At 71.4% G+C, this 57,671-nt stretch carries 46 protein-coding genes, 1 tRNA gene and 1 riboswitch (2 of these 48 running past the window's edge); of the genes, 12 read left to right on the forward strand and 35 right to left on the reverse strand.

All coding sequences use genetic code 11. The annotated features are described in order from the left end of the window. The 8 genes from OG927_RS13255 to OG927_RS13290 form a co-directional block, all read right to left on the reverse strand. Positions 1-249: the 5' portion of a Bax inhibitor-1/YccA family protein gene (locus OG927_RS13255; RefSeq protein WP_056798989.1), read on the reverse strand. It extends 639 nt beyond the left edge of the window; 249 of the gene's 888 nt are visible here — the first part of the coding sequence; its start codon is at positions 247-249; its stop codon lies beyond the left edge, outside the window. A 145-nt stretch (positions 250-394) separates the two neighbouring features. Then, positions 395-481 (reverse strand) — tRNA-Leu (locus OG927_RS13260). Positions 482-728: 247 nt separating this feature from the next. Then, entirely contained in the window at positions 729-3,134 is a 2,406-nt protein-coding gene (locus tag OG927_RS13265; RefSeq protein WP_330320203.1) for a glycoside hydrolase family 2 protein, read from the reverse strand. After that, on the reverse strand, positions 3,131-4,042 hold the full coding sequence (locus OG927_RS13270) for an ATP-binding cassette domain-containing protein (RefSeq protein WP_330320204.1): 912 nt from the start codon (positions 4,040-4,042) through the stop codon (positions 3,131-3,133). The genes OG927_RS13265 and OG927_RS13270 overlap by 4 nt, the downstream gene beginning before the upstream one ends. After that, positions 4,024-4,968 (reverse strand): ABC transporter ATP-binding protein, encoded by a 945-nt coding sequence (locus tag OG927_RS13275; RefSeq protein WP_056798995.1) that lies wholly within the window; start codon positions 4,966-4,968, stop codon positions 4,024-4,026. Before OG927_RS13275 ends, OG927_RS13270 begins: the two co-directional genes overlap by 19 nt. 4 nt (positions 4,969-4,972) lie before the next feature. Further along, on the reverse strand, positions 4,973-5,890 hold the full coding sequence (locus OG927_RS13280) for an ABC transporter permease (protein ID WP_056798998.1): 918 nt from the start codon (positions 5,888-5,890) through the stop codon (positions 4,973-4,975). After that, a complete protein-coding gene (locus OG927_RS13285) occupies positions 5,887-6,882 on the reverse strand; it encodes an ABC transporter permease (protein WP_056799001.1) in 996 nt (331 codons plus the stop codon). The genes OG927_RS13280 and OG927_RS13285 overlap by 4 nt, the downstream gene beginning before the upstream one ends. A 91-nt stretch (positions 6,883-6,973) precedes the next feature. Further along, on the reverse strand, positions 6,974-8,707 hold the full coding sequence (locus OG927_RS13290) for an ABC transporter substrate-binding protein (RefSeq protein WP_330320205.1): 1,734 nt from the start codon (positions 8,705-8,707) through the stop codon (positions 6,974-6,976). Between the two features lie 225 nt (positions 8,708-8,932). Here OG927_RS13290 and OG927_RS13295 point away from each other — a divergent pair, with 225 nt between their 5' ends. The 3 genes from OG927_RS13295 to OG927_RS13305 all read left to right on the forward strand — a co-directional run bounded on the left by OG927_RS13295 (position 8,933) and on the right by OG927_RS13305 (position 13,492). Next, entirely contained in the window at positions 8,933-9,952 is a 1,020-nt protein-coding gene (locus OG927_RS13295; protein WP_124282119.1) for a LacI family DNA-binding transcriptional regulator, read from the forward strand. A gap of 187 nt (positions 9,953-10,139) precedes the next feature. Further along, complete coding sequence (locus tag OG927_RS13300; RefSeq protein WP_056799009.1) at positions 10,140-10,907, forward strand: ABC transporter ATP-binding protein; 768 nt, start codon at positions 10,140-10,142, stop codon at positions 10,905-10,907. A 56-nt stretch (positions 10,908-10,963) separates the two neighbouring features. Beyond that, on the forward strand, positions 10,964-13,492 hold the full coding sequence (locus tag OG927_RS13305) for an ABC transporter permease (protein ID WP_330320206.1): 2,529 nt from the start codon (positions 10,964-10,966) through the stop codon (positions 13,490-13,492). Positions 13,493-13,551: 59 nt separating this feature from the next. Here the strand turns inward: OG927_RS13305 and OG927_RS13310 are convergent, their stop codons facing one another. The 14 genes from OG927_RS13310 to OG927_RS13375 all read right to left on the reverse strand — a co-directional run bounded on the left by OG927_RS13310 (position 13,552) and on the right by OG927_RS13375 (position 30,817). Continuing rightward, positions 13,552-14,850 carry an SAM-dependent methyltransferase gene (locus OG927_RS13310; protein WP_124282117.1) on the reverse strand — a complete coding sequence of 433 codons (1,299 nt, stop codon included), beginning with the start codon at positions 14,848-14,850 and terminating at the stop codon, positions 13,552-13,554. Between the two features lie 255 nt (positions 14,851-15,105). Further along, on the reverse strand, positions 15,106-16,491 hold the full coding sequence (locus tag OG927_RS13315; RefSeq protein ID WP_079099326.1) for an NAD(P)/FAD-dependent oxidoreductase: 1,386 nt from the start codon (positions 16,489-16,491) through the stop codon (positions 15,106-15,108). A gap of 448 nt (positions 16,492-16,939) precedes the next feature. Then, positions 16,940-17,881 carry a Ppx/GppA phosphatase family protein gene (locus tag OG927_RS13320; protein ID WP_124282116.1) on the reverse strand — a complete coding sequence of 314 codons (942 nt, stop codon included), beginning with the start codon at positions 17,879-17,881 and terminating at the stop codon, positions 16,940-16,942. A gap of 171 nt (positions 17,882-18,052) precedes the next feature. Then, complete coding sequence (locus OG927_RS13325; protein WP_056799604.1) at positions 18,053-18,589, reverse strand: DUF501 domain-containing protein; 537 nt, start codon at positions 18,587-18,589, stop codon at positions 18,053-18,055. Positions 18,590-18,653: 64 nt separating this feature from the next. Continuing rightward, complete coding sequence (locus tag OG927_RS13330; RefSeq protein ID WP_056799024.1) at positions 18,654-19,124, reverse strand: FtsB family cell division protein; 471 nt, start codon at positions 19,122-19,124, stop codon at positions 18,654-18,656. A gap of 112 nt (positions 19,125-19,236) precedes the next feature. After that, positions 19,237-20,523, reverse strand: a complete 1,287-nt coding sequence (gene eno, locus OG927_RS13335) for a phosphopyruvate hydratase (RefSeq protein WP_056799027.1) — start codon at positions 20,521-20,523, stop codon at positions 19,237-19,239. Positions 20,524-20,806: 283 nt separating this feature from the next. Continuing rightward, a complete protein-coding gene (locus OG927_RS13340; RefSeq protein ID WP_124282115.1) occupies positions 20,807-21,505 on the reverse strand; it encodes a LysM peptidoglycan-binding domain-containing protein in 699 nt (232 codons plus the stop codon). Next, positions 21,506-21,676: riboswitch (cyclic di-AMP (ydaO/yuaA leader) on the reverse strand. A 290-nt stretch (positions 21,677-21,966) separates the two neighbouring features. After that, entirely contained in the window at positions 21,967-22,947 is a 981-nt protein-coding gene (locus tag OG927_RS13345) for a transglycosylase family protein (RefSeq protein WP_330320207.1), read from the reverse strand. 105 nt (positions 22,948-23,052) lie between these two features. Further along, entirely contained in the window at positions 23,053-24,453 is a 1,401-nt protein-coding gene (locus tag OG927_RS13350) for a cytochrome P450 family protein (RefSeq protein WP_056799034.1), read from the reverse strand. Next, positions 24,450-25,436: a nucleoside triphosphate pyrophosphohydrolase gene (locus OG927_RS13355; RefSeq protein WP_330320208.1), complete on the reverse strand. Its 987-nt coding sequence runs from the start codon at positions 25,434-25,436 to the stop codon at positions 24,450-24,452. Before OG927_RS13355 ends, OG927_RS13350 begins: the two co-directional genes overlap by 4 nt. A gap of 70 nt (positions 25,437-25,506) precedes the next feature. Then, complete coding sequence (locus tag OG927_RS13360; RefSeq protein ID WP_209470351.1) at positions 25,507-26,163, reverse strand: SurA N-terminal domain-containing protein; 657 nt, start codon at positions 26,161-26,163, stop codon at positions 25,507-25,509. A 141-nt stretch (positions 26,164-26,304) separates the two neighbouring features. Further along, a complete protein-coding gene (locus tag OG927_RS13365) occupies positions 26,305-27,879 on the reverse strand; it encodes a serine/threonine-protein kinase (protein WP_330320209.1) in 1,575 nt (524 codons plus the stop codon). Then, a complete protein-coding gene (locus tag OG927_RS13370) occupies positions 27,876-28,496 on the reverse strand; it encodes a hypothetical protein (RefSeq protein ID WP_330320210.1) in 621 nt (206 codons plus the stop codon). The genes OG927_RS13365 and OG927_RS13370 overlap by 4 nt, the downstream gene beginning before the upstream one ends. A gap of 98 nt (positions 28,497-28,594) precedes the next feature. Beyond that, positions 28,595-30,817 carry an N-6 DNA methylase gene (locus tag OG927_RS13375; protein WP_330320211.1) on the reverse strand — a complete coding sequence of 741 codons (2,223 nt, stop codon included), beginning with the start codon at positions 30,815-30,817 and terminating at the stop codon, positions 28,595-28,597. Positions 30,818-31,019: 202 nt separating this feature from the next. Here OG927_RS13375 and OG927_RS13380 point away from each other — a divergent pair, with 202 nt between their 5' ends. Next, a complete protein-coding gene (locus tag OG927_RS13380; RefSeq protein ID WP_056799050.1) occupies positions 31,020-31,862 on the forward strand; it encodes a DUF4190 domain-containing protein in 843 nt (280 codons plus the stop codon). Between the two features lie 95 nt (positions 31,863-31,957). On the opposite strand, the gene OG927_RS13385 is transcribed toward OG927_RS13380, so the two are convergent. From OG927_RS13385 to OG927_RS13395, 3 genes are read right to left on the reverse strand one after another with little or no spacing between them, the layout of a single operon-like run. Continuing rightward, positions 31,958-32,638: a hypothetical protein gene (locus OG927_RS13385; protein ID WP_056799053.1), complete on the reverse strand. Its 681-nt coding sequence runs from the start codon at positions 32,636-32,638 to the stop codon at positions 31,958-31,960. Positions 32,639-32,654: 16 nt separating this feature from the next. Next, positions 32,655-32,975, reverse strand: a complete 321-nt coding sequence (locus tag OG927_RS13390; RefSeq protein WP_056799057.1) for a hypothetical protein — start codon at positions 32,973-32,975, stop codon at positions 32,655-32,657. Positions 32,976-33,004: 29 nt separating this feature from the next. Then, positions 33,005-35,200 (reverse strand): glycoside hydrolase domain-containing protein, encoded by a 2,196-nt coding sequence (locus OG927_RS13395; protein WP_330320212.1) that lies wholly within the window; start codon positions 35,198-35,200, stop codon positions 33,005-33,007. 371 nt (positions 35,201-35,571) lie between these two features. Between OG927_RS13395 and OG927_RS13400 the strand changes: the two genes are divergently transcribed. Next, positions 35,572-36,300 (forward strand): HNH endonuclease family protein, encoded by a 729-nt coding sequence (locus tag OG927_RS13400; protein WP_056799065.1) that lies wholly within the window; start codon positions 35,572-35,574, stop codon positions 36,298-36,300. 203 nt (positions 36,301-36,503) lie between these two features. Here the strand turns inward: OG927_RS13400 and OG927_RS13405 are convergent, their stop codons facing one another. Beyond that, positions 36,504-37,370 (reverse strand): SCO6745 family protein, encoded by an 867-nt coding sequence (locus tag OG927_RS13405; RefSeq protein WP_056799068.1) that lies wholly within the window; start codon positions 37,368-37,370, stop codon positions 36,504-36,506. A 105-nt stretch (positions 37,371-37,475) separates the two neighbouring features. Between OG927_RS13405 and OG927_RS13410 the strand changes: the two genes are divergently transcribed. Continuing rightward, a complete protein-coding gene (locus OG927_RS13410; RefSeq protein WP_124282109.1) occupies positions 37,476-38,072 on the forward strand; it encodes a TetR/AcrR family transcriptional regulator in 597 nt (198 codons plus the stop codon). Here OG927_RS13410 and mfd read toward each other — a convergent pair. From mfd to OG927_RS13425, 3 genes are all read right to left on the reverse strand, one after another. Continuing rightward, positions 38,050-41,580 (reverse strand): transcription-repair coupling factor, encoded by a 3,531-nt coding sequence (mfd, locus tag OG927_RS13415; protein WP_330320213.1) that lies wholly within the window; start codon positions 41,578-41,580, stop codon positions 38,050-38,052. The genes OG927_RS13410 and mfd overlap by 23 nt on opposite strands. Before the next feature lie 206 nt (positions 41,581-41,786). After that, on the reverse strand, positions 41,787-44,369 hold the full coding sequence (locus tag OG927_RS13420) for an ABC transporter permease (protein ID WP_330320214.1): 2,583 nt from the start codon (positions 44,367-44,369) through the stop codon (positions 41,787-41,789). Next, on the reverse strand, positions 44,366-45,154 hold the full coding sequence (locus OG927_RS13425; protein ID WP_056799078.1) for an ABC transporter ATP-binding protein: 789 nt from the start codon (positions 45,152-45,154) through the stop codon (positions 44,366-44,368). Before OG927_RS13425 ends, OG927_RS13420 begins: the two co-directional genes overlap by 4 nt. Before the next feature lie 374 nt (positions 45,155-45,528). Here OG927_RS13425 and OG927_RS13430 point away from each other — a divergent pair, with 374 nt between their 5' ends. Further along, a complete protein-coding gene (locus OG927_RS13430) occupies positions 45,529-47,382 on the forward strand; it encodes an MFS transporter (RefSeq protein ID WP_330320215.1) in 1,854 nt (617 codons plus the stop codon). 142 nt (positions 47,383-47,524) lie between these two features. On the opposite strand, the gene OG927_RS13435 is transcribed toward OG927_RS13430, so the two are convergent. Beyond that, positions 47,525-48,982, reverse strand: coding sequence for an MFS transporter (locus OG927_RS13435; protein ID WP_330320216.1), 1,458 nt, complete (start codon positions 48,980-48,982; stop codon positions 47,525-47,527). Between the two features lie 186 nt (positions 48,983-49,168). Between OG927_RS13435 and OG927_RS13440 the strand changes: the two genes are divergently transcribed. Beyond that, positions 49,169-49,621, forward strand: a complete 453-nt coding sequence (locus OG927_RS13440; RefSeq protein WP_124282103.1) for a MarR family winged helix-turn-helix transcriptional regulator — start codon at positions 49,169-49,171, stop codon at positions 49,619-49,621. Between the two features lie 235 nt (positions 49,622-49,856). On the opposite strand, the gene OG927_RS13445 is transcribed toward OG927_RS13440, so the two are convergent. Further along, entirely contained in the window at positions 49,857-50,387 is a 531-nt protein-coding gene (locus tag OG927_RS13445) for an ATP-binding protein (protein ID WP_330320217.1), read from the reverse strand. A gap of 174 nt (positions 50,388-50,561) precedes the next feature. On the opposite strand from OG927_RS13445, the gene OG927_RS13450 reads away from it, so the two are divergent. Beyond that, entirely contained in the window at positions 50,562-51,476 is a 915-nt protein-coding gene (locus OG927_RS13450; RefSeq protein ID WP_330321317.1) for a helix-turn-helix domain-containing protein, read from the forward strand. After that, positions 51,376-51,582, forward strand: a complete 207-nt coding sequence (locus OG927_RS13455) for a DUF397 domain-containing protein (protein ID WP_241191950.1) — start codon at positions 51,376-51,378, stop codon at positions 51,580-51,582. Before OG927_RS13450 ends, OG927_RS13455 begins: the two co-directional genes overlap by 101 nt. A gap of 152 nt (positions 51,583-51,734) precedes the next feature. Here OG927_RS13455 and OG927_RS13460 read toward each other — a convergent pair whose 3' ends face one another. The 3 genes from OG927_RS13460 to OG927_RS13470 form a co-directional block, all read right to left on the reverse strand. Continuing rightward, positions 51,735-52,628, reverse strand: coding sequence for a coiled-coil domain-containing protein (locus OG927_RS13460; RefSeq protein ID WP_330320218.1), 894 nt, complete (start codon positions 52,626-52,628; stop codon positions 51,735-51,737). Between the two features lie 191 nt (positions 52,629-52,819). Continuing rightward, on the reverse strand, positions 52,820-55,228 hold the full coding sequence (locus OG927_RS13465; RefSeq protein WP_124282100.1) for an SUKH-4 family immunity protein: 2,409 nt from the start codon (positions 55,226-55,228) through the stop codon (positions 52,820-52,822). Continuing rightward, the gene (locus OG927_RS13470; RefSeq protein WP_209470336.1) at positions 55,225-56,202 is read right to left on the reverse strand and encodes an SMI1/KNR4 family protein; all 978 of its coding nucleotides are present in this window, start codon (positions 56,200-56,202) and stop codon (positions 55,225-55,227) included. The genes OG927_RS13465 and OG927_RS13470 overlap by 4 nt, the downstream gene beginning before the upstream one ends. 237 nt (positions 56,203-56,439) lie before the next feature. Between OG927_RS13470 and OG927_RS13475 the strand changes: the two genes are divergently transcribed. After that, positions 56,440-56,964: a YwqJ-related putative deaminase gene (locus OG927_RS13475; protein ID WP_056799110.1), complete on the forward strand. Its 525-nt coding sequence runs from the start codon at positions 56,440-56,442 to the stop codon at positions 56,962-56,964. Between the two features lie 10 nt (positions 56,965-56,974). Next, positions 56,975-57,493, forward strand: coding sequence for an SUKH-3 domain-containing protein (locus OG927_RS13480; protein ID WP_056799113.1), 519 nt, complete (start codon positions 56,975-56,977; stop codon positions 57,491-57,493). Between the two features lie 93 nt (positions 57,494-57,586). On the opposite strand, the gene OG927_RS13485 is transcribed toward OG927_RS13480, so the two are convergent. Further along, on the reverse strand, positions 57,587-57,671 hold the end of the coding sequence (locus OG927_RS13485) for a sensor histidine kinase (protein WP_319100982.1). It continues 1,226 nt past the right edge of the window; 85 of the gene's 1,311 nt are visible here — the last part of the coding sequence; the start codon falls outside the window, past its right edge — the gene reads right to left on this strand; the stop codon is at positions 57,587-57,589.

Here is a 57,671-nt window from a genome sequence, read left to right on the forward strand (position 1 = left end):
CGTCATCGCCGTGCGCGTGACGACGTCGTCGATCGTCATCGCGCCGGAGCGCGCCGGCGCCTGCGGGGCGCCGTACTGAGTGTCCTGCTGGGCGTAGGGGTTCGTGGCGTACGGGTTGGCGGCGGTGCCCTGTGCGTACGGGTTGGCACCCGCTGCGGGGGCCCCGGCCTGCGGCGCCGCGTTGAAGCCCGCGTAGCCGTTGTCGCGGCTGAACCCCCGTCGCGAGAAGACCGGGTTGCTGCTCCTCATTTCACTCCTCCATGGCCACCCAGCGTGGCCTTCCCACAAGAGTAATGGGTAGGCAAAACAAACACGCTAGTGCCAGAGGAGGATCTTTAAGAGAAGTTGACTGCTGAAGTACTGTGCAGCCGCCCGGATCCCACCGACGCTGTGGTGGTGCCCGGAGCCGGACTCGAACCGGCACGCCCCCGAGGAGGCAGCGAGGTTTAAGCTCGCCGTGTCTGCATTCCACCACCCGGGCGTGGGCGCGCGGCTCCGCGTTGGCACAAGACCTTATCGGGGGGCATCGCCCGATCAGCGGAACACCTTCTCGATGTTGTCTTATTTTATTGACCGTTTGAGGGTCCGTCAGACACCACGCACCGCATCAGCACATGCCCGGACATCCCTATGGGCACGAACCCGGCAAACGGGAATGACGGAAACTCGCCGCATATGCACGGCCCTTTCGCCATGCCCACGCCAGCCTTCGCCAGGGTCGCGCCACCTCAGGGTCCGGCGGTGTCGTTGACGCACCTCAGGACGGGCCGGCTCCCCAGCGCCTGCGGGTCCCTCAGCACCGCTCCCGTGACATGGAACACGGCGCTCTCGCCGGGCAGCAGCGTGACGAGCATGTCGTCGACCTCCGCCGCCGGATCCAGCCGGTCGGGGAACAGTGCGAGGTCCCTCAGCAGGGTCCGCGCGGTCACCGTGACCCGGTAGCCGACTCCGGCCGCGTCACCCTGCGTGACCACGGCGTCGTACCGCGCGGGGGGCAGCGCGAGGCGGGTGTCCTCCTCGTAGAACTCGACCGCCCGCAGCTCCCCCAGCTCCGCCACCAGCACCTCGCGGGCGCCGTCCCCCGGCCGGGCGACGGACGGCGGCAGGGGTACGCGGCCGACGCCCCGTGCGGCCGTGGACACCACGGTCTCCTCCTCGGCCAGCAGCGCCCCGTCCAGGCCGCGCCGGGTCAGCCGCAGGGTCCCCTCCCAGGGGTCGGCGGAGTCGTTGACCAGGTGCAGTGCGCCGTCCCGTACGGCCATCAGCCGGTCCGCGTACACCTTCCGCAGCGCGTACCAGAGGGGTTTGCGGCGGCCGTCGCCGTCCACGGCCGCCCAGGACACGACGGGCCAGCAGTCGTTGAGCTGCCACACGATCGCGCCCATGCAGTACGGCGTGTGCGAGCGGAAGTGGCGGATGCCGAAGGCGACGGCGCGGGCCTGGTTCAGCTGGGTGAGCCAGTGCCAGTCGTCGAAGGACGCCGGCTGCGGGAGGTGGTCACCCAGTCCGCGCAGCAGCTTGGCTTCGCCGTCCTCCGCCTTCTGGTGGTGGGCGATGAGCGGGGCGCCCAGACCGAGCGGGCCGCTGACGGCCCGTCGCAGCGTGGCGTACGCGGGCGGGCCCTGGAAGCCGAACTCGGCGACGAAGCGGTGGGCGGTGTCGGCGTAGTGCGTGTAGTCGGCCCGGTTCCACACCTCCCAGAGGTGGACCGTGCCGCGCGCGGGGTCGTTCGGCGGCAGCTCCGGGGAGCCGGAGTAGGGCGAGCCCGGCCAGTAGGGGCGGGTGGGGTCCGTCTCGGCGCACAGGGCGGGCAGCAGCCCGTGGTAGTAACCGTGGCCCCAGCTGCGGCCCCGGAGCTCGTCCTGCCAGCCCCAGTCGGCGTGGCCCTCCAGGTTCTCGTTGTTGCCGCACCACAGGACCAGGGAGGGGTGCGGGGCGAGCCGGACGAGGTTCTCGCGGACCTCGGCGGCGACCTCGTCGTACAGCGGCTGCTCCTCCGGGTAGGCGGCACAGGCGAACGGGAAGTCCTGCCAGACCAGCAGGCCCTTCTCGTCGGCCAGCTCGTAGAAGTCGTCGCTCTCGTAGAGGCCGCCGCCCCAGACGCGGATCAGGTTGACGCCCGCCGCGACCGCCTGGTCGAAGCGGTCGGAGATCCGCTGCCGGGTGACACGGGCCGGGAAGCAGTCGTCCGGTATCCAGTTCACCCCGCGTACGAAGAGGGGCTCGTCGTTGACGGAGAGGCGGAACGCCTCGCGCTCCAGGGCGACGCCCCGGAAACCGGTCCTGCCGGTCCATGCCTGGTCGCCGAGGCGGACGGTGACGTCGTACAGCGGCTGCTCGCCGTGGCTGTGCGGCCACCAGCGTCCGGCCCCGGGGACGGACAGGGTGACGGACGCACGGTGCTCTGAGGGGGCGACGGCGAGCACGGCCTGCTCGCCGGCCACCTCCACCGTCGCCTCCAGGGGCCCGTCCCCGGCCCGGTCGACGTCGAGGGTGAGCGCGAGGCGCGGCACCCCGTCGCCGTCCAGGTCGGCCAGCACCTTCACCTCGGCGATGCGCGGGCCCGTCCAGGACTCCAGGGCGACCGGGCGCCAGATACCGGAGGTGACCAGGGTCGGCCCCCAGTCCCAGCCGAAGTTGCAGGCCATCTTGCGGATGAAGGCGTACGGCTCGGTGTACGCGCCGGGCCGGTCGCCCAGCTTGTCGCGCAGGGCCTCGGCGTACGTGTACGGGGCGGTGAAGCGGACGTCGAGGGTGTTCGCGCCCTCGCGCAGCAGCGTACGGACGGGGAAGCGGTAACCGCGGTGCTGGTTGGCGGTGCCGCCCACCTCGGTGCCGTTGAGCAGGACGGTGGCGACGGTGTCGAGGCCGTCGAAGCACAGGTCGGTGGACGTGTGCGCGTCCGCGGTCCAGTCGAAGACGGTGCGGTACGTCCAGTCGGTGCGGCCGATCCAGCCGAGCCGGGTCTCGTTGTCGTCGAGATAGGGGTCGTCGATCAGGCCGGCGGCCAGCAGGTCGGTGTGCACGCACCCGGGGACCGTCGCGGGGACGCCCCCGGTGGGGAGCCCCACGGGCACGGGGCCCCCGGCGGTGAGGGTCCAGCCGTCGTGCAGGGGCAGGCGGTGGAGGGTCACGCGAGGGTCCTTCCGCAGTCGGGGAGCCCGGCGCAGGCCACGAAGTGGCCCGGCTCGGTCTCGTACAGGCCGGTGTCCCGCGCGCCCCCCTCGTGGTAGGCGCAGGCCTCCACGGGTTCGGCGGACGTCCACGGCTCGTTGAGGCGGGGAACGGCTGCCAGCAGCGTGCGGGTGTAGGGGTGCAGGGGGTTGCCGAAGACCTTCGCCGTGTCACCGCGTTCGACGACACGGCCGCTGCGCAGCACCACGGTCTTCTCGGCGAGGTAGGTGCCGAGCGAGAGGTCGTGGGTGATGTAGAGGACGCCCAGGCCGCGCTCCTTGAGGCCGGCGAGGAGGTTGAGCACGTCGATGCGGGTGGAGGCGTCGAGCATGCTGGTGATCTCGTCGGCGACCAGGAAGCGCAGGTCGAGCAGGAGCGCGCGGGCGATGAGCAGCCGCTGGAGCTGCCCGCCGCTGAGCTGGTGCGGGTAGCGGCCCAGCACCTGCCCGGGGTCCAGGCGCACGTCCCGTACGGCCCTCTCGACGCGGTCGGCCCACTCCTTGTCGCCGACGCCGGGGTGGTAGGCGCGGCGGACGAGGGCGAAGACGCGGTCGGCCCTGAAGACCGGGTTGTAGCAGCTGAAGGGGTCCTGGAAGACGCCCTGGACGCGGCGGTAGAAGTCCTTGCCCGGCCTGACCCGCTCGCCGTCCAGGGTGAGGCTGCCGCCGCTGACCTCGGTGAGACCGAGGACCATGCGGCCGATGGTGGACTTGCCGCTGCCGCTCTCGCCGATGAGCGAGACGAGCTCGCCGGGTGCCGCTTCGAAGGACACCCGGTCGACGGCGGTGACGGACCCGCCGCCGAAGGCGCCGGCCCGGAAGGTCTTGGTGACACGGTCGAGGGTCAGCATCAGGCCGCCTTCCAGCATGCGACGGAGTGGCGGGGGGCTATCTCGACGACGGGCGGTTCCTCGGCGCACCGGGCGTCGGCGAGGGGGCAGCGGTCGCGGAAGCGGCAGCCGGGCGGGGGGTCCAGCAGGGAGGGCGGGGAGCCCTCGATACCGCTGAGCGGCTTGTCCTTGTACCGGGCGCCGACCTGGGGCAGCGAGCCGATCAGCATCCTGGTGTACGGGTGGCGGGGCTCGGTCGTCAGCACCTTCGTGGGGGCCTTCTCTGCGAGCTTGCCCGCGTACATCACCATGATCGAGTCGGCGATGTGCGAGGTCAGCCCGAGGTCGTGGGTCACGAAGATCATGCTGGTGACCAGGCCCTTGTCGCGGAGTCCCGTGAGGGCGCCGACGACCGCCTGCTGGTTGGAGACGTCCAGGGCCGAGGTGACCTCGTCGGCGATGAGGACGGAGGGGTCCAGGAGCGTGGAGATCACCATGACGGCGCGCTGCTTCATGCCTCCGGACAGCTCGATCGGGTAGCGGTCCAGGACGCCGGGCTCCAGGCCGACGAGGGCCAGCCGGCGGTGCAGTTCGTCCGTGTCCACGGTGACGCCGCGCGAGGCGAGGAGCTCGCGGATCATGCGGCCGATGCGGCGGGTCGGGTTGAGGGCGCTCATCGAGTACTGGGGGACGAGCGAGATCTTGTGGAAGCGGTAGGCGTTCATCGCCCGGTCGTCGGACAGCGGCAGTTCGTCGCCGTCCAGGGTGACGGTGCCGCCCGCGTGCCGCATCCGGCCGTCCAGCCGGATCAGCGCCTTGCCCAGGGTGGTCTTGCCGCAGCCGGACTCGCCCGCCAGGCCCAGGATCTCGCCGTCCGCCAGGTCGAAGCCGACGCCGTCCAGGGCACGGACCTCGCCCCGCAGCGTGCGGTAGTGGACCCGCAGGTCGTCGACGGTCAGGGTCATGTGCTCACGACTCCCTCAGCTTCGGGTTGAAGACCTCGTCGAGGCCGACGTTGGCGACGTACAGCGCGCCGACGATCGCGGTGATCCCGGCACCCGGCGGGATGAACCACCACCACATGCCGAGTTGGAGCGCGCTCCACTGCTGGGCGCTCTGCAGCATCAGGCCGAGCGAGACGCCCTCCGTCGGGCCGAGCCCGATGAAGTCCAGTGAGGAGGCGATGAGGATGGACCCGCCGAACAGCAGGATGAACATCATGAAGAGGTACGAGCTCATGTTGGGCGCGATCTCGCGGAAGACGATCCGCCAGGTGCCGCTCCCGCTGAGCCGGGCGAGGTCCACGAACTCCCGGGTGCGCAGCGAGAAGGTCTGCGCCCGGATCGCCCGGGCCGCCCAGGGCCACGAGGTGAGCCCGATGAAGAGCCCCTGCACGGCGACGCTGCGCACCCCCATGTAGGCGTTGATGATCAGCAGGACGGCGAGGGCGGGGATGACCAGCACGACGTTGGTCAGCATGTTCAGGATCTCGTCGGTGATCCCGCCCCGGTAGCCGGCGAGGAAGCCGACGAGCATGGCGATGACGGCGGCGATCGCACCGCCGACGACACCGACCAGGAAGGTGGCGCGCAGCCCGTGCACGAACTGCGCGTACACGTCCTGGCCGAAGGTCGTGGTGCCCATCCAGTACGTGCCGTCGGGGGCGGACGCCTGCGGGCCGACGTATTCGTTGGGGTTGCCGTTGTCGAGCAGCAGCGGACCGGCGAGGCCGGTCGCGAACAGGACGACGACGAGGGAGAAGCCGATCAGCAGCTTGGGGTTGCGCACCGCGTAGTGCAGCCACTCGCTGCCGGGCTTCGCCGCCGGGGCGGAGGGGGCGGCCGGTGCGGCGGCGGTCTCGGGTGCCGGGTCGGGCAGTGTGCTCATGACGTGCCTCCTGCCATGCCCGTACGGGTGCGGGGGTCGACGACGACGTACACGATGTCGATGAGGAAGTTGGCGATCAGCACGCCGATGACGATGAACAGGAAAGCGCCCTGGAGCAGGAAGAAGTCCTGGTTCTGGATCGCCGCGAGGATCAGTGAGCCGAGCCCCGGGTAGGCGAAGACGATCTCGGTGACGAGCGCTCCGGCGACCAGCACGCCCAGTTGGAGGGCGAGACCGGTGACCTGGGGCAGGACCGCGTTGCGGAAGGCGTAGCGGCGGATGAGCCGCTGCGGTGCGCCGAGGGCCGAGAGGTACGAGGAGTAGTCGGACTCCAGCTCGTAGATGATCATGTTGCGCATGCCGATGGCCCACCCGCCGAGTGCGACGAGGAAGAGCGAGAGGAAGGGCAGCACCCAGTGGTGCAGTGCGTCCAGGACGAAGCCGGCGTTCCATCCCGGCTGGATGTCCAGGCTGTAGCCGCCCGACAGGGGGAACCAGCCGGCCTGGGCGCCGAACGCCCAGGCGAGGATGACGGCGATCCACATGTACGGCATCGCGGTCAGCAGGTAGCCGACCGGCAGCACCGTGTTGTCGAGGACCTTGCGGCGTGCGGAGAGCGCACCGATCCAGTTGCCGGCGAACCAGCTGAGCAGCACCGACGGGACCATCAGGCCGAGGGTGTACGGGAGCGCGTCCAGCAGGACGTCGCCGACCGGCGTCGGGAAGACCCAGATGGAGATGCCGAAGTCCCCCTGGAGCAGGGCTCCCCAGAAATGCAGGTACTGCTGCAACAGGGGCTCGTCGAAGCCGAACAGGTTGTTGTAGTACGTGCGCATCGCCTCGGCGGCCTCGGGCTGCGAGACCCGGGCCCGGGCCACCATGGCCGCCACCGGGTCGCCGGGCATGAAGCGCGGGATCATCCAGTTGACGGTGACGGCGACGACGAAGGTCAGTGCGTAGACAAGGAGTTTTCGGGCGAAGTAACGGCGCAAGGGTGCTCCCCTGGTGGAGAGCCCCGCCGTGCGCGCCCCGGTCAGGTGGACACGCGCACGGCAGGGCGGTCAGCGGGTCAGAACTGCCGTGTCACTTGGCGGGCTTCAGCTGGGTGAGCGTCTCGAAGCCGCCCATCTCCAGCCAGTTGCGCCACAGGGCCGGTGCGCTCTTGGGGGCACCGGGGGCGTCCGACGGCCAGTTCTTCCAGGTACCGGAGGTGGACTGCGACCAGAGGCCGTTGTACCAGAGCGGGATGATGGGCATCTCGGTGAGCTGGATGTCCTGGATCTTGGAGACGGCGGCCTTCATGCCCGCGGTGTCGTCGGTCCTGACCCCGGCGAGCTCCTGGACCAGCTTCCAGGCCTCCTCGTTCTCGTACCGCCCGAAGTTCACGGTGTTCTGCTGCTTCTGGACCGGCATCTGGAACATGTACTCGTAGTACGTCCAGGGGGTGTTGGACAGCTGGCGCTCGTTGTTGATCACGAGGTCGAAGTCGCCCTTGCCGCGCTGTTCGGTGAGGGCGTTCTGGTCGGGGAACTCGGTGCTGACCTTGATGCCCGCGTCCTTGGCGCCGGCGGCGATGACCTTGGCCGCCTCCATCCAGTCGGTCCAGCCGGAGGGCACGGCCAGCTTCAGGCTGAGCGGTGACCCGTCCTTGTTCTCGACGAAGCCGTCGCCGTTCCTGTCCTCGTAGCCGGCGTCCGCGAGCTCCTTCTTCGCCGCGGCGGCGTCATGCGTGAAGCCCTTCTCGGCGATCAGCGCCTTGTCGTCGAACTGTTCCCACTGCGGCAGCAGACCGGTCGGGGAGGCGGGCTTGACCAGCTCGCCGTACACGCCCTTCACGATCTTCCCAGTGTCGACGGACGAGGCGAGCGCCCTGCGGAAGGCGGCGTCGTCCATCGGCTTCTTGGTGGTGTTGGGCACCAGCCAGGCGGTGTTGGCCGAGAGCATGTACGGGGCCTTGTCGTAGTACGACACGACCTTCTTGCTCTTGATCAGCGAGGAGGCGCCGGGCAGGAAGTTGTTGCTGAGGTCCAGCTGGCCCTGGCCCAGCTGCCCGATGACCACCTCGTTGCTCGGGTTGGAGACGTCGACGATGTAGCGGGGGGCGGGCGTCATGCTCAGCGCCTTCGTGCCCCACCAGTCGTCGCGCCGCTCCCAGACGACCCGGTCCTGGGTCTTGCTCCTGAGCTTGTACGCCCCGGTGCCGACCGGCTTGTCGTTGACGCCGTTGAGGACGTCCTCGTCGGTGCGCGACCCCCAGACGTGTTCGGGGACGATCGGCTGGCCGTAGAGGGTGGAGTCCCACTCCTGGTAGCGGGCCTCCTCGAAGGTGAAGCGGACCGTGGTGTCGTCCACCGCCTTCGCGTCGGACAGCCAGCTCCACAGCGAGTGGAAGGCCGACGCCTCGATCTTGCCGAGGCCGTAGGAGTACGCGACGTCCTTCGCGGTCAGCGGCTTGCCGTCGGCCCAGGTGATGCCCGGGCGCAGCTTCACCTCGTACGTCTTGTCGTCGGTCCAGCTGCCGGACTCCGCGAGCCAGGGCTTCAGCTCGCCCTCGGCGGGGTCGAAGTGGAACAGCGTCTCGTAGACCAGGCCCTTGGTGCCGGTCGCGTGGTCCCAGTTGCGCAGCGGGTTGTAGTTGGCCGGCGGCCCCCACTGGGTGCCGGTCGTGTAGAGCGTCTCGTTCCGCGGCAGCGAGCCGCCCTTGCCGGCCGGGCCGCCGGTGCCGCCCGCCCCCGAGCCGCCTCCCGTGCATCCGGTCGCGGCGAGTGTGAACACGGCGAGTGCGGTGGTGACCCGCAGCCGGGTACGCGTACCCATAGCCCCTCCTTCTTCCCCGCGCCGTCCCTGCCGAGCGGAGTTACTGAACCGGGTAAGTGCCCGTGAAGGTATGGGGGGCCCGAAGCGGTGTCAAGGGTGCGGGAGCGCTCCCATCCCAGTTTCTGCGGGGACTCGCGAAGAGGTCTGGACCGCTCGGGGGAAGACAGAGGTCAGGGGCCTGCGGCTAGGATGCGTTCAGAACACGAACCGGTTAAGCGAGGTCGCATGTCCAAGCACCGCCCCACGATCGCCGACATCGCGCGCCGGGCCGGAGTGTCCAAGGTCGCGGTGTCGTACGCACTGAACGACCGCCCCGGGGTCTCGCCCGCGACCCGTGCCTCCATCAAGGCCATCGCCGAGGAGATCGGCTGGCGGCCCAACAGCGCGGCCCGCGCCCTGACCCGCGCCCGGGCGGACACCGTGGGCCTCGCGCTGTCCCGGCCGGCCAGAATGCTCGGGGTGGAGCCGTTCTTCATGGAGCTGATCAGCGGCATCGAGAGCGAGCTGTCCGCGCGGGGCTGCGCCCTGCTCCTCCAGGTCGTCACCGACCCGGCCCAGGAGCTGGAGATGTACCGCCGGTGGTGGGGCGAGGGCCGGGTGGACGGGGTGTTCCTCGCCGACGTCCGCTCCCCGGACCCGCGCATCGAGGGCGTCGCCGAGCTGGGGATGCCGGCCGTGGTGATCGGCCACCCCTCGGCGGCGGGCTCCCTCACCCCCGTGTGGTCGGACGACTCGGCCGCCCTGCGGGACACCCTGACGTATCTGGCCGCGCTCGGGCACCGCCGCGTGGCCCGGGTCGCCGGTCTGCCCGAGCTGGCCCACACGCGACTGCGGGACCGCGCCCAGCGCGAGATCAGCGCGGAGCTGGGCCTGGACGAACCCGTGGTGGTGCACACGGACTACTCCGGCGAGGAGGGCGCGCACGCGACGCGACGGCTGATCAGCTCGGCGGCGCGGCCGACCGCCGTCATCTACGACAACGACATCATGGCCGTCGCCGGGCTCTCCGTCGCACAGGAGATGGGTCTCGACGTGCCCGCCGACCTGTCGCTCGTCGCCTGGGACGACTCCCAGCTGTCCCGGGTCGTCCGGCCGCCGCTGACCGCGCTGAGCCGTGACATCCCGGCGTACGGCACCCATGCCGCCCGCACCCTGCTGGCGATGGTGGCCGACGGCTCGGCCCCGGGATTCGAGGACGCCGCGGCACGTCTGGTCCCCCGCGGATCCACCGCGCCGCCCCGCTGAGGAACGACGTTCTCAGGGTCGGTGTCATCCCCGAGGAGTAGGCCGCGGCCCGGGCGGTGCGACTCAAGAGGGCCCCGGGAACGGGCACGGGGGCTGACGCCTGCGAGGAAAACGGCCGAGACGATGGAGAGGTTCCCGAACGGGGCCCGAACCGCCCGCACCGCCCTTCCGAACCAGGAGTCTCCCTGTGACCACCACCACCGTTCACCGCACCACCGCGGTCGCCGCCCGCGCCACGGAGCTGTCGAAGGTCTACGGCCAGGGTGAGACCCAGGTCGTCGCCCTGGACCGGGTGACCGTGGACTTCCCCCAGGGCGAGTTCACCGCGATCATGGGGCCCTCGGGCTCCGGGAAGTCCACGCTGATGCACTGCGTGGCCGGCCTCGACAGCTTCAGCAGCGGTTCCGTGCGCATCGGCGACACCGAGCTGGGGACGCTCAAGGACAAGCAGCTCACCCAGCTGCGCCGGGACAAGATCGGCTTCATCTTCCAGGCCTTCAACCTGCTGCCGACCCTGACGGCACTGGAGAACATCACGCTGCCGATGGACATCGCGGGCCGGAAGCCGGACGCCGCGTGGCTGCAGAAGGTCATCGACATGGTGGGCCTCTCCGACCGGCTGAAGCACCGGCCCACCGAGCTCTCCGGCGGCCAGCAGCAGCGCGTCGCGGTGGCCCGCGCCCTGGCCTCGCAGCCGGAGATCATCTTCGGTGACGAGCCGACCGGCAACCTGGACTCCCGCTCCGGCGCCGAGGTGCTGGGCTTCCTTCGCAACTCGGTGCGCGAGCTCGGCCAGACCGTGGTGATGGTGACCCACGACCCGGTGGCCGCCTCCTACGCGGACCGCGTGATCTTCCTGGCCGACGGTGCGGTCGTCGACCAGATGATCAGCCCCACCGCCGACGGTGTCCTGGACCGGATGAAGGCGTTCGACGCGAAGGGCCGCACCAGCTGACACGACGGCTGCCCGCCCTTCCCCCTCCGCATCCCGAACCCCCCAGGAATCGAGACATGTTCCGTACCGCCGTGCGCAACGTCCTTGCGCACAAGGCCAGACTGCTGATGACCGTGCTCGCCGTGATGCTCGGCGTCGCCTTCGTCTCCGGCACCCTGGTCTTCACCGACACCCTCGGCAACGCCTTCCGCAACCAGTCCGCCAAGAACTACGACGAGGTGGCCGTCGCCGTCACCACGTGGGCCGAGCGCGGCGACGAGGAGACCCCCGCCGTCGACGAGGCCACGCGCAAGAAGATCGAGGACCTCGACGGCGTGGCGGAGGCCACCGGCCGGGTCTCCGGATTCGCGGGCGTCGCCGACCCGGACGGCAAGCTCATCGGCAACGGCTGGTCCAACACCGGATCCAACTACTCCCCGGGCACCGACGGCAAGGACGCGCAGTACACGTTCACCGAGGGCACGGGACCGGTGAAGGACGGCCAGATCGCCCTCGACAGGGAGACCGCGAGCAAGGGCGAGTACCGCGTCGGCGCCCCGGTACGGGTCGCCACCAACGGGCCGGTGAAGGAGTACACCCTCTCCGGGGTCTTCACCACCGAGGACGGCGCCGTGAACGCGGGCGGCAGCCTGGTCCTCTTCGACACCGAGGTCGCCCAGCAGCTCTACCTGCGGCCCGGCCAGTTCAGCGACGTCACCGTGACCGCCGCGGCCGGGGCGTCCGACCAGCAGCTCCTGGAAGCCGTGAAGCCCCTCCTCCCCGAGAGCGCGGAGGCCAAGACGGGCGCCGCCCTCGCGGACGAGGAGGCCGAGATGACCGAGTCCGGCCTCAAGAGCCTCAACTCGATGCTGCTGGCCTTCGCGGCCATCGCGCTCTTCGTCGGCGTGTTCCTGATCGCCAACACGTTCACCATGCTCATCGCTCAGCGCACCAAGGAACTCGCCCTGATGCGCGCCGTCGGCGCTTCCCGCCGGCAGGTCAAGAGGGCCATCCTGCTCGAGGCCGGTGTGGTCGGTCTGATCGCCTCGGTGACCGGCTTCCTGCTCGGCGTCGGCCTCGCCACGGGGCTGCGCTCCGCGATGGGCGTGTTCGGCGGGAAGATCCCTGCCGGCCCGCTGGTCGTCTCCCCCACCGCGGTCGCCTCCGCGTTCGGCGTCGGCGTGCTGATCACCGTGTTCGCCGCCTGGCTGCCCGCCCGTCGCGCCGCCAAGATCCCGCCGGTGGCGGCGATGAGCAGCGTGCACGCGGTGGCCACCACCAAGTCGCTGGTCGTGCGCAACTCGATCGGCGCGGTGATCACACTCATCGGGTCCGCCCTGATCGTCACCGGTGCGGCTCAGGGCGACGAGAACGGCCGATGGCTGCTCGGTGGCGGAGCGTTCCTCGCCCTGATCGGTGTCATCGTGCTCATCCCGCTGCTCTCGCGGCCGGTGATCGCCCTGGCACGACCGCTGCTGCGGAGGCTCTTCGGGGTGTCCGGCAAGCTGGCCGCCCAGAACGCGGTGCGCAATCCGCGCCGGACCGGAGCCACCGCCTCCGCCCTGGCGATCGGGCTCACCCTGGTCACCGGCATCTCCGTGCTCGGCGTTACTCTCGGCCAGGCCATCGACAAGATGACGACGGACAACATCCGGGCCGACTACATGGTCTCGATGGCCAGCGGAGACTCGCTCGACGAGTCGGCTCTCGACGCCCTGCGCAAGGCCGACGGCGTCGCCGCGGCCACCCCCCAGCGGTCCGTCTGGCTCACCGCCGGCAAGGGGGGTGTCTCCGCCTCCGGGGTCACTCCGGGCGACGTCGAGAAGGTCTTCAACCTGAAGGTGGTCTCCGGATCGCTCTCCTCGCTGAAGGACGGCGAGATCGCCGTCGACCGCAAGACCGCGAAGTCGCACGGCTGGAAGACAGGCGACAGTGTGCCCGTGACGTTCGACGACGAGAAGAAGGAGACCCTGAAGGTCGGCGCCCTCTACGAGGGCAACGAGTTCCTCTCCCCGGTCCTGATCCCCGAGGACGTCGTCGCCCCGCACGAGAGCGTCGCCGACATCCGTGAGGTCTGGCTGACCATGGACGGCGGACAGAGCGCCGCCAACGAGAAGGCCGTGATCGACGCGCTCGGCGACAACCCGGCGATGAGCGTCATGGACCGCCAGGGCATCAGGGACATGTTCGGCGGGTTCATCAACACGGCGCTGAACATCATGTACGCGCTGCTGGCGATGGCCCTGGTCATCGCGGTCCTCGGGGTCGTCAACACGCTGGCCATGTCCGTCTTCGAACGTCAGCAGGAGATCGGCATGCTGCGGGCGATCGGCCTTGACCGGCGCAGGGTCAAGCGCATGATCCGGCTGGAGGCCGTCGTCATCTCGCTCTTCGGAGCGGTGGTCGGCGTGGGCCTCGGCACGTTCCTCGGCTGGGCCATCGGGAAGAGCCTTTCGGCCTCCATCCCGGGCTACGCCCTGGTCATCCCCTGGGACCGGCTCGCGCTCTTCCTGGTCCTCGCGGGCCTCGTGGGTGTCCTGGCCTCCCTCTGGCCGGCCCGCAGTGCCGCGAAGCTGAACATGCTGACGGCCATCAAGACCGAGTAGCGACGGCATACCCGAGGGGCCGGTGTCCGCGACGCGGACACCGGCCCCTCGGCGTGGGATCAGCCCGACGCCGTCCAGACGCGGGAGCGCAGCGGCATGTCCGCGGGACCGCCCTCCCGCGGACGCACCGCGAGGATCTGGTTGACGCCGATCCTGTTGTGCTCGAAGGAGAGCGCGGACGCGGCCATGTAGAGCCGCCAGACCCGGGCCCGGCCGGGCGAGGTGGCCCGGACCGCCCGCGCCCAGTGCTTCTCCAGATTGGCCACCCACTGACGCAGGGTCAGGGCGTAGTGCTCGCGGATCGCTTCGACGTCGCGGGCCTCGAAGCCCGCCTCCTCCAGCATGGCGACGGTACGGCCCACCGGGGCGAGCTCCCCGTCGGGGAAGACGTACGCGTCGATGAACTCGTCGATGCGGTAGGCCGACTCGTCCTTCTCGGGGCGGCGGGCGATCTGGTGGTTGAGCAGCCTGCCGCCGGGCCTCAGGAGGGCGTAGAGGTCGTCGGCGTACTCACGGAAGCGGACCGAACCGACGTGCTCCGCCATGCCGATCGAGGAGATGGCGTCGTACGGACCGTCGCGGACGTCCCGGTAGTCCTGGACCCGGATCTCGATCCGGTCGGTGAGGCCCTCCTCGGCGATGCGCTTGCGGGCGAACGCGGCCTGTTCGGTGGAGAGGGTCACTCCGGTCACGCGGGCGCCGTACTCGCGGGCGGCGTGGACGGCCAGGGAGCCCCAGCCGCATCCGACGTCGAGGAGCCGGTCGCCCTCCTTGAGGGCGAGCTTGCGGCAGACGAGGTCGAGCTTGTCGCGCTGGGCGTCCTCGAGGGTCCCGCCGTCCTGCCAGTAGGCGCAGGAGTAGACCATGGACGGGCCGAGGACCAGTTCGTAGAAGTCGTTTCCCACGTCGTAGTGGTGGCTGATGGCCTGCTTGTCGCTGCGTCTGGTGTGCAGCGCACCGGCGCGGCGGCGGACCTCCTCGGCCGGCGGGGGCGGCGGGGGCCAGGGGCCGGCCAGCTGGACCAGGCCGCGGGCGAAGGCTCGCACCTTCGGGTCGCGGACCGGGTGGACGGTGTCCTTCGCGTCGGCGCCGCGCTCCCACAGCAGTCCGGCCACGTGGTTCAGGGCGGCGTAGAGGTCGCCCTCGATGTCGATCTCACCGGCCACCCAGGCGCGGGCCAGGCCCAGTTCGCCCGGCTTCCACAGCAGGCGGCGCAGGGCGCGGCGGTGACGCAGGACGAGGACGGGTGCGCCCGGCGGACCGGACTCGCTGCCGTCCCAGGCCCGGATCCGGACCGGCAGGGGTTCTCCGAGCAACTCCTCGGCGAGAGCGGTCAGCCGCGATGCGGCGTCTGCCATGGCGTACACCTCCGTGGTGGTGTTTCCCAACATGCCCAAATTCGCATATACATGCATGAACCCGGCTGCGACACCTCGGTGTCCCGGCGAGGTACATGTGGGTCAACACCGCCCGGCCCCCGCGCCATCCCGTCACATCGCAACGGAACGGCAAAACAGTTGCACCACCCATGCACTTGTGGGCCGTGCCGGAGCACGCCGAAGGGGCCGTCCGCACCACGGATGGCGGACGGCCCCTTCGGTGACGTGCGGGCGCTAGGAGGCCTTGGCCTTCTCACCCTCCGGCTTGGCGGCGACCGGCGCGGGGCTCGGCTTGGCAGCCTCGTAGAACTCCTCGCGCGGCGTCTCCATGGCGCCGAGCGAGACGACCTCGCGCTTGAGGAACATCGCGAGCGTCCAGTCGGCGAAGATCCGGATCTTGCGGTTCCAGGTCGGCATCGCCATGCCGTGGTAGCCACGGTGCATGTACCAGGCGAGACGGCCCTTGACCTTGATCTTGAACTTGCCGACGACGATCATCGCGACGCCCTTGTGCAGCCCCAGACCGGCGACCGCACCCTTGTTGGCGTGGCTGTACTCCTTCTGCGGGAAGCCCCGCATGCCGGAGATGACGTTGTCACCGAGGACCTTGGCCTGACGCAGCGCGTGCTGGGCGTTCGGCGGGCACCAGGCGTTCGGGTTGCCGGCGCGGCGGCCGACCATGTCCGGGACCTGGGCGTTGTCGCCCGCGGCCCAGATGTAGTCGGTGCCCTGAACCTGGAGCTTCTCGGAGGTGTCGACGTGACCACGCGGGCCGAGCGGCAGACCGAAGCGGGCCAGGGCCGGGTTCGGCTTCACGCCGGCCGTCCACACGATCGTGCTGGAGTCGACCTCCAGGCCGTTCTTCAGCACCACGTGACCGTCGACGCAGGAGTCCATGGAGGTGGAGAGGTAGATCTCCACACCGCGGCTCTCCAGGTGCTCCTTGCCGTACGCGCCCAGCTTCGGGCCGACCTCGGGAAGGATCTTGTCGGCGGCGTCGACCAGGATGAAGCGCATGTCCTCGCGCTTCACGCTGGTGTAGTACGTGGCCGCGTCGCGCGCCATGTCCTCGACCTCGCCGATGGTCTCCGCACCGGCGAAGCCGCCGCCCACGAAGACGAACGTCAGCGCCTTGCGGCGGACGTCCTCGTCGGTCGTCGAGTCGGCCTTGTCCAGCTGTTCGAGGACGTGGTTGCGCAGACCGATGGACTCCTCGATGCCCTTCATACCGATGCCCTGCTCGGCGAGGCCGGGGATCGGGAAGGTGCGGGAGACCGCGCCCATCGCGACGACCAGGTAGTCGAAGGGCAGCTCGTAGGCCTCGCCGACGAGCGGCGCGACCGTGGCGACCTTGCGGTCCTGATCGATGGTCGTGACACGGCCGGTGAGAACCTCTGCCTTGGGCAGCACGCGTCGCAGCGGGACGACGACATGCCGAGGCGAGATGCTGCCGGCAGCAGCTTCGGGGAGGAAGGGCTGGTACGTCATGTACGAGCGAGGGTCGACGACCGTGACGGTCGCCTCCCCGTACCGCATCTTCTTCAGAATGCGACGAGCTGCGTACAGGCCTACGTACCCACCGCCTACAACGAGGATCCTGGGACGCTCCGTGGTGCTCATGCCATCGAGTATCCACCCCCCTCGGGGGGCACGCTCGTGAGCCCCTTCACAAGGTATCCGCCACCCTCTGCTACACTTCGCCGCCCGCGTGACCGAGGTCATGATGCCGGAGGGGAACCAGAGCCCACCGGCGAACGTTGTTCACCGCTTGTGAGCTGGCCCTTGTGCCGCCCGGCCCGGTGAACCACCCGCCCCGGACACCCCCGCGCCACACACCCGAAACGTCCCCGCACCCGCCTCGCGGACCCCTCCGGGCGAGCCCCGGGGCCCCCTGGAGGCAGAACTTCACCCAGCAGGGCCGAATTCCTTGTGAAGAAGTTCACGAAGTTCGTCGCGGCAGCTCGCGAAAGCCCCCTCCACAGGGCGTCCCGGGCGTCATGAACAGCTCAAAAGTGCAGGCCGGAGTGCGTATGAGCGTGCCCTCACGCCACCTGCGGCCGCACGGTGATCAGGCGGCCGACCAGGCGATCCCGTCGAGGATGTCGTGCTCGCTGACGACGACCTCCGCGGCCCCGGCCCTTTCCATCACCGCGAGCAGGACGAGGGCACCGGCGGTGATCACGTCGACCCGGCCCGGGTGCATCGCGGGGATCGCCGCGCGCTGCTCGTGCGTCGAGGCGAGCAGCCGTCCGGTGATCTCCCGGACCTGCTCCAGGGAGACCCTGGAGTGGTGGATCGCCTCGGAGTCGTACTCCTCGAGGCCCAGCGCGATCGCGGCGACGGTGGTCACCGTGCCGGCCAGGCCGACGAGCGTGGCGGCGTCGGCGATCGGCACCGTCTTCTCCGCCAGATCGATCGCGGCGTCGATGTCGGCGCGGATCGCGGCGACCCGGTCGGCCGCGGGCGGATCCACGACGACGCCGTCCCGGACGAGGTGCCGCTCCGTCATGCGTACGCAGCCGATGTCCACGGACCGGGCCGCGCGGACCTCGTCGTCGCCGACGACGAACTCGGTGGAACCGCCGCCGATGTCGACGACCAGGTAGGGCTTGTCCAGGTGGTCGCTGCCGACCAGCTCCTTGGTCGCCCCGTCGAAGGAGAGCTGCGCCTCCTGGTCGCCGCTGACGACCTCGGGCTCGACACCCAGGATGTCCAGGACGCCCCGGACGAACGTGTCGCTGTTCTCGGCGTCGCGGGACGCGGAGGTGGCGACGAACCGGATCCGCTCCGCGCCGAGCTCCTCGATCGCGGCCGCGTACTCCCGGCAGGCGTCGAAGGTGCGCTCCAGCGCGTCGGGGGCCAGCCGTCCGGTGCGGTCGACGCCCTGGCCGAGCCGGACGATCCGCATCCGCCGGTCGAGCTCGGCGAAGTGCCCGGTGGCGGGGTCCACGTCGGCGACGAGGAGGCGGATGGAGTTGGTACCGCAGTCGATGGCGGCAACGCGCGTCATGGGGACTCCTGTTGTGTCGCCGGTTCGCCGGTCCCGGTCCTCGTTCGCTGGAAGATGCCCTCACCCGCCGGGCGTGCCCGCCCCGGCGCGGAGCGTGGCCCGCGCCCCCGGCGGCGGCCCGGAGGGGCGCGGGCAGGAGCCCGGAGGGGCGGTGCCCCGGTCAGGGGCGGGTCAGGAAGGCTGCTGCTGCTCGCCGCACGGCGAGACGCAGGGGCCCTTCGCCCACCACTCGGGCAGCATCGCGATCGCCTCGTCCCCCAGGGGGTTCACCCCGGGCCCCGCGGCCAGCGAGTGGCCGACGAGGACGTGCAGGCACTTCACCCGGTCCGGCATGCCGCCCGCGCTCGGGAAGCCCTCCAGGACCTCGATGGCGTCGCGGCGCGCGAGGTAGTCCTCGTGGGCCGCACGGTAGGCGGCGGCCAGCTCCGGGTCCGTGGTGAGGCGCTCGGTCATCTCCTTCATGACCCCGTTGGCCTCCAGCGTGCCGATCGCGGACGCGGCACGCGGGCAGGTCAGGTAGTACGTCGTCGGGAACGGCGTGCCGTCCTCCAGGCGGGGCTGCGTCTCGACCACGTCCGGATTGCCGCAGGGGCAGCGGTGCGCGATGGCGCGCAGCCCGCGCGGGGGCCGGCCGAGCTGCTGCTCGAACGCGGCGATGTCCGCGGTGGTGGGCGTGGTGGATTCGGTCTGCGGAGGGGGCGTGTCCATGCCTGCCTTGAATGTCATCGTTCGGTCCGTATGTATCGGTGCGCGTACGGGGGCGGTGCGGGAGTCATTCGCGGTCCGCGCTGTCGACGCCGTCCCAGAGGTTCGAGTGCCAGGGCCTGCCGGTCGCACCGGGTTCCCCGCGGCGGACCTCCGCCGCGTCCGGGTCGATCACCGTGTAAGCGGTCTCCCCGGGCAGGACGTAGTGCAGGTGCTGGCGGGCCAGACGACGGATGTACGCGTCGTCCTGGAGCCGCGCCTTCTCGTCGCGCAGCTCCTCGGTGCGCTCGTGCGCCTCCCGCGAGAGCCTCTCCTGATCCGCGATCTGGTCGCGCTGGGAGATGTACTGCCGCATCGGGTACGCGAGGGCGACCACCAGGGAGCAGACGATCAGCGCCAGGAACGCGGCCCGGCCGGTGAGCCGGGAACGCCGGGCCTGGCGGCGGTTCTGGGACCGGTAGACGCGGGCCGCCGTCTGCTCACCGAGCAGCCGCAGCCTGGTCGCTGTGGAGAACCGGTCGCGATCCTTCCCGGCCATCTCTCACGCCTCCCCGTTACGCACGTCCGTCCCCGCACACGGTACGGGACCGAGTGCGGGGACGGACGGAGGCTGGTGCCCCCAAAGGGGCCCAGCTCCTGCTGCCGGGCTGTCAGCCCTCGAAGCGGAAGCGCGGGAACGCCGAACGGCCCGCGTACACCGCGGCGTCGTCGAGGATCTCCTCGATGCGCAGCAGCTGGTTGTACTTGGCGACACGGTCCGAGCGGGCCGGGGCGCCGGTCTTGATCTGACCGCAGTTCACGGCGACGGCGAGGTCGGCGATGGTGACGTCCTCGGTCTCACCGGAGCGGTGGGACATCATGCACTTGAAGCCGTTGCGCTGGGCGAGCTCGACGGCGTCCAGGGTCTCGGTCAGCGAACCGATCTGGTTGACCTTGACGAGCAGGGCGTTGGCCGAGCCCTCCTCGATGCCCCGGGCGAGGCGCTCGGGGTTGGTGACGAAGAGGTCGTCGCCGACGATCTGCACCTTGGCGCCGAGCTTGTCGGTGATGACCTTCCAGCCGGCCCAGTCGTCCTCGTACAGCGGGTCCTCGATGGAGACCAGCGGGTACGCGGAGACGAGCTCCTCGTAGTACTCGGTCATCTCGGCGGCCGAGCGGGACTTGCCCTCGAACTCGTAGGCGCCGTCCTTGTAGAACTCGGACGCGGCGACGTCGAGCGCGAGCGCGATGTCGCGGCCCGGGACGTAGCCGGCCTCCTTGATGGCCTCGATGATGAGGTCCAGGGCGGCGCGGTTGGACTCGAGGTTCGGGGCGAAGCCGCCCTCGTCGCCGAGACCGGTGGACAGGCCCTTGGTCTTCAGGACCTTCTTGAGCGTGTGGTAGATCTCCGCACCCCAGCGCAGGGCCTCGGAGAACGACTCGGCGCCGATCGGCGCGATCATGAACTCCTGGATGTCCACGTTGGAGTCGGCGTGCGAGCCGCCGTTCAGGATGTTCATCATCGGAACGGGCAGCAGGTGCGCGTTCGGGCCGCCGAGGTAGCGGAACAGCGGGAGGTCGGAGGCCTCGGACGCGGCGTGGGCCACGGCCAGCGAGACACCGAGGATGGCGTTGGCGCCGAGCGAGCCCTTGTTCTCGGTCGCGTCGAGGTCGAACATCGCCTGGTCGATGAGGCGCTGCTCGGTGGCGTCGTAGCCGACGAGCTCCGGGCCGATCTGCTCGATCACAGCGAGGACGGCCTTCTCGACGCCCTTGCCGTGGTAACGGTTGGGGTCGCCGTCGCGAAGCTCAATGGCCTCGAACGCGCCGGTGGAGGCGCCGGACGGAACAGCAGCACGTCCCGTGCTGCCGTCGTCGAGGCCAACCTCGACCTCGACCGTGGGGTTGCCCCGGGAGTCGAGGATTTCCCTGGCTACGACGACGTCGATGGACGGCACGAGGCATCTCCTTCTGGGATATGACACTGGTTGTGCAGGGTCACTGTGGCCTTGCGACACGAGCCTAACCGGCCCGGCCCGCTGCGTCGGCCGACCGCCCGTCCCCTGGGACGAAAAAGGACCCAAGAGCCCGCATTACGGGCAAAGCTTCAGAAATTTACTGGCAAGTAACTACAAAAGTTGAACGAACACCACCGCCGGGCGCCCCGAAAACGCCCCCGGCCCGGGCGCGCACCGGGTGCGCGCGCCGGGCCGGGAACACCGCCGGGAGGACAGATCCCGGTTACTTCAGGTGGAGCTGCTGACCCGGGAAGATCAGGTCGGCGTTCTCGACGATGTCGTCGTTCAGCTTGAACAGCTTCTGCCAGCCGCCCTTGACGTCCTTCGCCCCGGCGATCGTGCTGAGGGTGTCGCCGGCCTTCACCTTGTACTCGCCGTCACCCTTCTTGACCTTGTCGCCGGTCGGGGTGGTGACGGTCTTCTCGGCCTTGGGGGCCGTGCGCGTCTCGCTGCGGCTGGCGGGCTGCTCGGCCTTGCGCTCCGGCTGGGCCGCCTTCGGCTCGGCCTCGCTCTTCGCGGAGCCCGTGTCGACGCCCGGGTCCACACCGTCGTTGGTCAGACCGCCGGCACCGGCGCAGGCCCAGGCGCCCGGGCCCTGCAGGTCGAGGAGCTTCTCGGCGGTGGCTATCTGCTGGGCCTTGCTGGCCAGGTCGGCACGGGCGGCGTACTGGGTACCACCTGCGGCCGCCCAGCTGGACTGCGAGAACTGCAGGCCGCCGTAGTAGCCGTTGCCGGTGTTGATGGACCAGTTGCCGCCGGACTCGCACTGCGCGACGGCGTCCCAGGTCGCGACGGAGGCGGCGGAGGCACCGGTGGCACCCATCAGCGGAACGGCCACGGCCGCGCCGGTGACGCCGGCCAGGGTGGCGATGCGGACGGCCTTGGACGGGCGGCGGTGCTTGCCCTTGCTCGAAAGCAGCATGGTTCTCCTCACCGACGCCTACGAGGTGAGCTGTCGGGTTCGGGCCTGTGAGTTGCCCGGTCACCCGCACTGGCGGACGACTTCACCCCCAGCCGGCCCTCGCCCGTCTTCCGACGGCCGGGTCCGGCACTTACCTGGGTCCCCCGCTCCTGCCTACGGCGCTTTACGCGTCTGTCCCCTTCGGCCGACGGCAGGATTCGGCGTGACGGTCGAAGGTGCCCGCGGTGCGAGCGGTTCCGACCGTAAACACACGCAACGCCTACATTCAAAGATGGACATAACTGGCAATCAGCGCTTACCACCTCCGAGGGTGGCACCGTTTCCGCAGGTCGGAGGCGATGCGGGCCGAGTGGGCGGGCGAGGCGCGCCAGTTCAAGCAAAGAGACCCATGTCTCACTTACGCATAAGTGGACATAGGCCTCTGAACTACCCCTGATTTCGGGGTGTTTTCCCGCTTTTGATCAGTTGGCGACTGCAGCCTCGGCGCCGGACTCCTCGTCCGCCGCGGCGGTGTCCGCGTCCGCCTTCGGGGCCAGGTCGAGACTCTGGCCGGGCAGGATCAGATCCGGGTCGGAGCCCAGCTCCGCCTTGTTGGCCTCGTAGAGGCCGCTCCAGCCGCCGGGCAGCTTCTGCTCGTCGGCGATCGCCCAGAGGTTGTCGCCCTCACGGACGGTGTAGGTCCCGTCCGCGACCGCCGCCGCACCCTCGCGGGCCTCGGAGTCGCCGCGCGAGGCGTGCCGGCCGGCCTCGCGCTCGCCCCTCAGGTCCGTCCCGGTGCTCGCCTCGGGGGCCGGTGCGCCCCGGTGCTTCCCGCCGGTCTCGCCACCGCGCTCGGAGGTCCCCGCCGCCTCGGACGCCTCGGGGGACGGGGTGGCGGAGGGTGACGAGGACTCGGACGCGGCGGACCCGGTGGAGGCGTCACCCTTGCCGGACTTGCCCTTCTTGTCGCTCTTGCCCTTCTCGTCCGCCTTGTCCGGCGTTTCGGTCGAGGCGGCGTCCGACGGGGCCTCCGTGGCCGTGGGGTCGGCGGACGGGTCGCCGCCCGGGTCGACGCCCGGCAGCGTGCCGTCCAGCGCGAGCCCGGAGATCACCGCACAGCTGGGCCACGCCTGCGGGCCCTTGTCGTCCAGCACCTTCTCGGCGACCGATATCTGCTGCGAACGGCTCGCGAGGTCGGCGCGCGCGGCGTACGCCGTACCGCCGTAGGCCGACCAGTCGTCCTGCGAGAACTGCAGGCCGCCGTAGTAGCCGTTGCCGAGGTCGGCACTCCACATGCCACCGCTCTCGCACTCGGCGACCCGGTCCCAGGTCGAGGCTTCTGCGGCGTGCGCGCCGGTCGCGCCGAGCAACGGGATGGCGATCGCCGATCCCGTCACGCCTGCGGCGACGACGATCGCGGGTGCCTGACGAGGGCGGCGGTGTCTGCCATTCGCGGAGCCCATGGGATTGCCTTCCGTGTGACTGACGTGTGACGGGTAAGTCGAACGGTGAACCTAGCCGTACTCGAACGTGTGTCACAAGTCGATGCAGCGGAGATCACGTAAAAGTCACAGAGTTGACAGAGTGTCACTTTTTTCGGACGGATGTCCGGGTTCGAACTCCACGGGAAGAGTGCGCAGTCCGCGCATGATGAGCCCGCCCCGCCAGCGCAAATCGGCAGGTTCCGCAGCGAGCCGCAGGTCGGGGAGGCGTCTCAGCAGTGTGGCCAGTGCCGCCTGACCCTCCAGCCGGGCCAGCGGCGCACCCAGGCAGTAGTGGATTCCGTGCCCGTATCCGAGGTGCTGATTGTCACTCCGTGCAAGGTCCAGGGTGTCCGCATCGTGGAAGCGTTCCGGGTCCCGGTCGGCGGCCGCCAGCACCACGAGAACGGGATCGCCGACCGCGATGTGCCGCCCTCCCAGCGTCACGGGTTCGGTGGCGTAGCGCCACGTCGCCATCTCCACCGGGCCGTCGTGGCGCAGCAACTCCTCGATGCCCGTGGCCAGCAGGTCCGTCTCGCCCGCCGCCAGCGAGCGCTCCAGCCGCATCCGCTGTTCCGGATTGCGCAGCAGGGCGTACGTCCCGTTGCCGATGAGGTTGACCGTGGTCTCGAATCCGGCGAAGAGCAGGATGAAGGCCATCGCGGCGGCCTCGTTCTCGGTGAGGTGCTCGCCGTGGTCGCTCGCCCGGATGAGTCCCGAGATGAGGTCGTCGCCGGGATTCTCCCTCTTGCGGTGGATGAGTTCGGCGAGGTAGCCGCGCATCTTCTTGACCGACCGGGCCACTCCGCCGCGCGGCCCGCCGCCGTGCCGGATCATCATCCCGGCCCAGTCCCGGAAGTCGTCCTGGTCCTCGGGAGGCACCCCCAGCAGGTCGCAGATCGCGTAGATGGGCAGGGGGAAGGCGAAGTCATGGATGAGGTCGGCCTTTCCCTCCTCGATGAAGGCGTCGATGAGGCGGTCCGTCAGCTCCTGCACACGCGGCGCGAACTCGGCTACCCGGCGCGGGGTGAACGCCTTGGAGACGAGCCGGCGCAGCCGGGTGTGGTCCGGCGGATCGATGTTCAGCAGGTGCGTCATCAGCTCCGCCTTGCGCTCCCCCGGGATACCCGTCTTCCCCTTGGCGCTCGCCGGTCCGGCGTGGTGCGCCGGGTTCTTGGAGAGCCGGGTGTCGGCGAGCGCCTGCCGGGCGTCCGCGTACCGGGTCACCAGCCATGCCTCGACGCCACTGGGCAGCGTGGTGCGGTGCACGGGGCTGTGCTCCCGGAGCCAGGCGTAGGCGGGGTACGGGTCGGTGGCGAACTCCCAGGTGAAGAGCTCGGGCCCGGCGTCCGCGGGCCCGGCGGGGGCCGCGGACTCGGGGCATACGGGCGCGACGTCCCCGGAGGCGCCCTGCGGGGGCTCTCCGGGGGCGGGGGTGCTGTCCTTGGGGGCTTCGGGTGCGGGGGTGCCGGCGGGGCTGTCGTTCACCCCTCAACGTTATCCGGAGCGGCCGGGTGGCCCTCCGCCGCCCGGATCGCGTCCCGGTACGTGCGGGCGGCGGCCCGCAGGGCGGCCTCCGGGTCGGTCCCGTCCTGCTCCGCGCGTACGGCGAGGGCCAGCAGCTGATAGCCGATGGAGTCGCCCGCGGGGAGCGCCACGTCCAGTCCCGCCTGACGGGCGCGGCTGCCGAGCTTCGCCGCGAGGGCGAGGCCCGGCTGGCCCAGCGGTACCCCGTCGGTGACCGAGTCGCGCTGCTTCTCGATCGCCTTGGTGCGCAGCCAGTGCGCGTGGACGTCCTCCGGGGTCTCGGCGGTCTCGTCGCCGAACACATGCGGGTGACGGTGGATCAGCTTCTCCACGATCGTGGCCGCGACGTCGTCCACGGAGAACGGCTCGTCCGGGTCCTCCTGCGCGATCCGGGCGTGGAAGACGACCTGGAGCAGGACGTCCCCGAGCTCCTCCCGCAGTTCCTCGCGGTCGCCGTCCTCGATCGCCTCGACCAGCTCGTACGCCTCCTCGATGGCGTACTTCGCCAGGCCCCGGTGCGTCTTCTGCGAGGTCCACGGGCATTCCAGCCGGATCCGGTCCATGACCTGGACCAGGTCCAGCAGCCGGGCGCCCGGCAGGTCGTAGGAACCGGGCAGCAGTTCCAGGTCCGGCATCCGCACACGGCCCGAACCGCCGAGCCTCGCCAGTCCGTCGGTGAGCGGCTGGTTGCCCTCGCCGCCGACCAGGACCACGACGGTCCGGTCGCCGGCGCAGTCGTCCACGAGCTCCTCGGCCGAGGGCACGGAGTGCTCGACGGCCACACCCGCCTCGCGCAGGTACGGCAGCTGCGGATGGTCCGGTTCGGCGCACAGCACCCGGTCGGCGGTGCGCAGCATCTGCCAGGCGGGCCAGGACAGCAGACCGGGCGCGACCCGGTGGCTGGCGGTGAGCAGGACGATACGGCCGGGGGCTTCAGCGTTCACGTCTCGAACCTACCGCGACCGGATCCCGGTGTGTCCCGGCCCTCGGCACCCGCTCGGGCGCCGGCCCGGGTCAGGCTCCCGCTTCGGGTTCCTGCCCCTGGAAGGTGGTGACCTGCGTGATCCACGGGGCCTTGAAGGTACTGAGCTGTACCTTCTTGTCGTCCCAGCTGCCGTAGCGCGGGTTGACGTCGATGTGCAGGGCCTTCGAGGCCTTGGTGAGCGCCTCACCGACGGCCTGCTGCCCGGCCGGGGTCTGCAGGTCGGCACCGAGCGCCTGTGCCAGCTTGGGGAGCTGGACCTCCTTGCGCAGATCGTTCTCGATCTGGTCCGGGGCGACCCAGCGCTGCTCCAGCATCACGGTCTGCAGGGCCTTGTCGCCGCCGGACTGGGCGGCGGCGGCGCTGCGGACCTGCTGGACCTCCTTGCGGCTGACCTCGACTCCCGCGTCCTTCGCGGCACGGTCCAGGACCCGGGCGAAGATCAGGCTGTGCAGCTTGGCGCGGGTCAGCTGGCCGGACTTCTTCACCAGCTGGGCGGACTGCGCCGAGGTCTGCTGCGCGGTGCGCACGTCCGCCGCCTGCCCCTGGACCGTGGCGACCTCGATCCGGTCCCCGCCGACGACGGCCGCGGAACCCGGGTGGGCGTCGCTGCCGCAGGCGGTCAGGAGCGGTGCCGCGACGAGCGTTGCGGCGGATACGGCGAGCGCGGTGCGACGTCGGCGGTGCAAAGGAGCCTCCCGGGGAGAGTTTGTGCATCAGTGCACAAAGCCTTGCGGTGATCGATGTTAGGCAGTGGAGAGGGTTGGGGCCACTGATTCGACCAACGATTCGGAAGGAGTTGGGGATGCGGTGCGCCGGCGGGGCCGGTTTCAGCCGCCGCGTACGTGCCGCTGGTGGGTGAGCTGCCTGCGCAGCTCCTGGGGCAGCGGGTGGTGCGGCCCGTACGCCCGCTCCGCGTCGTACAGCAGGGCCTGGAGCTGTCCCCTGCCCGCCGCGTGGTCGCCGACGGCGAGCAGCAGGTGGCCGATGCGGTGCCGGATGTCGAAGGAACGGCCCCGGTCCGGGGGCGGAGCCCCGTAGGTGTTCTCGTAGTAGGGAAGGACCGCGCGGTACTCGGCGAGCGCCGCGGCCGCCTCACCGAGCTGTTCCAGGCACTGCGCCGCGTCGTAACGGAACTGCAGGGTCTGGGTGTCGGCCGGGCCCGCCTCCGCCGAGCGGTCGTCGGCGAGCCGGCGCAGCTCGGGCAGCGCACGGCGGAACTGCCCGTCGTCCATCAGCGTGGCCGCGTACTGCTTGCGCAGGATCCGGACGACCGGGGAGTGCTCCCCGTGCTCGGCGGCGGCGGCCGGGAGGATGCCCCCGAGGATGTCGACGGCCTGCGTGATCCGGCCCTCGCTCAGCAGCTGCTTCACCTCGTCGACCGCCTTCGCGACGTCCGGGCGGGACGCGGGTGCGCCCGTCGAGTACGTCGTGTGCGTCAGCTGTGCCGGGACGGGAACGGGGACGGGCGCGGGGGCCGGGGTCGCGGCACGGTCGGGCCACGGGGCGTGCGGCCGGAGGAAGGGGCGGGTCGGGTCGAGGGGCCCGGCCGGCGTGCCGCCGGCGGGCAGCAGCGGGCGCAGCGACTCGTACACCTCCTGGGCCGAGGCCGGGCGGTGCTGCGGGTCCTTGGCGAGCAGCCTCAGCACCAGCGCTTCGAGCGGCTCGGGGACCTCGGGCCGCAGATGGCGGACCGGGAGCGGCGGTTCGTAGAGGTGGCGGTGCAGCACGCCGAGGGCGGTGGAGCCGGCGAACGGCACGTCCCCGCTGAGCAGTTCGTGGAGGAGCACGCCGAGGGCGTACAGGTCGGTGTACGGGCCGACGGCACCGCCCATGGCCTGCTCGGGGGCCATGTAGGCCGGGGAGCCGATGGGGGATCCCGTGTGCGTCAGCCGGGTGGTGTCGCTGTCCAGGACGGAGGCGACACCCAGGTCGAGCACGATGACGGTGCCGTCGGGCCGGATCATGGCGTTGCGCGGCTTGAGGTCGCGGTGCACGATCGGCACGGCGTGCACGGCGGAGAGCACGGCACAGAGCTGGGCGGCGACCGCGACGGCCCAGGGCCACGGGTAGGGGTCGTGCTCGGCCAGGTGGTCGGCGAGGTCGGCACCCTCGACGTACTGCATGACGAGGTACAGGTCGTCGTCGTCGCTCCCGGCGTCGTGGACGGTCACCAGCCCCGGGTGGTCCACCTGGGCGGTGACCCTGCACTCGCGGACGAACCGGCGGCGCAGCTCGTCCGCCGCGTCGCTGCCGGAGGGGCCCGCCACCCGGTCCGGGCGCAGGAGCTTCACCGCGACACGGCGGTCGAGGCGCTGGTCGTACGCCGTCCAGACCTGGCCCATGCCTCCCTGGCCGAGGATCGCGGCCAGCTCGTACCGCCCGGCGATGACACGCCCGTTCACCGGTTGCCGCCCTCCTTGCGGAGGTAGTCGCTCAGCTCGTCGAGCTCGGCACGCACCTGGTCCAGGCGCTGGGGCGGGGCGGTCCGCGGCGTGGGCGGGGGTGTCGCCGTGGGCGGAGCCGCCGGTGCGGGCGGGCGCACCGGTCCGGCCGGGGGCACCGGGGCGGGCGGGTAGCCGTAGCCGGGGGTGGGCGCCGCGGGGGTCACGGCCGGGGCCCGAGGCGGCACGTGGCCCGTGTACGGCGACGGGACGGGGTGGGTGTACCGCCGGCTGTAGTGCCGGATCTCCGCATACAGGTAGTAGGCGACCGTGCCGGCCACCGTGCAGAGGAGCCAGGCGAAGAAGATGACTCCCTGCGTGTCCGTCAGGGGTTCGTCGTTGTCCGGCCAGGACAGGACGTACGCGAACATGCCCGCGTTGAGTGCGAGGGCCGCCGCCATCAGGGTCCAGTCCAGTCCCTTCCTGGTGACGGTGGCCAGCCGCAGCAGGGCGGCCCAGGACAGGAACCCGCAGCTCATCAGCGTCAGCGCCACGAAGAGCACGCGCAGCGTGGTCAGCGTCGCCGAGGACGGTCGCCGCGTCGGTTGCTGCTGCGGCGGATGGCCGTAGCCGTGCATGTGCTGCTCCCGGGAGGGTGTATGTCGGACGTTGCTGTGAGCGTATACACCGACAGGGACAACGGCTCCCGGGTTGCGCACAACCGTTGTGGTTCACGTCACTTCGGAGCGACGCTGCCGTCCGTGAGTCCGTCGTACATCCCCTGGACCAGCTGCCCGCCGAGCCTGCCGGTGGTGCGCAGAGCGTCCTCGAATGCGGCCAGTGCCCTGAACTGTGCTCCGTACTGCCGCTGTTCGGCGAGTGGCAGTCTGGGCAGCTGGAGGCGCCGGGCGTCGAGCCGGGTCGCGGTGGAGGCGTAGCTGCTGGCCTGCCGGTTGTTGGCGGTTCCCCGCAGGAAGCCGGCGAGGAACCAGGGGTCGAGGGCGGTGGGATCGGGGCGCAGCAGCTGGAGGTTGCGGCCGAGCGCGGCGCCGGCCGTGGCCTCGTCCACGACGCGGGTGACGGAGCCGCCTCCGAGCACGGGAACGATGACGTCGCCCTCCTCCAGGAGGAGCGGTTCGTCCTCCCGGCCCGCCGCCCCGGCGGGCGCACCGCTCGGCGCCGTACCGCTCGGCGCCGTACCGCTCGGCGCCGTACCGCTCGGCGCCGTACCGGCGAGGACGTCGTGCTCGGTAAGGACCGGTGCCGTGCCGCCGCCGGAGCTCGTGTGCAGCTCGAGGGCGCCCGCGCGGGCCAGTTCGCCGACCGTGGTGAGGGTCCGCCGGGCCGGTTCGGCGGGGGCCGCGGGCGGCGGAGCGAGCCGGGCGGTCAGCTTCAGGGTCTCGTCCAGCCGTTCCCGTACGCGGGCCAGCTCCGCCGCACCGCCGCCGGCCGGGGGCGGCAGGTGGCGTGCGGGGGCCAGGTCCACGTCGTCGTCGAGGAGGTCGATGACGGGGACGGTGCGGCTGACCCCGGGCCGGTCGGCACGGCCCTCCCCGTCCGTCCGGTCCTTCCCGCCCCCGTCCGCGAACGCGTGCCACGCGTCGAGCGCGGTGCTCCGTACGGCGGTCCAGTCGATACGGTCACGGCCGCCGGACGGAGCGGAGCCCGCGCCCGCCCCCGGGTCCGCGGAGTCCGCGGTGTCGACGAGCAGCAGCTCGGGTGCGGCGGGGTGGCCCGCTCCCGGCCTGCGCAGCACCCACAGGTGGAGCGGGATGCCGTACGGGGGCGCGGCGCCGGCGGGGAGCGCGACGACGGCGCGCAGGGCGCCGCGGCGCAGCAGGTCGGCGCGGATCCGGCGGCCCGAACGGCGGGAGGCGGCGGCCGGCGGCATCAGCAGAACGGCGGTTCCGCCTTCCCGGAGATGCGCGAGCGCGTGCTGGACCCAGGCCAGTTCGGATTCGGTACGGGCGGGGAAGCCGTACTCCCAGCGGGGGTCGTAGGCGAGCTCGTCGTGGCCCCAGTTGCGCTCGTTGAACGGCGGATGGCAGAGCACGGTGTCCACCACGAGCTGGGGGAAGGCGTCGGCGCGCAGGGTGTCGCCGGTCCGGACGACGAGCGCGCCGGCACCCGGCCCCGCGTGCCCTGTCGCACCGGCCGGCCCCGCGGCTGCCGGAGCTCCTGCGGCTTCCTCCGAGTCGAGGGCGAGCCGGAGCGCGGTGAGTGCGGCGAGGTCGGGATCGGCCTCCTGCGCGTACAGAGCGGTGGAGCCGCCGACGGCCCTGAGGAGGGCGCCCGTTCCGGCGGCGGGGTCGAGGACGGCTCGGGCGGGCCGCTTCCCGGTCCGGCGGCCGGCTGGTCCGCCCTGCTCGGCCAGCGCCGTCATCAGCTCGGCCAGATCGGGAGGCGTGAGGGTGTGCTGACGGGGGTTGGCGTCGAGCCGGCGGACGAAGAGGAACTCGAACGCCTTCCGGACGCCCACCCCGGCCGCCAGCTCGGCCGCGGCGCGCAGGAGCGGGACGGAGGGCAGCAGGGCGGCTTCCGAGGGCGTGTGCACCACGCGCTCGGATCCGAAGTGAGCGGTCAGTACGTCGTCCAGCGCGCCCGGCAGGACACCGGCCATCCGCGGGTCCGAGACGGCGGTGATCTCGAGCCATGCGGTGGGCCTGTCCCTGACGAGCAGCAGCGCGCAGCCCGCGTGGATCAGGGCGGTGACGGTGCCGGCCGGGTGTCCGGACAGCTGCTGCCAGACCCGCTCCCGGAGCGGGACCTCCGCGAGCTTCCCCTGGTCGCGCAGCCAGCTTTCGACCTCGGGCAGGGAGAAGGACGGGCTGGTGTCGGTGCCCCCGACCGGCCGGGGAAAGTCGGCGTGGCGACGGCGCCAGTTGCTGACGGCCGCGCGTCCCACTCCCGCGAGCCGTGCGATCCCGGCCGCGGTCACCTCTGTCGAGTTCTCCGGCACTGGCTGTCTCCCCGATAGATCCGTCGTGTCGGCGAGCATACCGATCTGCCGCACACCACACCGGTTCACACGAGAACCGCGACCTTGAAGTGTGAACCGTGTTGACTCGATTCACAGGCTCTGGTCTTATTAACTCGTCGCTACAGCATGTGGCGCACCGATCCGCTCACACCATCCCCGTTCTTCGCCGGAGGGCACACCCATGTCCCAGTTCACGTCGCCGCCGCAGCCCCAGCAGCCCTACGCCCCCGGTCACGAGCCCGGCCTCCGCCCCGCGCGCAACGGCCTCGGTATCTCCGCCCTCGTCCTGGGCATCATCGGGGCCGTCTCGGGGCTGATCCCGTTCCTCTTCTGGCTGGCGGGCATCCTCGGCGTCATCGCCCTGGTCCTCGGCCTGGCCGGCCGGGGCCGCGCCAAGCGCGGCGAGGCGAGCAACAAGGGGGTGGCCACCTTCGGTGCCGTGCTCGGCCTGCTGGCGCTGGTCCTGTCAGTGGTCGGCGCGGTCCTCACCTTCAAGGCCGTGGACGACGCGGTGAAGGACATCTCCAAGGAGGTGTCCGGCAGTTCGGCCTCGGCGAAGCCGGGCGCCGCAGCGGACGACAAGAAGGGCGACGCCGCCGAGGACGCCCCCGCGAGCGAGGACGAGCCGGCCGCCGAGACCCTGGAGGGCCGTGACACCGCCGTGTACGACGACGGCGTGGAGGTCACGGTCAGCAGCGCCGCCGCGTACACGCCCGGTGCGTACGCCGCCGGGCACACCAAGGGCAATCGCGCCTACAAGGTCTCCGTGGTCATCGACAACAAGTCGAAGGAGAAGTTCGACTCCGCCCTCGTCAGCGTCGACGCCCGCGCAGGTGAGGACGGCGTCGACGCCGAGCAGATCTTCGACGGCAAGGTCGGCGAGGGGTTCACCGGCACGGTCCTGCCGGGAAAGAAGATCACGGTGCAGTTCGCCTTCGACGCCCCGTCGGACGCGAAGCACCTGACCGTCGAGGTCGCCCCCGGCTTCGACTGGGACGCCAGCCAGTGGGAACTGAAGCTCTGACGGACCCGTCCGCCCCTGCCGGCCCGTCAACCCGTCCGAGCCGCCCACCGGAGGAGGCTCCCTTCCTCCGGGGGGAGGAAGGGAGCCCTGCCGGATCAGGCCGAGCGCTGGACCCGGGCCAGCCGCTCCGCGCGGTTCCGCCGGGACGTGGACTGGACGTCCACCGCCCCGCCGGCGCCCAGGCCCGGCGTCGCGTCCCAGTCACGGAACCTCTCGCCGAGCTTCGCCACCCGCTCGTCGCCGGGGGCGGCGTCGATGTAGAACAGGGACTCGTCCACCTCGCTGTCGTCCCCGCCCCACCGCACGACGCCCTCGCAGTCGGCGAGGATGTCCCGCAGCACGATCTCCTGCTGGGGGAAGAGTCCGCCCTTCGCCGAGGCACCGGGCCGGATCCGCACCGCGGTGCCGGACGCGAGGTTCGATTCGGGCAAACCCCTGCGGAGCGTGCCGGCCCCCTGCCAACCGGCCAGGTCGACCCGCTGGAGCTGCTCGACCTCGTAGTGGAAGCGCCGGGTGACGTGGAGGAGGATCGCCTCCACGTCACCGATCCGGACGTCGACCTTGAGTCCCGTCCCGGCGACCGGACGCGTCCACACCGTGGAGACGTGGTTCGCCTCCTTCTCGATCGTCCACCCGTTGAGGGAGGTCGGGAGCTTCTTCGGCTCCTTCGCCGTAGCCGCCGCGGCCGTTCCCGGCACGAGGGACCCCACGGCTGCCGCGGCACCGATGACGGCGGCGCTCGTCACTACGGCCCGCCTCGTTATGTCGTTTCGCACGCCTTGAATCCCTTTCTCACAGAACGAGCATGAGGATGAACGTCGGCACCAGGGCCATGAGGGCACCGGCCGGCCAGTACATACGGGAGTCCAGCGCCATCCTGCGCCGGACGGGACGGTTGGCGAGCCACCAGACGAGGAGAAACGCCGCGTTCACCGGCACGACGATCAGCAGCCACAGCAGCATCCCGTCGTTCTCCGTGGCCTCGCGCCGGGTCCAGCCGAGATCCGCGAGCGGCCCGTTCGACGCGTAGTACCAGAGCAGCCACACCGGAACGACGCCGGGAATGCCGAGCAGCACGTTCACACCCACGGCCGCCGGCAGCCATTTCCACATGCGCCCAGTATTCACACCGTCGACCGCGCTCACTTGGTGCGTGAGAGCTGGTTGTAGTTCTCCAGCACGTTGTACAGCCCCATCAGCTCCCGGCCGTACTTCGCGGCGTCGTCACCGGTCCCGTTGTACCGGGCCAGGAGGGCCTGGGTGTCCGCGGCGCCGGTGTTCAGCCCTGGTCGGGAGATACCGAGCTGGTGGGCGTTGTAGACCGTCAGGTACGAGACCGACCGGATGTTGTACAGCGGGTCCTGGAGGTTGTCCCACACGGTCCGCGTGTCGGAACCCGTCAGCGGCGTCCCGTTGATGATCCTCTGCTGCATGCAGTAGTTGCGGGCGTCGATGGTCACCCAGGCGAAGATCTGACCCCAGCCGGTGCTGGAGTCGTCCTTCACGCCCAGCTTGACGGCCTCGTCGGCGACGAAGTCCAGGGGATTCAGCTTGCGCAGCTCCCACAGCACCGGCGCCTGGATCAGCGCCTTGCGGAGCTTCAGCTGCCGTGCCAGCGAGGTGAACAGCCAGTCCGCGCTGAGCACGAGCTCGAACGCCTTGGTGGTGGAGATGCCACCCAGAGTGGCCCAGTCACTGTCGGTCCAGCCGTCTCCGCCGGTCTCCGGTACGCCGATCGACGTCAGATAGCTCTTCACGTCCGTCAGCATCGACGCCTGGTAGGCGGCCTTGTCGAGGTCGGTGTCAAGGCCGTCGGTGGCGGAGCCGGGGTCGAAGTCGCCCTGGCCGGTGTCCCGGCCGGAGGCGATGTTCTTGTCGATCTCGATCGCCCCGGCACCGGATCCGACGGTGAGGGTGACGATCTGGTCGAAGGCCCAGTTCGTCGGCATCGGATAGCCGAGGTTCCCCGAGAATCCGCTCGACATGTCGGACACGAAGCTCGCCGCCGCGTATCCGGCGTCCGCCACGCGCTGGCACACGTTGCGCGGCCCGTAGACGCCCACGCCGTAGCTGGAGTTCTCCCCGATGGTGCGCATCACTCCGCGGAAGTGCGGGATGACGTAATCGGTGACCTCCCCGTCCATCGCGTCGTAGTCCACCGCGAAGTAGATGATGCTCCCGGGCTTGAAGCCGTGGTACTGCGCCCACTCGATCGCCATGAACGCGTCGTTGGTGCCCTGGCCGTAGGTGAAGTAGTCGGCGGACCGGCTCCACGTCTGGTAGATCGGGAAGCAGCGCAGCCCGTATTCCTTGATCGTGGCGAGCTCGCCCGGCTGGATCTGCTTCTCGGGCAGGCTCGACGTCGACGAGTTGTAGAGGTAGCGGCCGATGTACTTGTAGCCGGCGTCCTTCAGCGTCTGTGCCCGAGCCGGCGTGATCTTCGTGACGCCGTCGCACGCCGTGCCCGGGCGGGACTGGTCACCGTAGGAGACGAGCAGCGACGCCCAGGTCTGGAAGTCGCCGCTGCCGGTGACCGGGAGCTTGATGAACGACTGGAAGCTCTCCACGCCGCTTCGCACCGTGGCGGTGAAGTTCCCGAAGGGGACGTTGCGCTTGTTGAGGATCATGGCCGCGGTGAACAGCTGCGCCCATGTGCCGGTGGTGCCGGTGGAGACCGTGTGGGATCTGAGGCCGGACTGCGTGCCGGGGCCGAAGACGCCGTTGGCCGTTCCGTCGGCCATGCCCAGCTCGAACTGGATCGCGTACAGCATGGACTTGGCGACGTCACGGGAGTGATGGCCGTCGCAGGGGATGACGTAGAAGTCCTTGCGCAGGATGTACCGGCCGTTCAGCCACTGCTGGATGGAGCGAATGGCGTCCGATCCGTTGCTGACGGTGACGTAGGCGTCCATGTTGAACAGGCCCTTGACGACCTTCGGCCACAGCGAACTGCCCGGATACGTCGAGCTCACGCCCATGTTCTGGTTCAGCTTGACGACGGCGTCCTGGACACGGGAGTTGTACGTGCCGTCGATCTCTCCGCCGTCGTAGCCCTTGCAGTACAGGGCGGACTGGATGATGCGGCAGAAGTTCGCGGAGGGGATGGTCGTCCCGTCGAGCTTCCCGTACTTCGCGCCGATGGTCGACAGCGTGGTAGGACCGAAGGAGTCGGACAGGCTCGTGATGCCCATCTCGTACTGGAGCGCCCGGGTCAGGGCGTACATCGTGGTCCAGCCGGTCTGACCGTTCTCGTCGAGCTTGGATATGCCGAGAGTCGCGCCGTTGTTGTAGGTCGTGTTCACGAACCTCTGCGCGCGACGCACCAACTCGTCAGCCATGAGCTGTCTCCTGACATCTGGATACGGAATGTCTGGATGCGAGGGGAAGGGAGAGCCGCGCAGGACGGCTCCGCGCCCTCAGGGCACCTCGACGCCGGACGGGCCGAGTTGAGTTCCGGTCCGGCGGACCGCCGGGCGGCGCACCCGTCCCCTTCCTCCTGGGGGACGTCGCTGATCCACACGGCGTGGGGCCACGTCACATCTCACGACAGGTGGTGCCAGAGCCCCCTCCGTAACATCCACGGCGTCATCATGACGGAGCCTCACCGAGCACAGAGTGTATTTTCGGGCAGGCTTTCGACAGTCGTCCGGAAATAGACGGTGCGGGCCCCTTGCCCCGCCGACGGCACGGCCGCCTACGCTGGTGCGTCGTGACCCCCTTCCACGCCTCGCCGCGCACCCGCCGCCTGCTCCCGATCGCCGCCCTGACACTGGCGAGTGCGCTCGCCCTGCCAGGCTGCGAGATCACGGACGGGCCGGCCGACACGGCTCCCGGACCCGTCTCGGCGAACTCGGCGCTGGGGGCCACCGACGGGCTCACGGTGAAGGGCCGGGCGCCGAAGACGGGGTACGAGCGTTCCGCGTTCGGGTCCGCCTGGCTCGATACCGACAGGAACGGCTGCGGAACCCGGGACGACATACTCGCCGAGCAGCTCGACGACGTCTCCCGGGACTCCGACGGATGCAAGGTACTGAGCGGAGTCCTCGACCCCGACCCCTACACCGGAGGCCGCGTCGCCTTCGTACGCGGACGCAGCAAGGTCGACATAGACCATCTCGTCGCCCTGTCCGACGCCTGGCAGAAGGGCGCGCAGAAGTGGAGCGACAGCAAGCGGCGGGCCTTCGCGAACGATCCGCTGAACCTCGTCGCGGCCGACTCGTCCGCCAACCGCCGCAAGGGGGACGGGGACACCGCGACCTGGCTGCCCCCCAACAAGGAGTACCGCTGCACCTATGTGGCGGGGCAGGTCGCGGTGAAGAAGAAGTACGGCCTGTGGGTGACCGCCGCCGAGAAGGACGCGATGACGACGGTCCTGAAGTCCTGCCCGGACCGGAAACTCCCCAGCGGCGGCAACCCCACCGAGGCCGGCAGCCGTTGACCCGAGCCGCGCCCCACGGATCACGGCACCGGGTGACCCGGGCCATCAACCCCGCGCGGCCCGGCCCCCGTTGAACCGGAGCGGTCCGCCCGGGCCGGCGCCGGAGCCCTGGGCCGTCCGCCCCGCGCCGCCCTCGCCCCCATGCCGCCTGCACCACGCCCCGGCGGCACCCCTGGGCCGGGGCGACCCCCGACCCCGACCCCTCACACCTTTCCGATGCCGAGCGTCGTCTCGGAGGGCAGCAGCCTCGAGCTGAGCACCTCCACCCACAGGGGCCCCAACAGCTCCACGAGCCGCTCCTGCTCCGCCGGCTCCAGCGCGCTCCACGGGTCGGACGCCAGCTCGTCCGTCCGCCGTTCCACCTCCGCCCGCAGTGCCCGCCCGGCGTCCGTGGCCGTCCCGTCCTCCTCCAGCAGCCCGCGCTCCAGGAGCCGTTCGCGCGCGGCCGACCACTCCGCCCCGCTCCACCCCCGGCTCTCGAACACCTCCGGACGCGCCGCGCCCACGGCCGCGAAGGAGACCAGCGACTCGACCGGGTCGAGGCCCGCGGAGACGAGCGCCCGCAGGTGCCCGTCCCCCCGGTGCTCCCGCAGGACCGTCGCGGCCTGCCAGAGCACCAGGTGCGGCGCTTCAGGCCAGGGCAGTGCGGCGTTCGCCGCCGCGAGGGGACGCCCCGTGACGTCCGCGGCCCGTGCCGCCCGGCGGGCCAGGCCGGCGGCCTCGGCGAACTCGGGGCCGTGCACCCGGTCGGAGAACAGCGCCCGGTACGTCCGGTCGACCGCCCTCGTCCGGGCCGCCAGCACAGCCTCCGGGGAGGCGACGGACCAGCCGTCCGGCACATACCGGGCGATCATCGCAGGGCTGAAGCCGAAGAAGGTCTCCGTCACCCGGCCGGCCCCGGCCGCCCCGAGCGGCGCGGCCCGCCACGCGAAGTAGCTCGGCCAGCGCTCGTCGACGGCGTGACCGAGGCCCGCGGCCTCATCGAACGCTTCCGGCGCGAAGTAGAGAACGGCGTGCAGGGGCTCCAGCAGGTGCCACATCCGGCGCACGCGACCCAGTTCGTCGGACATGTCTCCGCCTTCCGCAGAACGGTCCATCTTGTCAGCGACTAGATTTACAGCGTGCTCGCCCGCGAAGAACTTGTCAATGCCTAGACACGGCGTACCGTTCCCACCATGACCAGTGAGCGCACCTACCACCACGGCGACCTGCGGCGCGCCGTCCTGACCGCCGCCCTCGACGTCATCGCCGCCGACGGCCCCGACGCCCTGAGCCTGCGCGACCTGGCCCGCCGGGCCGGTGTCTCGCACGCCGCCCCGGCCCACCACTTCAAGGACCGGACCGGCCTGCTGACCGCCGTGGCCGCCGAGGGGTACGCCCTGTTCGCCGACGCCCTGGCCGACGCCCCGGGCCTGCGGGAACGGGGCGTCGCCTACGTACGGTTCGCGGCGGGGCACCCCGCGCACTTCCACGTGATGTTCCGCCCCGAACTGCACCGCCCCGACGACCCCGAGCTGATCGCCGCGAAGGCCCGCGCCACCGAAGCGCTGCGTGCCGGGATCTCCGGCCTGCCCGAAACCGCCCGGGGTGACGACGACCGGCTCGCGGGCATCGCCGCCTGGTCCCTCGCCCACGGCTTCGCCACCCTGCTCCTCAGCGGCAACCTGGACGCGCCCGTGGGGGACAGCGACCCCGAGGACGTGTTCCGGGGCCTCGCGGACCTCCTGTTCCCCCCGGCGGAGGAGGCGGCTACGACCCCAGGATCGTCGTGAGGAACTCCCCGGTCCACGACAGGAGTTCGCGGCCCACCACCGGCTTGCCACCGATCCGGCCCGCCGTCGGACGGGGCACCAGGATCTGGTGGGCGGTCGGCTTGATGACCGTCTTCGGGTGGAGCCGCTTCAGCCGCAGCTCCTGCGACTCCCGCAGCTCCACCGGCGCGAACCGGATGTTCGGGCCCTGCAGCACGATCTCGCCGACCCCGCAGGCCCGGGCCAGCATCCGCAGGCCCGCCACGAGGAGGAGGTTCTCCACCGGCTCGGGCAGTTTGCCGTAGCGGTCGGTGAGCTCCTCGCGGACGGCCCTGATGTCGTCCTCCGTGGTGGCGGAGGCGATGGACCGGTACGCCTGGAGGCGCAGCCGCTCCCCGGGGGCGTAGTCGTGCGGGACGTGCGCGTCGACCGGGAGCTCGATCTTGACCTCCAGCGGCGGCTCCTCCTCGACCCCGCCGTCCACCGCGGCCCGGTAGTCCGCCACCGCCTCGCCCACCATCCGGATGTACAGGTCGAAGCCGACACCGGCGATGTGGCCGGACTGCTCCCCGCCCAGCATGTTCCCGGCGCCGCGGATCTCCAGGTCCTTCATCGCCACGTACATGCCCGCACCCATCTCGGTGTGCTGGGCGATCGTCGCGAGGCGCTCGTGCGCGGTCTCCGTGAGGGGCTTCTCCGGCGGGTACAGGAAGTAGGAGTAGCCCCTGTCCCGTCCCCGGCCGACCCGGCCGCGCAGCTGGTGCAGCTGCGAGAGGCCGAAGTTGTCGCCGCGCTCCACGATCAGCGTGTTGGCGTTCGAGATGTCGATGCCGGACTCGACGATGGTCGTGGAGACGAGCACGTCGAACTTCTTCTCCCAGAAGTCGACGACGACCTGCTCCAGCGCGCTCTCGCCCATCTGCCCGTGCGCCGTGGCGATCCGCGCCTCGGGCACGATCTCGCGCAGCCGGGCCGCGGCCCGGTCGATGGACTCCACCCGGTTGTGGATGTAGAACACCTGGCCCTCACGCAGGAGCTCACGCCGGACGGCCGCGCCGATCTGCTTCTCCTCGTACGGTCCGACGAAGGTGAGGACGGGGTGCCGCTCCTCCGGGGGCGTCGTGATCGTCGACATCTCACGGATGCCGGTGACGGCCATCTCGAGCGTACGGGGGATGGGCGTCGCGGACATGGTGAGCACGTCGACGTTGGCGCGGAGCTTCTTCAGCTGCTCCTTGTGCTCGACACCGAAACGCTGCTCCTCGTCGACGATGACGAGGCCCAGGTCCTTGAACTTCGTCTCCGACGAGAACAGCCGGTGCGTGCCGATGACCAGGTCCACGGACCCGTCCTTCAGCCCCTCCAGCGTCGCCTTCGACTCGGTCTCCGACTGGAAGCGGCTCAGCGCCCGCACGTTGACGGGGAACTGGGCGTACCGCTCGGTGAACGTGCCGAAGTGCTGCTGGACCAGCAGCGTCGTCGGGACGAGGACGGCGACCTGCTTGCCGTCCTGGACCGCCTTGAAGGCCGCGCGGACCGCGATCTCCGTCTTGCCGTAGCCGACGTCGCCGCAGATCAGCCGGTCCATCGGGACGGACTTCTCCATGTCCTCCTTGACCTCGGCGATCGTGGACAGCTGATCGGGGGTCTCCGCGTACGGGAAGGCGTCCTCCAGCTCGCGCTGCCACGGCGTGTCCGGGGCGAAGGCGTGGCCGGGGGCCGCCATCCGCGCGGAGTACAGCTTGATCAGGTCGGCGGCGATCTCCTTGACCGCCTTCTTGGCCCGCTGCTTGGTCTTGGTCCAGTCGGCGCCGCCGAGCCGGTGCAGCGTGGGTGCCTCGCCGCCGACGTACTTGGTGACCTGCTCCAGCTGGTCGGTGGGGATGTAGAGGCGGTCGCCCGGCTGGCCGCGCTTGGCGGGGGCGTACTCGACGAGGAGGTACTCGCGGGTCGCGCCCTGCACCGTGCGCTGCACCATCTCGATGTAGCGGCCGACGCCGTGCTGTTCGTGGACGATGTAGTCGCCGGACTGCAGGGTCAGCGGGTCGACGGACTTGCGGCGGCGGGCCGGCATCCGGCCCAGGTCCTTGCTCGTGGTGCGCTGGCCGGTCAGGTCCGTTTCGGTCAGCACCGCGAGCCGCAGGCCGGCGTCGACGAAGCCGTGGTCGAGGGCTCCGCACGCGACGTGCACGACGGACGGTGCGATCTCCCCGAGGTCCTGGTCGACGCGGGCCGCGATGCCCTCGCCGCCGAGGACACCGGCGATGCGGGAGGCGGTCCCCTGCCCCTCGGTGACGTACACCGTGCGCCAGCCGTCGGCGAGCCAGCCCTTGGTGTCGGCGAGCGCCCGGGCGGTGTCGCCGCGGTACGTCTCCGGGGCGTGCATGCCGAGCTTCAGGGTGTCCTCGTCGAGCTCGTCGTCCGCGGCGAACGGGGACGTGGACCACCACATCATGCCCAGCTCGCGGGCATGGTCGCGGATGTCGGCGATGCCCCGCAGGGAGGCCGCGCCGACGTCGATCGGTGCCTCGCCGCCGCCCGCCGTGGCCGCCCAGGACGCCTGGAGGAACTCCTGGCTGGTGGCGACCAGGTCGGCGGCCCTGGTCCGCACCCGCTCCGGGTCGCAGACCAGGGCCATCGAGCCCTTCGGCAGGACGTCGAGCAGCAGCTCCATCTCGTCGACGAGGACCGGGGCGAGGGACTCCATGCCCTCGACGGCGATCCCCTCGGCGATCTTGTTCAGCAGCTCGCCCAGCTCCGGGTGGGCCTCGGCGAGGACCGCGGCCTTCTCCCGCACGTCCGCGGTGAGCAGCAGCTCCCGGCAGGGCGGGGCCCACAGCCCGTGCCCGGCGACTTCCAGGGACCGCTGGTCGGCGATCTTGAAGTAGCGGATCTCCTCGACGTCGTCGCCCCAGAACTCCACCCGGAGGGGGTGCTCCTCGGTGGGCGGGAAGACGTCCAGGATGCCACCGCGAACGGCGAATTCTCCGCGCTTCTCGACGAGCTCCACCCGGGCGTACGCGGCTGCGGCGAGCGCGTCCACGACCTCGCCCAGATCGGCGGTCTGCCCGCTGCTCAGCGCCACCGGCTCCAGATCTCCGAGCCCCTTGACCTGCGGCTGGAGCACGGAGCGGATCGGTGCGACGACCACGCTGACCGGGCCGGTCTCCGGGTCGTCCCGCCGCGGGTGCGCGAGCCTGCGGAGCACGGCGAGGCGGCGGCCCACGGTGTCCGAGCGCGGCGAGAGCCGCTCGTGCGGCAGGGTCTCCCAGGACGGGAACTCCGCGACGGTGTCCGGTGGCAGCAGCGTGCGCAGCGCGGCAGCCAGGTCCTCGGCCTCCCGGCCGGTGGCGGTGACGGCGAGCACGGTCCGCCCGGCCTCGCGGGCCAGGGCGGCCACCGTGAAGGGGCGGGCCGCCGGTGGGCCGACCAGGTCGACATGGGTCCGGTGGCCGTCGGTGGCGGCCTTCACCGCTTCGGAGAGCGCCGGGTCGGTGACGACGACGTCCAGCAGACCGTGCAGGCTCATGAAGGAATTCCGTCCGGTGGGGCGAGGAGTGAGCAACGCGAAGGGCCCGACACGTAGGACGGGCCGGGGGTTCCAGCGTACGACTCCGGCGTGGGTGCCGCCCCCGCAACGGGGGTCCCGGACGCACCGCGCACACATGAATCCGGTCCCGGGGCGTTTGGAGGAACGCCCCGGGACCGGATTCGGTCATCCTACGTCGGCCGGGTTCACCCGTCGGTGGCGATCGCGTTCAGGACGTTCATCCGGCCGGCCCGGAAGGCCGGGACCAGCGCGGCGAACAGTCCGACGAAGGCGGAGGCGACGAAGACCGTGAGGATCGTCGGCCACGGGATCTCCAGGACGCCGAGGCCCTCCAGGGCCAGCAGCTTCTGGGCCGAGGTGCCCCAGCCCATCCCCAGCCCGAGGCCGAGCAGGGCGCCGAACAGGGCGATCACGACGGACTCCAGCCGGATCATGCGGCGCAGCTGGCGGCGGGAGAGGCCGATCGCCCGCATCAGGCCGATCTCACGGGTCCGCTCGACCACCGACAGGGCCAGCGTGTTCACCACTCCGAGCACCGCGACGATGATCGCCAGGGCGAGCAGGCCGTACACGATGTTCAGCAGCTGGCCGACCTGGTCCTTCAGGTCCTGCTTGAAGTCGGCCTGGTTCTGCACCTTGTACTGCGGGTACGGGGCGAGGGCGCTCTTGAGGGCCGCGTACGCCGCCTTCTCCTTGCCGTCCTCCGCCTTGGCGAACATGATCATGTTCTCGGGCATCCGGTCGGCGGGCACGTACTGCTCGGCGGTCGTGATGTTGGTGTACATCGCGCCCTTGTCCACGTTCGTCTCGTCCGAGGTGATCGCGGCGACCTTCAGCTTCGCCGTGCCGCCGGCCTTGAACGCGACCGTGATTTCGTCCCCGACCTCGATCCCGTGCCGGAGGGCGTAGTCGTCGCCGACCGACATGGCGTTCTTTCCGTACGCGTCGCCGAGGTCACCGGCGACCGTCGTGCGCCGCAGGTCCTCCTGGTACGTCGGGTCGGCGGCGACGAGGCCCTCGTCCTCCGTCTTCCCGTCGGGCGAGGTGATCTTCGTGCCGACGGACTTGTAGTCGGTGACGTACTCGATGCCGGGCACCTTCTTGATGGCCTCCGCCGCCTGCGGCACGACCAGCTGGCCGGTGCCCGACTGGACGATGAAGTCCGTACCGACCGACTTGTCCAGCTCCTCGGTGGCCGAGGCGACCATGGAGGAGCCCACGACCGAGAGGCAGGCCACCAGGGCCAGGCCGATCATCAACGCCGCACCGGTCGCGCCGGTGCGGCGCGGGTTGCGCAGGGCGTTGCGCTCCGCCAGCCGGCCGACCGGGCCGAAGAACCTCAGGACGACGACGCCGAGCGCCCGTACGACCACACCGGCCAGCAGCGGGCCGACGACGATGAAGCCGATGAGGGTGAGGACCACGCCCAGGCCGAGGTAGAGCGAGCCCTCGGCGGCCTTGTCCGCCTGCGTCGTGGCCCACAGGGCCGCCGCGCCGGACACGGTGAGGACCAGTCCGATCCCGGCCCTGATCCGGCCCGACTTCCCGTCCGCCGGTGTCCCCGCGTCGCGCAGGGCGGCCATCGGGGACACCTTGCCGGCCCGGCGTGCCGGGATGTACGCGGCGAGGACGGTCACGACGACGCCGAGCGCGAGCCCCAGGACCGGGGTCGTCCAGGCGACGGTGAGGTCCTCGCTGGACAGCTCCATGCCCATGGAGCCCATGAGCTTCATCAGCCCGACGGCGAGACCGATCCCGGCGCCCACGCCGAGGACCGAGCCGACGATGCCGAGGAGTACCGCTTCGACCAGCACGGACCGGTTCACCTGCTTGCGGCTGGAGCCGATGGCCCGCATCAGGCCGATCTCGCGGGTGCGCTGGGCGACCAGCATCGAGAAGGTGTTGACGATCAGGAAGATGCCGACGAGGAAGGCGATCCCGGCGAAGCCGAGCATCGCGTACTTCATCACGTCGAGGAAGGAGCCCATGGAGTCCTTGTTGGCCGCCGCCGCTTCCTTCTGGGTCTGCAGCTTGTAAGCGCCGGCGTCGCCGAGGGCCGAGGCGACGTTCTTCTTCAGCTGTGTGTCGTCGACTCCCGGCTGTGCGGTGACGTTGACGTGGGTGAACGCTCCGGGCCTGCCGAGCAGCTTCTGCTGGGCGGTGGCCGTGTCGAGGAAGACGACGGCCGCACCCGGGTTGGTCACGGTGAAGGCGGCGATACCGCTGATCCTCGCCCTGATGTCACCGGTGACCGCGACGGTGCGCAGTTCGTCGCCGATCTTCAGGTGGTGCTTCTCGGCGGTGTCGGCGTCGACCATGACCTCGGTCGGACCGCGCGGCGCGTGACCGGAGGCGATCTCCATGGAACGCAGGTCGTTCCGCGTCCAGTTGCCCGCGATCGTCGGGGCACCGGTCTCGGAGCCCATGTTCTCGTCATGGCTGTCGACGACCGTGACGGACATGCTCATGACTCCGCCCTCGGCCTCCTTCACCCCGTCCGCCTTCTCGACCCGCTCGACGACGGAGGCGGAAAGCGATTCGGGCCGGCCGTTCTCGGGGGCGTCGTCGGGGCCACCGGCCGCCTTCGGGCTGACGGTGACATCGGCCGACGACGCCGCGAAGAGCTTGTCGAAGGTGGTGTTCATCGTGTCGGTGAAGACGAGCGTGCCGCACACGAACGCCACCGACAGCAGGACGGCCACGGCGGAGAGCGCCATCCGCCCCTTGTGCGCGAGGAAGTTGCGCATCGAGGTCTTCCAGACGGTCATGACGTCCGCCCGCGCGCGTCGAAGTCCTTCATGCGGTCCAGGACCTGATCGGCCGTCGGGTTGCGCATCTCGTCGACGATCGAGCCGTCCGCGAGGTACAGCACCCGGTCCGCGTAGGAGGCGGCCACCGGGTCGTGGGTGACCATGACGATGGTCTGGCCCAGCTCGTCGACCGACTTGCGCAGGAAGGACAGCACTTCGGCGCCGGCCCGCGAGTCCAGGTTCCCGGTGGGCTCGTCCCCGAAGATGATCTCCGGCCGGGCGGCCAGCGCCCTGGCCACCGCGACGCGCTGCTGCTGGCCGCCGGAGAGCTGCGTCGGCCGGTGCTTCAGCCGCTCGGCGAGACCGACGGTCTCGACGACCTGCCGCAGCCAGTCGGCGTCGGGCCTGCGGCCCGCGATGTCCATCGGCAGCGTGATGTTCTCGAGCGCGTTCAGCGTCGGAAGCAGGTTGAACGCCTGGAAGATGAAGCCGATGCGGTCCCGGCGGAGCTGGGTGAGCTTCTTGTCCTTGAGCTTGGTGATCTCGGTGTCCGCGAGGTGGATCTCCCCCGAGGTCACGGTGTCCAGACCGGCCAGGCAGTGCATGAGCGTCGACTTGCCGGAGCCGGAGGGTCCCATGATCGCCGTGAACCGCCCGCGCTCGATGTCCACGTCGACGTGGTCGAGCGCGACGACCCGGGTCTCCCCGACGCCGTACGCCTTGACGACCTGCCGCGCTCGCGCAGCGACGGCCGTACGCCCTCCAGTGCCCCCGTGCCTGGGAATGGTTACAGCCGTTGTCACGGTTTTTCTCCTATGTCGGTCAATGCCTGGACGTCTCTGTGTACGTTCCGAGTCTCGGGTGCGGAGGGGGTCCGGCGCGCTGGTGCCCGGCGCAGTCTTCGGGTGGGGTTTTCCCCACCCCGCCCTCTGCGGTCAGCCGCAATGCGCGGTGTAGGACCACGGTAAGGAACGGAGCCGTCACGGCACGTCCTCCGGCGGGAGGAAAGGTCCCCGGGCAGGAGTACGGAGCTCCCCCTAGGGGTCTCGGCCCCGGGGAGGAGGCCGGGCTAGGGGATCCCACGGGGGTCTCACCCCTCGGCCGCCCGCTGTCGCCCGGTCATCGGCGGGTGAGACAGTGACCCCCGGAAACTAGATGCATAGGGAAGGGAATCCCCGTGGGCGGCACCGGCGGCACGGACAGCGCGGGCGGCGTGGACAGCACGGGCGGTGCGGGCGGTGCGGGCGGCATGCGGCGCGACGGACCGTCACCGGCAGCCCGTCCAGGGGCTGTTGCCGGTCCGGGAGCCGCAGCAGGTGCAGGAGCCCCGGCAGGCGCACCAGCTGTCGCAGACCCCGGAGCCGCAGCCCGTCAGGGAGCGGTTACCGGCCCGGGAGCGGTTGCCGACTCGGGAGCGGTCACCGGCCCGGGAGCCGCGGCAGGCCCACCACCGGCGTCCCGTCCGGGAGAGCCGACCGCACCCGGGGCGGCGGCCGGAGCAGCCGCCACAGCCCGCAGCCGCCGCCCCGTGGTCGCCGCGCTGATGCTCGGGATGGGTCTCGCCGCCATCGACGGCACCATCGTCGCGACCGCCGTCCCGCAGATCGTCGGCGACCTCGGCGGCTTCGCCGTCTTCTCCTGGCTCTTCTCCGGCTACCTGCTCGCCGTGACGGTCACCCTGCCGGTCTACGGGAAGCTCTCCGACACCTTCGGCCGCAAGCCGGTCCTCGTCGCCGGCATCATCCTCTTCCTGGCCGGTTCCCTCCTCTGCGCCGCCGCCTGGAACATGGCCGCGCTCATCGCCTTCCGCGTCGTCCAGGGTCTCGGCGGCGGAGCCCTCCAGGGCACGGTGCAGACCATCGCCGCCGACCTCTACCCGCTCAAGGAACGCCCGAAGATCCAGGCCAGGCTGTCGACGGTCTGGGCCGCATCGGCCGTCGCGGGCCCGGCCGTCGGCGGACTGCTCGCCACCTACGCCGACTGGCGCTGGATCTTCCTGATCAATCTGCCGGTCGGCGCGGTCGCCCTCTGGCTGGTGGTCTGCCACCTCCACGAACCGGCCCGGCCGCGCCCCGCCGTCCGTCCGCGCATCGACTGGGCGGGCGCCCTCGCGGTCTTCGCCACCGGCGCGCTCCTGCTGACGGCACTGGTCCAGGGCGGAGTCGCCTGGCCCTGGCTGTCCGCCCCCTCACTCGGACTGCTCGGGGCCACCGCCGTGCTCGCCGGCCTGACCGTCGTGATCGAGCGGCGGGCCGCCGAACCGGTCATCCCCGGCTGGGTGTGGCGGCGGCGCACCATCGCCTCGGTCAACCTGGCCCTGGGCGCGATGGGGCTCCTGATGGTCGCGCCGACCGTCTTCCTCCCGACGTACGCCCAGTCGGTCCTCGGCCTGGGACCGATAGCCGCTGGTTTCGTCCTCTCCGTCATGACGCTGAGCTGGCCCGTGTCCGCGGCGCTCGCCGACCGGGTCTACAACCGCATCGGCTTCCGGCGCACCGCGATCATCGGCATGACCGGCGCCCTGCTGGTCCTGGCCGCCTTCCCGCTGCTGCCCTTCCCCGGGGCCGCATGGCAGCCCGCCCTGCTCATGCTGCTGCTCGGCGCGGCGCTCGGACTCTTCCAGCTCCCGCTGATCGTCGGGGTCCAGTCCACGGTCGGCTGGTCCGAGCGGGGGACGACGACGGCGTCCGTACTCTTCTGCCGCCAGGTCGGACAGAGCGTGGGCGCCGCACTCTTCGGCGCCATCGCCAACGGGGTGCTCGCCTCCCGGCTGGCCGCCTCGCCCCTCCCCGGGCTCCCGGACGACCTGGACGCGGTCTCGCACGCCCTGGAGGACCCGGCGGCCCTCTCCGCCGCAGCGACGGACGCGCTGCGCCGGGCCGTCGACACCGCCGTGGACCACGTGTTCGTCGGCGCCGCGGGGGCCGCCGTGCTCGCCCTGCTGGTGCTCGTCCTCGTCGCGCCGCGCCGCTTCCCGGTCCTCGCCGAGCACGAGAGCGCTCCCCCCGCGCCGAAGCCGGCGGGCGGCTGAGCAGCCGCAGCACACGGCGCACGCGCCTCCTGCCCCGGCTCCGCTCCCCCGCGGCGTACCGGCCCCGGCACGCTGCCGCCCGGCGCCGACCCCCTCGGGGCCGGCCGCCGGGCGGCAGCGTGCGCGGTACGGACGGTGTGCGTCAGGCCTTGGCGGCGGCCACCTCCGGGGCGGCGGGCTCGTCGGTCTTCCCGCCGGTGCCGGCGGACCCGCGGACGGCCGGGATGAACGACGCGATGGCGACGGCGAGCAGGGCGACACCGCAGCCGAAGACCAGACCTGTGCGGAACCCCTCCTCGGAGGTGAGGGTGAAGCCACCCGTGGTGGTGGTCATCTGGGACAGGATCGCGCCGATCACCGCAGCGCCGATCGAGGTGCCGAGCGCGCGCATGAGGGTGTTGAACCCGTTGGCGGCGGCCGTCTCGGACGCCGGGACGGAGCTCATGATCAGGGCGGGCATCGCGCCGTAGGCGAGACCGACGCCACTGCTGCTGACCATGAGGAACAGCATCAGGCCCCAGGCCGAGCCCATCAGCAGGACCCCCAGGCCGTAGGCCGCAGCGATGACCAGCACACCGCAGATGAGGGTGAACTTGGGACCGCGGGCGTCCGTGAGCTTTCCGCCGAGCGGGGAGATGAGCATCATCATGACGCCGCCGGGTGCCATCCAGAGGCCCGCGGCGAGCATGGACTGGCCCAGACCGTAGCCGGTGGCCTCCGGGAACTGCAGGAGCTGCGGGGCGATCAGCATGCCCGCGTACATGCCGAAGCCGACGAAGAGCGACGCGATGTTGGTGATCAGCACCCGGGGGCGGGCCGTGGTGCGCAGGTCGACCAGCGGGTCCTTGGTGCGCAGCTCCCAGAAGCCCCACACGAGGAGCGCCACGACGGAGGCGGTGAGCAGGCCGATCGTCGTCGTGGAGGCCCAGCCCCATTCGGCGCCCTTGGAGATGGCGAGCAGCAGGCAGACCAGACCGACGGCCAGGCCGAGGGCGCCGGGCACGTCGAAGCGCTGCCCCCGTGCACCGGCCGGGACGTCCGGGATCAGGAACCAGATCAGCACGGAGACGACGAGGGCCAGGACGGCGGAGCCCCAGAACAGCACCCGCCAGTTCGCGTACTGGGCGACCGCCGAGGCGATCGGCAGGCCGAGGGCGCCGCCGATGCCCATGGAGGCGCTGACCAGTGCGATGGACGAGCTCAGCTTCTCCTTCGGCACGACGTCACGCAGCAGGGAGATGCCGAGGGGCACCATGCCCATCCCCATGCCCTGGAGGCCGCGGCCGACGATCATCGGGACCACGGTGGACGACAGGGCGCAGACCACCGAGCCCACGACCAGGGGCACCGCGCACGCGATCAGCATCCGGCGCTTGCCCAGCAGGTCGCCCAGACGTCCGGAGATCGGCACGCACACCGCGGAGACCAGCAGGGTGACGGTGATCACCCAGGTGGCGTTCGAGGCCGTGGTGTCGAGGAGCTGCGGCAGTTCCGCGATGAGCGGGGTGACCAGGGTCTGCATGATCGCTGCCACGGTGCCTGCGAGGGCCAGGGTGGCGACCACGCCACCCGATCTGGCTGTCGGCCGGGGGGCATCCATGAAGTGGGCTCCTTGATGATCGTCTGCTCGCCGTCCCAATGGGGAGAGCGATGTGCATCGTACATGTCGAATGTGTCATGCACGTTATGTGTCTCATGCACATCGTGTGGGATCATGGGAGCGGGCCCCGGGATCAGGAAGGACCGATGCGGGCCGACCCCGGCCCGCGAGCAGGAGGCGACACCCATGGCCAGACCTACCTACGAGGTCGAGTACGAGCAGATGCTGCTCGGACGCCACGGCCTCGCCCACCGGGGCGGACGCCACAAGAACGCCCTCATGGAACGCAGCGCCTACATCATCCTGAGCCGCATACGAGTCCAGGGCCCCATGTCCGTAGGCGAGTTGAGCGACGCCTTCGGCCTCGACGCCTCCACCCTCAACCGGCAGACCGCCGCCGCGATGCGCGCCGGACTCGCGGAACGCATCGCCGACCCCGAGGGCGGCATGGCCCGTAAGTTCCGCATCACCGACGCGGGCGCACACCTGCTCGACGAGGAACGTGAGCGTGTGGTCCGCTCCCTGGACCGGGTCATGAAGGACTGGCCGGACGAGGACATCGCCGCCTTCGCCGACTACCTCAAACGCTTCAACACCGGCATCGAGGACCTCTCCATGCGCCCCTGGCCGCGCCCGTGACCCCGGGCGGCGCTCACGGCTCGCCCGCGGCCCGGGCTCCGGGCCGTCCGGGAATCCGTCTCCGCCACGCCCCGAGCTCGACACCGGGCGGGCCCGCCCGGACAGCGCCCGGGGAGCCCTCGGTCGGCATCACCCCAGGCCAGGACCGGGGCCCGGCCGCCCGCCCGGTGACGGCGACCCCGGTCCGGGTGGAATCGGCCGACGGCCGGTCGAGGACGACCGGCCCGCCGTCGCATCACGTCCGGGCGGCGACGGGCCCGGGAGCCACGGGGCACTCCGCCCACACCGTCTTCCCCACAGGGATACGAGGGTGGGTTCCCCACCGCGCGGCCAGCGCTCCGACGAGGACCAGTCCGCGCCCCGACTCCTCGTCGTCGGCAGGCCTGGACGGCACGGCCGACGGCAGCTCCCGGCGGGCGTCCGAGACCTCGACCCGAACGCACGGGGCGCCCACGTCGTAGATCACGCTCAGGAGGAAGTTCCGGCCACGGACCCGGCCGTGGCACACCGCGTTGGCCGTCAGCTCGGCGACGACCAGGGCGACGGTGCAGGAGACCTCCGACGCCGACGGGAACCCCCACTCGCCCAGGTGCCTCACGGTTGCCCGCCGGGCGAGCTGCGCACCACGGGCATGGGAGGGGAACTGACGGGAGAAGAAGTGCCGCAGGGCCTCCCCGGACGCCGGTGCCTCCTCCCCTTCCGCACGAGGGTCCCCACCCGTCCACCGCTGCGGCCCGCCGTCCGGCGCGGATACTTCCTCGAGCATGATGCGACCCGTCCCGTTCAGCCGTTCCCCGCGCATTCCACAGAGTGCGGAATTCGCTGCGTTCCGCAGTCAAGGATCGATCGGCACGCCTACGCTCGGAAGGTGACGAAGCATTACCTTCCTGCCCGTAAGCCCGGAAACGCCGTGGACAGGGCGCCCGACCCCCAACAGTCGATGGCCGCGCTCTTCGGCTCACGGGTGCGCAGACTCCGCACGGCGGCCGGGCTGACCCAGGCCGAGCTGGGCAGGATGACGCATGTCGTGAGCACCCGGATCACCCAGATCGAGCGGTCGTCCGGCGCCAAGCCCTCCTTGGAGCTGGCACGGGCCCTGGACGCCGCGTTGGTGGCGGACCACCTCCTGATCGACCTGTGGCCGTACGTCTACCGGGAGGCGTTCCCGGACTGGGCGCGGGCGTTCATGGGCCACTCGGCTCGGGCGGTGGCGATCCACGAGTACGCCGCTCACGTCGTGCCGGGCCTGTTGCAGACCGAGGAGTACGGCCGGGCACTGCTGCGTGTCGGACGCACGCTCAGGAGTGAAGAGCATCTGGAGGAGCGGCTGTCGGCACGACTGCAGCGCCAAGAACGCCTGGCGGCGGCCGATCGCCCCGAGCTGTGGGTGGTCCTCGACGAAGCCGTGCTCCGACGCCCGGTGGGCGGCCCGGCAGCCATGCGAGCTCAACTGGCACGATTGCTGGCCACGGCCGAAGAACCTCACATCACCGTGCAGGTGCTGCCGTTCACCCAGGGCGAGCACGATGCCCTGGGCGGCTCCCTGACCGTCCTGGTCCTGCCTGACGGCGCGGAGATCGGCTACACGGAGGGCGCCCACTACGGCCAGTTGATCGAGGATCCGGAAGAGGTCAGGAGCTTCGCGGTGACCTACGATCGGCTCCGGGCAGCTGCGCTGCCCCCTCTCATGTCGCTCGACGTGATCCGATCCGCGATGGAGGACGACCACCATGAAGCGAGTGTCCCGTCCCGATCTGACCGCCGCCGCCTGGCGCAGAAGCAGCTACAGCAATCAGGAAGGGGGCAACTGCGTCGAGACGGCGGACGGATTCCCCGGCCTCGTCCCCGTCCGTGACAGCAAGAACGCCCTCGGCCCGGCGCTGGCTTTCCCCGCCGGCTCCTGGACCTCCTTCATAGGCGCGTTGCAGCAGAACCGGCGCTTCCGCTCCGGCAGGCAGTAGCGGACGCCATCCGCCCGCCGCGCGAGCGACCGGGAGATTCGGCCCGTCCTCGATCGAGGACACCCTGGCCGCGCGGAAAGGGCCCCCGCCGGGCCGCGTGCACGGGGCGTGCCGCCCGGTGCCCCGGGCCGGCGGCGCCACTCGGTCCTCCGTCAGTCCTCCGCCGGAGCCGTACGCCCGGTGAGCGCCGCCAGTGAGCTGCGTACGTGCGCCATGTGCGCCCGCACCTCCTCACGACCCTCCTCGTGCTCCCGCAGCACCCGCTCGGTCTCCCGGACCACCCGCTCCTCGGCGACCCGCGCCCCCGAGAGCAGCTCCGCGGCCTGCGCCTCGGCGTCCTCCTGGCCGTGCCGGGCCGCCTCCTCCGTCTCCGAGAGTTCACGCCGTGCCTGCTCCAGCAGCGCCTCGGCCCGCGCCGTCAGCTCCGCCTCCCGCGCAGCCACGGCGGCCTCGGCCCGGGCGGTCTCCGCCTCCGCGGCCTTGCCCCGCTCGGCATGCTCCTTCTCCTGATGGGCCAGCACACCGGCCGTACGACGACGGGTCTCCGCCATCTCCGCCTCGGCGGCCCCGCGCAGGGCGCCGGCCTCCGCGCGCGCTTCCTCGATGAAGCCCTCGGCCTCGCCCCGCGCCGCGGCCAGCACCTCCTCCGCGTGGGCATCGGCGGCCGCCCGCACACCTTCGGCGTCCTCGCGCGCCGCCCCGCGGAGGGCGCGGCCCTCCGCGTCCGCGGCGTCCCGCAGCTCCTGCGCGTCCTCCAGCGCCGCCCCGCGGGCGGCCTCGGCCTCGGCCTCGGCGAGGGCGAGTATCTGCTGGGCCCGCTCCCCCAGCGAGACATACGTCTGCGGCGCGAGCGAGGCCACCGCCTCGCCCAGCCGAGCCGATTCGGCCGTCAGCTCCTCGGCCAGGGCTGTCAGGCGGGAGAGCCGGTCCAGGGCCCCGTCCCGCTCCGCCGACAGGGCGGCCACGGTGCGGTCGACCTGCTCCGGGCGGTAACCACGCCCCCGTACACCGACGAAGTCGTACGCGGACACCGGTCCACCACTCATCCCTGAAGCCCTCTCTCCCGCTCTCCGATTCCGCGACCACCAAGCAATACGTCAAGGATGCGGCAATTGGTGCCGGAAGTCGGAATCGATCAGTCCCTTTCAAGACGGAAGCGACAGGCATCACAGACCCCGGACGCACAGGACGCCCGGTCCCCCAAGGGGCCCGGGCGTCCTGCACACAACGGGTCAGGTCAGAGCAGTCCGTCCCACATCTGCTCCAGCAGAACCGACCACCAGCTCTCCGGCGACGCCAGCGCCGCCGGATCCAGTGCCACCAACTGCGCCTGGAAATCGACCGTCCAACGGCCCGCCTGCTCGGGGTTCAGCCCGAAACGCAGCCGCCACATCCGGCCCAGCAGTGCCATCGACCGCACGAACTCCGGCAGTCCCGTGTTCACGAACTGCGGCGGCACGGGCTGCCCACCGGGACCCGCCTCGACGGGTACGGCGACGATGTTCGCCGTGCCGTACTGCACGCAGATCGCCCGGCCGAAGTCCGACCCCATCACCAGATACGAACCGGCGTCCGAGGCCGGCTGCACCTGTCGCTGCGTCGCCAGCTCCGCCAGCGTCGGCACCACCGGGTGACCCGGCTGCGCCCAGAAGAACGGACCGAAGTCGGCCGGCAGACCGGCCCACACCAGCGTCCGCGCCACGATCTCGGGCACGCCCTGGCGGGACACCGCCCGCTGGTCGAAGCGGAGCACACCCTGGGGACCGAAGGCCCCCAGCAGTTCCTCGGCCAGCGCTTCCGGCGGCAGGGCCATGGCGGGCGGCATCTGCGGCAGCGGCGCCCGCACGGGAGCCGGGCGCGCGGGACCGTCGGCGACCTGGTGCAGCTCGCCCTGATGCGTCAGCAGGTGCTGCATGCCCTGCTGGCGGCTCGCCTGATCCGTGCCGTACGGGGCGACGCTCGTGATCCGGACCTGCGGCCAGGTCTCCCGGATCATCCGCGCGCAGTAACCGCCGGGCAGCTCGCAGGAGGCCAGCTCCGTGTGCAGCTCGATGACCTGCTGCGGCGGGACGTTCATCCCGCGCAGCTCGTGCAGCATCTGCCATTCGGGATGCGGCGTACCCGGCGCCGAACGCCGGATCAGCTGCTGCTCACTGCCGTCGGGCGCCCGGAAGCGCAGCACCGCCTGGTAGCCCGGACCCACCGTCGGCTGACCGGGCGGCTGCTGCGGATAGCCGTAGGCCGGGGGCGGCGGCGTGTGCGGGCCCTGCACGCCGGGAGGCGGGCCGGGCGGACCGGGCGGCTGCGGGGCCCCGGGGCCTGCCGGCCCCTGACCCGCGAACATGGTCTCGGCGTGATGCGCCCCGGCACCGGCGGGCGGCGTGGCCCCGGGAGGGCCGGGCGGTCCGGGAGGAGCGGGCTGCTGCGACGCACCGGGGACACCGGGCGGACCGGGAGGCTGCGGCACGCCGGGAGCCCCGGGCGGGCCGGGCGGACCCGGAGGCCGCAGCGCGTTCGGGCCGCCGATGCTCGCGTCGGAGAACATCGTCGCGGCGTGGTGCATCCCACCGCCCGGGGGCGGCGTCGCCCCGGGAGGGCCGGGGGGACCGGGAGGGGCGGGCGGCTGCGGAGCGCCGGGCGGACCGAGCTGGGAGACGAGCTGCGTCGGGACGTACCCACCGGCCGTACCCGGTCCCGACGGCGGCGGAGTCGCACCGGGCCGGGCCCCCGGAATGCCGGGGGCACCCGGCGGCGGAGGAGGCGTCGAGCCGGTGCCGCGCGCACCGCGCGGCGGCACGGCGGCCTTGCTCGTCGCCGCGTCCGCGATGTCGCCCGCACCGGTTCCCGGAGCCGACGGCGCGGCAGGAGCCGCGGGGGCTCCCGGAGGGGTGCCCGGGGCGCCGTCCCGGGGGTTCAGCCCGGGGACCACCGCGGTCCGGGGCAGCTGGCTGCCCCCCGACATCAGGGCCGTGGGCGCCTCGGCCGGCACGACCGGCGGGGGCCCCTCGTCGTCCGAACCGGAGAGCGGCGGCGCGAACACCGTCGCCGGGAGCGCCACCGCACCGTCCTCCGAATCCGCGTTCGTGTCCGTACCGGCCCACGGGGTCGCCCCCGCGGGAACGCCGTCGGACGCGGTGGGCTCGTAGTCACGCTGTCCGCCCGCGGCCGGCCACGGGGTCGCCCCCGAGCCGGCCGGTCCCGCAGGAGCGGAAGTGGGGACCGGCGCGGGTGACGGGGGCGTGTCCCGCTCCGCCCGCCGGTCCGGGATGCCCAGCTTGTCCGCCGCCTCCTGGAGCCACTCCGGCGGGGTCAGCAGGAACGACGTCTGATTCAGATCGATGCGCTGCGGCGGCTCCGGAGCGGACGGCGCCGCGGCGGACGCCCCGTACTCCTCCTCGTACCGCCGGATGACCTCGCCGACGGGCAGCCCCGGCCACAGCGTGGCCTCCCCGCTGTCACGGGCGATCACCAGCCGCTGACGGCCGCCGTCCGAGACGGGGCCCTCCGGCCGGTCCTCGGACCACACCACGAAGCCCAGCTCGAACTCACGGACCCGCACCTCACGGTGCTGGTAGGCGGGCACGTCACCGTTGACCCACTCGTCCGCCCGCTCCTGTGCCTGCGCGAAAGTCACCACCGCGCTCACCCCTCCACCGGGACGGCCTGCGCGAAGCCGCCGTCCACCATCAGGTTCGCCACGGTCTCCAGCTCCGGGGGGTTGCCCGCGAGCCGCTGGAGGAAGGCGTCGAAGTCCGCACCGCAGGGCAGCAGAAGCCGTTCCACACGCTCCTGCACGCTCCAGCCGTCCTGGTCCCTGGCGTCGTCGTACGGGCAGAACCACACGGAGCCCACGTCGCTGCCCCGCACCTTCACGGCGACGATGCCGCCCTGGACGAAGCAGACGCCCAGGTAGTCCTTCGTGAAGTGGTCCCGCAGGCACTTGTTGACGTACACCAGGTCGTTCACGCCGGCCTGTTCGCGCACCGTGAAGAACGGCTGGTCGACCAGCAGGCCGAGCTCCGCGTCCAGCGCCGCGCCGACCGGGGCCGAACCGCCGGCCGCCTTCAGGAACGAGCGGTACGCACCGGGAAGCCGGTAGCCGAGGTCCTCCTCGACGCTCAGCACCTGCTGCTCGCTCACCGCCACCGCGCCCTTGGGCAGACGGAAGTGGGCGGGCCTGGTCTCCTGCAGCGGCCGGGTGCCCCGCCGGTCCTGGTCCACCGGGGTCGTCGCCAGGCCGCCGTGGTGACGCAGCAGCGCCTTCACCTCGACGGGGACGAGCTCCATCCGCCGGCCGCCCGCCACGTGGTGCCACGTCCAGCCGTGCGGAGTGGCCACCGCCGGAATCGTGTCCCACAGCTCGTGCCCGCTCGCAGCCATGGCCGCGTTCGCCGACACGTAGTCCGTGAGCCGCAGCTCGTCGATACCGAATCCCGGCGGAGGATCGGCGATCTCCGCGGCAGCGCGCGCGTACGGCGAAAGCACCGGGAAGCCGTTCTCGTCCACGCGCACACCCCTGGGATGGCGGGACGCCCGGACCGGGTCCGGGAAGTGCACGAGCTGCCCGGCGTAGGCCGCGTTCGGTGGCGCGGATTGCTGCCCGAGCCGACCTGTCGTCATGGCGGTTGCCCCCTGCTGCGTCTGGTGTTCCGCACAGCCTATGCGGTGGCGCAACAGGGGCTCCCGCTCCTCCGCATCCCTTCACTGAACGTCACCGTCGCGTGACGGTGATGCGACGATCGGGCGACCGGGCCGCGACACGAAGACGCGTTTCATCGCCCCAGCTTCCCCACCACCCTGCACATTTGGCAGGCTGTCCCCCGCAACTCGGGGGATTGCGGGAGGGATGTCCACACCATGCACTCTGCACAAACAGTCACATCCGGAGATCCGCGACTCAGCTGGAGCACCACCGAACCCAGCCGCGCGCCACAACTGCACCACCGCCGCGACGGCATCCTGCCGGCCGTGGCCGCGGCGCTGTCCGTACGCGGCGAGACACTGACCTGCACCGCCGGCAAGGGCGACCGGCCGCCGGTGCTCCACCCACTCGTCCAGGACTTCCTGGACACCCTCGCCAGCGGCCAGCGCGAGCGCTTCACCGGCCGCTGCCCCGAGGCGATACTGCTCTCCCGCCAGCTCACCGCGGCCGACGGCAGCCGCTCCAAGCGCGCCCAGCGCAAGCCCCTCACCAACGGGGAGGCCCGGCGCGCCCTCAAGCACGCCCGGCTCACCGCCCGGCACATCCGCGAGGACGGCGACCCGCTGCACGGCAGCTACGCGCGCCCCTGCCGCTCCTGCACGGAGATGCTCGCCCACTTCGGCGTACGCCCCGTCGACCTCACCGCCGCCGGTGCGGCGACCGCCGCCGAGAAGGGCTGAGCACACAGCGATGCACAACCGAACCGAAGTCCCCGCCCAGCAGGACCGCACCTCCTCCACCCGTTTCCCCGTCGCCGTCGACGCCGCTCTGCGGCAGGCCGGCTGGGAGCCGGGACGCTGGGACATCCGGCAGGCCGAGGAGTGGGCGGACGCCCTTCGCTCCCACGCCTCGCCCGCCGGACACCAGCACGCGGTCTTCCCGGCGGCGGTCGAGGCGTGGGCGGAGTTCGGCGGCCTCCGCATCACCGCGTCGGCACCCGGCCGGCAGATCGCGCCGGCGGCGGTGCGCATCGACCCGCTGAGCGGACTGCACCTCGCCCGGACGCTCGGGGACCTGGGCCGCGCCCTGCGCACCGAGGTCGCACCGCTGGGCGAGGAGGGGGACGGGCAGGCGGTGCTCGCCATCGACAGCGAGGGGCGGGTCTACTCGATCGACCACACCGGGGACTGGTACCTCGGATCGGACATCGACCGGGCCCTCGGAACCCTGGTGACCGGCGCCCAACCGGAACGCCTCACCTCCGGCTGACGGGCGGCGCCTGACGGGCGTTGGGAGCCTACGGACAGGCGACCGGGTCTTATGTCCCCATATGGGCGTCCGTAATCTCCCAACGGCCGGGGGTCAGAGGGCTGCGGGGAGGACTGCGGAGACTCGGTAGCCTCCTGCCTCCGTCGGGCCCGAGACGAATACGCCGCCCAGGGCCACC

It is taken from the genome of Streptomyces clavifer, assembly GCF_036345975.1.
Classification (GTDB): domain Bacteria; phylum Actinomycetota; class Actinomycetes; order Streptomycetales; family Streptomycetaceae; genus Streptomyces; species Streptomyces clavifer.

Bases quoted from the DNA above. Each gene is read 5' to 3' on its own strand.
- OG927_RS13270 (WP_330320204.1), bottom strand. From the start codon at position 4,042: ATGCTGGAAGGCGGCCTGATGCTGACCCTCGACCGTGTCACCAAGACC.
- OG927_RS13275 (WP_056798995.1), bottom strand. From the start codon at position 4,968: ATGACCCTGACCGTCGACGACCTGCGGGTCCACTACCGCACGCTGCGG.
- OG927_RS13280 (WP_056798998.1), bottom strand. From the start codon at position 5,890: ATGAGCACACTGCCCGACCCGGCACCCGAGACCGCCGCCGCACCGGCC.
- OG927_RS13290 (WP_330320205.1), bottom strand. From the start codon at position 8,707: ATGGGTACGCGTACCCGGCTGCGGGTCACCACCGCACTCGCCGTGTTC.
- OG927_RS13295 (WP_124282119.1), top strand. From the start codon at position 8,933: ATGTCCAAGCACCGCCCCACGATCGCCGACATCGCGCGCCGGGCCGGA.
- OG927_RS13305 (WP_330320206.1), top strand. From the start codon at position 10,964: ATGTTCCGTACCGCCGTGCGCAACGTCCTTGCGCACAAGGCCAGACTG.
- OG927_RS13310 (WP_124282117.1), bottom strand. From the start codon at position 14,850: ATGGCAGACGCCGCATCGCGGCTGACCGCTCTCGCCGAGGAGTTGCTC.
- OG927_RS13315 (WP_079099326.1), bottom strand. From the start codon at position 16,491: ATGAGCACCACGGAGCGTCCCAGGATCCTCGTTGTAGGCGGTGGGTAC.
- OG927_RS13320 (WP_124282116.1), bottom strand. From the start codon at position 17,881: ATGACGCGCGTTGCCGCCATCGACTGCGGTACCAACTCCATCCGCCTC.
- OG927_RS13325 (WP_056799604.1), bottom strand. From the start codon at position 18,589: ATGGACACGCCCCCTCCGCAGACCGAATCCACCACGCCCACCACCGCG.
- OG927_RS13330 (WP_056799024.1), bottom strand. From the start codon at position 19,124: ATGGCCGGGAAGGATCGCGACCGGTTCTCCACAGCGACCAGGCTGCGG.
- OG927_RS13340 (WP_124282115.1), bottom strand. From the start codon at position 21,505: ATGCTGCTTTCGAGCAAGGGCAAGCACCGCCGCCCGTCCAAGGCCGTC.
- OG927_RS13345 (WP_330320207.1), bottom strand. From the start codon at position 22,947: ATGGGCTCCGCGAATGGCAGACACCGCCGCCCTCGTCAGGCACCCGCG.
- OG927_RS13370 (WP_330320210.1), bottom strand. From the start codon at position 28,496: ATGCACGGCTACGGCCATCCGCCGCAGCAGCAACCGACGCGGCGACCG.
- OG927_RS13380 (WP_056799050.1), top strand. From the start codon at position 31,020: ATGTCCCAGTTCACGTCGCCGCCGCAGCCCCAGCAGCCCTACGCCCCC.
- OG927_RS13390 (WP_056799057.1), bottom strand. From the start codon at position 32,975: ATGTGGAAATGGCTGCCGGCGGCCGTGGGTGTGAACGTGCTGCTCGGC.
- OG927_RS13395 (WP_330320212.1), bottom strand. From the start codon at position 35,200: ATGGCTGACGAGTTGGTGCGTCGCGCGCAGAGGTTCGTGAACACGACC.
- OG927_RS13405 (WP_056799068.1), bottom strand. From the start codon at position 37,370: ATGTCCGACGAACTGGGTCGCGTGCGCCGGATGTGGCACCTGCTGGAG.
- OG927_RS13410 (WP_124282109.1), top strand. From the start codon at position 37,476: ATGACCAGTGAGCGCACCTACCACCACGGCGACCTGCGGCGCGCCGTC.
- mfd (WP_330320213.1), bottom strand. From the start codon at position 41,580: ATGAGCCTGCACGGTCTGCTGGACGTCGTCGTCACCGACCCGGCGCTC.
- OG927_RS13420 (WP_330320214.1), bottom strand. From the start codon at position 44,369: ATGACCGTCTGGAAGACCTCGATGCGCAACTTCCTCGCGCACAAGGGG.
- OG927_RS13435 (WP_330320216.1), bottom strand. From the start codon at position 48,982: ATGGATGCCCCCCGGCCGACAGCCAGATCGGGTGGCGTGGTCGCCACC.
- OG927_RS13440 (WP_124282103.1), top strand. From the start codon at position 49,169: ATGGCCAGACCTACCTACGAGGTCGAGTACGAGCAGATGCTGCTCGGA.
- OG927_RS13445 (WP_330320217.1), bottom strand. From the start codon at position 50,387: ATGCTCGAGGAAGTATCCGCGCCGGACGGCGGGCCGCAGCGGTGGACG.
- OG927_RS13450 (WP_330321317.1), top strand. From the start codon at position 50,562: ATGGCCGCGCTCTTCGGCTCACGGGTGCGCAGACTCCGCACGGCGGCC.
- OG927_RS13460 (WP_330320218.1), bottom strand. From the start codon at position 52,628: ATGAGTGGTGGACCGGTGTCCGCGTACGACTTCGTCGGTGTACGGGGG.
- OG927_RS13470 (WP_209470336.1), bottom strand. From the start codon at position 56,202: ATGACGACAGGTCGGCTCGGGCAGCAATCCGCGCCACCGAACGCGGCC.
- OG927_RS13475 (WP_056799110.1), top strand. From the start codon at position 56,440: ATGCACTCTGCACAAACAGTCACATCCGGAGATCCGCGACTCAGCTGG.
- OG927_RS13480 (WP_056799113.1), top strand. From the start codon at position 56,975: ATGCACAACCGAACCGAAGTCCCCGCCCAGCAGGACCGCACCTCCTCC.